The organism is Stenotrophomonas sp. STEN240 (assembly GCF_056756175.1).
The window spans coordinates 1-57,119 of record NZ_JBRRBO010000026.1 but is presented as its reverse complement, the minus strand read 5'-3'; the positions used below and the strand labels follow the sequence as shown (position 1 = coordinate 57,119).

52 protein-coding genes are annotated in these 57,119 nt (G+C 63.2%); 34 read left to right on the top strand and 18 right to left on the bottom strand.

Annotated features, from left to right (window positions below; translation table 11 throughout):
- Positions 1-208: 208 nt before the first annotated feature.
- Together ACVOKO_RS12555 and ACVOKO_RS12550 are read right to left on the bottom strand one after the other, a co-directional pair.
- Positions 209-1,306, bottom strand: coding sequence for a dipeptide epimerase (locus ACVOKO_RS12555; RefSeq protein WP_346499240.1), 1,098 nt, complete (start codon positions 1,304-1,306; stop codon positions 209-211).
- The gene (locus ACVOKO_RS12550) at positions 1,303-2,757 is read right to left on the bottom strand and encodes a C40 family peptidase (RefSeq protein ID WP_346499239.1); all 1,455 of its coding nucleotides are present in this window, start codon (positions 2,755-2,757) and stop codon (positions 1,303-1,305) included. The genes ACVOKO_RS12555 and ACVOKO_RS12550 overlap by 4 nt, the downstream gene beginning before the upstream one ends.
- Before the next feature lie 209 nt (positions 2,758-2,966).
- Here ACVOKO_RS12550 and ACVOKO_RS12545 point away from each other — a divergent pair, with 209 nt between their 5' ends.
- The 9 genes from ACVOKO_RS12545 to hglS all read left to right on the top strand — a co-directional run bounded on the left by ACVOKO_RS12545 (position 2,967) and on the right by hglS (position 13,877).
- Positions 2,967-4,385, top strand: a complete 1,419-nt coding sequence (locus ACVOKO_RS12545) for a transglutaminase-like domain-containing protein (RefSeq protein ID WP_346499243.1) — start codon at positions 2,967-2,969, stop codon at positions 4,383-4,385.
- Between the two features lie 58 nt (positions 4,386-4,443).
- Positions 4,444-7,464 (top strand): TonB-dependent receptor, encoded by a 3,021-nt coding sequence (locus tag ACVOKO_RS12540; protein ID WP_346499238.1) that lies wholly within the window; start codon positions 4,444-4,446, stop codon positions 7,462-7,464.
- A gap of 63 nt (positions 7,465-7,527) precedes the next feature.
- Positions 7,528-9,084, top strand: a complete 1,557-nt coding sequence (locus ACVOKO_RS12535; RefSeq protein WP_430980771.1) for a serine hydrolase domain-containing protein — start codon at positions 7,528-7,530, stop codon at positions 9,082-9,084.
- Positions 9,038-9,775, top strand: a complete 738-nt coding sequence (locus ACVOKO_RS12530) for a M15 family metallopeptidase (protein WP_346499237.1) — start codon at positions 9,038-9,040, stop codon at positions 9,773-9,775. The genes ACVOKO_RS12535 and ACVOKO_RS12530 overlap by 47 nt, the downstream gene beginning before the upstream one ends.
- Before the next feature lie 52 nt (positions 9,776-9,827).
- Positions 9,828-10,208: a hypothetical protein gene (locus ACVOKO_RS12525; RefSeq protein WP_346499236.1), complete on the top strand. Its 381-nt coding sequence runs from the start codon at positions 9,828-9,830 to the stop codon at positions 10,206-10,208.
- A gap of 222 nt (positions 10,209-10,430) precedes the next feature.
- A complete protein-coding gene (locus ACVOKO_RS12520; protein ID WP_346499235.1) occupies positions 10,431-10,808 on the top strand; it encodes an EF-hand domain-containing protein in 378 nt (125 codons plus the stop codon).
- A 290-nt stretch (positions 10,809-11,098) separates the two neighbouring features.
- The gene (locus tag ACVOKO_RS12515) at positions 11,099-11,851 is read left to right on the top strand and encodes an HAD family hydrolase (protein WP_346499234.1); all 753 of its coding nucleotides are present in this window, start codon (positions 11,099-11,101) and stop codon (positions 11,849-11,851) included.
- Between the two features lies 1 nt (position 11,852).
- Positions 11,853-12,425 carry a hypothetical protein gene (locus tag ACVOKO_RS12510; protein WP_346499233.1) on the top strand — a complete coding sequence of 191 codons (573 nt, stop codon included), beginning with the start codon at positions 11,853-11,855 and terminating at the stop codon, positions 12,423-12,425.
- A gap of 93 nt (positions 12,426-12,518) precedes the next feature.
- Entirely contained in the window at positions 12,519-13,877 is a 1,359-nt protein-coding gene (gene hglS, locus ACVOKO_RS12505) for a 2-oxoadipate dioxygenase/decarboxylase HglS (protein WP_346499232.1), read from the top strand.
- A gap of 184 nt (positions 13,878-14,061) precedes the next feature.
- Here the strand turns inward: hglS and ACVOKO_RS12500 are convergent, their stop codons facing one another.
- The 7 genes from ACVOKO_RS12500 to ACVOKO_RS12470 all read right to left on the bottom strand — a co-directional run bounded on the left by ACVOKO_RS12500 (position 14,062) and on the right by ACVOKO_RS12470 (position 20,443).
- Complete coding sequence (locus ACVOKO_RS12500) at positions 14,062-15,432, bottom strand: leucyl aminopeptidase family protein (protein ID WP_346499231.1); 1,371 nt, start codon at positions 15,430-15,432, stop codon at positions 14,062-14,064.
- Positions 15,433-15,467: 35 nt separating this feature from the next.
- A complete protein-coding gene (locus tag ACVOKO_RS12495; RefSeq protein ID WP_346499230.1) occupies positions 15,468-16,178 on the bottom strand; it encodes an HAD family hydrolase in 711 nt (236 codons plus the stop codon).
- A gap of 257 nt (positions 16,179-16,435) precedes the next feature.
- Positions 16,436-17,533, bottom strand: coding sequence for an AI-2E family transporter (locus tag ACVOKO_RS12490; RefSeq protein ID WP_346499229.1), 1,098 nt, complete (start codon positions 17,531-17,533; stop codon positions 16,436-16,438).
- A gap of 47 nt (positions 17,534-17,580) precedes the next feature.
- Positions 17,581-18,045, bottom strand: a complete 465-nt coding sequence (locus ACVOKO_RS12485) for a protein sip-5 (protein WP_346499228.1) — start codon at positions 18,043-18,045, stop codon at positions 17,581-17,583.
- A complete protein-coding gene (locus ACVOKO_RS12480) occupies positions 18,042-18,527 on the bottom strand; it encodes a phage holin family protein (protein WP_346499227.1) in 486 nt (161 codons plus the stop codon). Before ACVOKO_RS12480 ends, ACVOKO_RS12485 begins: the two co-directional genes overlap by 4 nt.
- A gap of 5 nt (positions 18,528-18,532) precedes the next feature.
- Positions 18,533-18,892 (bottom strand): hypothetical protein, encoded by a 360-nt coding sequence (locus ACVOKO_RS12475; RefSeq protein ID WP_346499226.1) that lies wholly within the window; start codon positions 18,890-18,892, stop codon positions 18,533-18,535.
- A 120-nt stretch (positions 18,893-19,012) separates the two neighbouring features.
- Positions 19,013-20,443: a Do family serine endopeptidase gene (locus ACVOKO_RS12470; RefSeq protein WP_346499225.1), complete on the bottom strand. Its 1,431-nt coding sequence runs from the start codon at positions 20,441-20,443 to the stop codon at positions 19,013-19,015.
- A 462-nt stretch (positions 20,444-20,905) separates the two neighbouring features.
- Here ACVOKO_RS12470 and ACVOKO_RS12465 point away from each other — a divergent pair, with 462 nt between their 5' ends.
- The 7 genes from ACVOKO_RS12465 to ACVOKO_RS12435 all read left to right on the top strand — a co-directional run bounded on the left by ACVOKO_RS12465 (position 20,906) and on the right by ACVOKO_RS12435 (position 28,183).
- Positions 20,906-23,056, top strand: coding sequence for an adenosylcobalamin-dependent ribonucleoside-diphosphate reductase (locus ACVOKO_RS12465; protein WP_346499224.1), 2,151 nt, complete (start codon positions 20,906-20,908; stop codon positions 23,054-23,056).
- Positions 23,057-23,204: 148 nt separating this feature from the next.
- Entirely contained in the window at positions 23,205-24,023 is an 819-nt protein-coding gene (locus ACVOKO_RS12460) for a hypothetical protein (RefSeq protein WP_346499223.1), read from the top strand.
- 77 nt (positions 24,024-24,100) lie between these two features.
- Positions 24,101-24,931, top strand: coding sequence for a TSCPD domain-containing protein (locus tag ACVOKO_RS12455; protein ID WP_346499222.1), 831 nt, complete (start codon positions 24,101-24,103; stop codon positions 24,929-24,931).
- A 93-nt stretch (positions 24,932-25,024) separates the two neighbouring features.
- The gene (locus ACVOKO_RS12450; protein WP_346499221.1) at positions 25,025-25,816 is read left to right on the top strand and encodes a toll/interleukin-1 receptor domain-containing protein; all 792 of its coding nucleotides are present in this window, start codon (positions 25,025-25,027) and stop codon (positions 25,814-25,816) included.
- 447 nt (positions 25,817-26,263) lie between these two features.
- The gene (locus ACVOKO_RS12445) at positions 26,264-26,464 is read left to right on the top strand and encodes an integrase core domain-containing protein (RefSeq protein WP_430980770.1); all 201 of its coding nucleotides are present in this window, start codon (positions 26,264-26,266) and stop codon (positions 26,462-26,464) included.
- Positions 26,465-26,682: 218 nt separating this feature from the next.
- Entirely contained in the window at positions 26,683-27,705 is a 1,023-nt protein-coding gene (locus tag ACVOKO_RS12440; RefSeq protein ID WP_346499220.1) for a hypothetical protein, read from the top strand.
- A gap of 214 nt (positions 27,706-27,919) precedes the next feature.
- Complete coding sequence (locus ACVOKO_RS12435; protein WP_346499219.1) at positions 27,920-28,183, top strand: TFIIB-type zinc ribbon-containing protein; 264 nt, start codon at positions 27,920-27,922, stop codon at positions 28,181-28,183.
- A gap of 100 nt (positions 28,184-28,283) precedes the next feature.
- Here ACVOKO_RS12435 and ACVOKO_RS12430 read toward each other — a convergent pair whose 3' ends face one another.
- The gene (locus tag ACVOKO_RS12430; RefSeq protein ID WP_346499241.1) at positions 28,284-28,832 is read right to left on the bottom strand and encodes a hypothetical protein; all 549 of its coding nucleotides are present in this window, start codon (positions 28,830-28,832) and stop codon (positions 28,284-28,286) included.
- A gap of 25 nt (positions 28,833-28,857) precedes the next feature.
- On the opposite strand from ACVOKO_RS12430, the gene ACVOKO_RS12425 reads away from it, so the two are divergent.
- The 5 genes from ACVOKO_RS12425 (at position 28,858) to ACVOKO_RS12405 (ending at position 33,955) form a co-directional block, all read left to right on the top strand.
- Positions 28,858-29,607: an MFS transporter gene (locus ACVOKO_RS12425; RefSeq protein WP_346499218.1), complete on the top strand. Its 750-nt coding sequence runs from the start codon at positions 28,858-28,860 to the stop codon at positions 29,605-29,607.
- 106 nt (positions 29,608-29,713) lie between these two features.
- The gene (locus ACVOKO_RS12420) at positions 29,714-30,418 is read left to right on the top strand and encodes a hypothetical protein (protein ID WP_346499217.1); all 705 of its coding nucleotides are present in this window, start codon (positions 29,714-29,716) and stop codon (positions 30,416-30,418) included.
- 135 nt (positions 30,419-30,553) lie between these two features.
- Entirely contained in the window at positions 30,554-31,255 is a 702-nt protein-coding gene (locus tag ACVOKO_RS12415) for a hypothetical protein (RefSeq protein ID WP_346499216.1), read from the top strand.
- A gap of 237 nt (positions 31,256-31,492) precedes the next feature.
- Positions 31,493-32,944, top strand: coding sequence for a DUF4919 domain-containing protein (locus ACVOKO_RS12410; RefSeq protein WP_346499215.1), 1,452 nt, complete (start codon positions 31,493-31,495; stop codon positions 32,942-32,944).
- 96 nt (positions 32,945-33,040) lie between these two features.
- Positions 33,041-33,955, top strand: coding sequence for a DUF2268 domain-containing putative Zn-dependent protease (locus ACVOKO_RS12405; protein ID WP_346499214.1), 915 nt, complete (start codon positions 33,041-33,043; stop codon positions 33,953-33,955).
- A gap of 472 nt (positions 33,956-34,427) precedes the next feature.
- On the opposite strand, the gene ACVOKO_RS12400 is transcribed toward ACVOKO_RS12405, so the two are convergent.
- Positions 34,428-35,546 (bottom strand): alkene reductase, encoded by a 1,119-nt coding sequence (locus tag ACVOKO_RS12400; protein ID WP_346499213.1) that lies wholly within the window; start codon positions 35,544-35,546, stop codon positions 34,428-34,430.
- A 462-nt stretch (positions 35,547-36,008) separates the two neighbouring features.
- Here ACVOKO_RS12400 and ACVOKO_RS12395 point away from each other — a divergent pair, with 462 nt between their 5' ends.
- On the top strand, positions 36,009-36,656 hold the full coding sequence (locus ACVOKO_RS12395; protein WP_346499212.1) for a hypothetical protein: 648 nt from the start codon (positions 36,009-36,011) through the stop codon (positions 36,654-36,656).
- A 142-nt stretch (positions 36,657-36,798) separates the two neighbouring features.
- Here the strand turns inward: ACVOKO_RS12395 and ACVOKO_RS12390 are convergent, their stop codons facing one another.
- Entirely contained in the window at positions 36,799-37,614 is an 816-nt protein-coding gene (locus tag ACVOKO_RS12390) for a carboxylesterase family protein (protein WP_346499211.1), read from the bottom strand.
- A 258-nt stretch (positions 37,615-37,872) separates the two neighbouring features.
- On the opposite strand from ACVOKO_RS12390, the gene ACVOKO_RS12385 reads away from it, so the two are divergent.
- Together ACVOKO_RS12385 and ACVOKO_RS12380 are read left to right on the top strand one after the other, a co-directional pair.
- Positions 37,873-39,012 (top strand): alpha/beta fold hydrolase, encoded by a 1,140-nt coding sequence (locus tag ACVOKO_RS12385; RefSeq protein ID WP_346499210.1) that lies wholly within the window; start codon positions 37,873-37,875, stop codon positions 39,010-39,012.
- Positions 39,013-39,097: 85 nt separating this feature from the next.
- On the top strand, positions 39,098-39,757 hold the full coding sequence (locus ACVOKO_RS12380) for a glutathione S-transferase family protein (RefSeq protein WP_346499209.1): 660 nt from the start codon (positions 39,098-39,100) through the stop codon (positions 39,755-39,757).
- A gap of 176 nt (positions 39,758-39,933) precedes the next feature.
- On the opposite strand, the gene ACVOKO_RS12375 is transcribed toward ACVOKO_RS12380, so the two are convergent.
- Entirely contained in the window at positions 39,934-41,124 is a 1,191-nt protein-coding gene (locus tag ACVOKO_RS12375) for a multidrug effflux MFS transporter (RefSeq protein ID WP_346499208.1), read from the bottom strand.
- Positions 41,125-41,305: 181 nt separating this feature from the next.
- The gene (locus tag ACVOKO_RS12370) at positions 41,306-42,283 is read right to left on the bottom strand and encodes an HPP family protein (protein WP_346499207.1); all 978 of its coding nucleotides are present in this window, start codon (positions 42,281-42,283) and stop codon (positions 41,306-41,308) included.
- 176 nt (positions 42,284-42,459) lie between these two features.
- Here ACVOKO_RS12370 and ACVOKO_RS12365 point away from each other — a divergent pair, with 176 nt between their 5' ends.
- Both ACVOKO_RS12365 and ACVOKO_RS12360 read left to right on the top strand, forming a co-directional pair.
- Positions 42,460-43,251, top strand: coding sequence for a hypothetical protein (locus ACVOKO_RS12365; RefSeq protein WP_346499206.1), 792 nt, complete (start codon positions 42,460-42,462; stop codon positions 43,249-43,251).
- A 132-nt stretch (positions 43,252-43,383) separates the two neighbouring features.
- On the top strand, positions 43,384-44,079 hold the full coding sequence (locus tag ACVOKO_RS12360) for a TorF family putative porin (protein ID WP_346499205.1): 696 nt from the start codon (positions 43,384-43,386) through the stop codon (positions 44,077-44,079).
- A 304-nt stretch (positions 44,080-44,383) separates the two neighbouring features.
- On the opposite strand, the gene ACVOKO_RS12355 is transcribed toward ACVOKO_RS12360, so the two are convergent.
- Complete coding sequence (locus ACVOKO_RS12355; protein ID WP_346499204.1) at positions 44,384-44,665, bottom strand: hypothetical protein; 282 nt, start codon at positions 44,663-44,665, stop codon at positions 44,384-44,386.
- 175 nt (positions 44,666-44,840) lie between these two features.
- Here ACVOKO_RS12355 and ACVOKO_RS12350 point away from each other — a divergent pair, with 175 nt between their 5' ends.
- From ACVOKO_RS12350 to bioD, 3 genes are read left to right on the top strand one after another with little or no spacing between them, the layout of a single operon-like run.
- On the top strand, positions 44,841-45,419 hold the full coding sequence (locus ACVOKO_RS12350) for a M23 family metallopeptidase (protein ID WP_430980769.1): 579 nt from the start codon (positions 44,841-44,843) through the stop codon (positions 45,417-45,419).
- 49 nt (positions 45,420-45,468) lie between these two features.
- A complete protein-coding gene (gene bioA, locus ACVOKO_RS12345; RefSeq protein ID WP_346499202.1) occupies positions 45,469-46,761 on the top strand; it encodes an adenosylmethionine--8-amino-7-oxononanoate transaminase in 1,293 nt (430 codons plus the stop codon).
- Positions 46,758-47,408 carry a dethiobiotin synthase gene (gene bioD, locus ACVOKO_RS12340; protein WP_346499201.1) on the top strand — a complete coding sequence of 217 codons (651 nt, stop codon included), beginning with the start codon at positions 46,758-46,760 and terminating at the stop codon, positions 47,406-47,408. The genes bioA and bioD overlap by 4 nt, the downstream gene beginning before the upstream one ends.
- Positions 47,409-47,577: 169 nt before the next feature.
- Here the strand turns inward: bioD and ACVOKO_RS12335 are convergent, their stop codons facing one another.
- Entirely contained in the window at positions 47,578-49,983 is a 2,406-nt protein-coding gene (locus ACVOKO_RS12335; RefSeq protein ID WP_346499200.1) for a membrane-bound PQQ-dependent dehydrogenase, glucose/quinate/shikimate family, read from the bottom strand.
- 118 nt (positions 49,984-50,101) lie between these two features.
- Here ACVOKO_RS12335 and ACVOKO_RS12330 point away from each other — a divergent pair, with 118 nt between their 5' ends.
- From ACVOKO_RS12330 to ACVOKO_RS12320, 3 genes are all read left to right on the top strand, one after another.
- Entirely contained in the window at positions 50,102-51,178 is a 1,077-nt protein-coding gene (locus tag ACVOKO_RS12330; RefSeq protein WP_346499199.1) for an SPFH domain-containing protein, read from the top strand.
- Positions 51,178-52,377 (top strand): TFIIB-type zinc ribbon-containing protein, encoded by a 1,200-nt coding sequence (locus ACVOKO_RS12325; RefSeq protein ID WP_346499198.1) that lies wholly within the window; start codon positions 51,178-51,180, stop codon positions 52,375-52,377. Before ACVOKO_RS12330 ends, ACVOKO_RS12325 begins: the two co-directional genes overlap by 1 nt.
- 129 nt (positions 52,378-52,506) lie before the next feature.
- Positions 52,507-52,647, top strand: a complete 141-nt coding sequence (locus ACVOKO_RS12320) for a hypothetical protein (RefSeq protein ID WP_346499197.1) — start codon at positions 52,507-52,509, stop codon at positions 52,645-52,647.
- A gap of 79 nt (positions 52,648-52,726) precedes the next feature.
- On the opposite strand, the gene ACVOKO_RS12315 is transcribed toward ACVOKO_RS12320, so the two are convergent.
- Positions 52,727-53,086 (bottom strand): DUF1428 domain-containing protein, encoded by a 360-nt coding sequence (locus ACVOKO_RS12315; protein WP_346499196.1) that lies wholly within the window; start codon positions 53,084-53,086, stop codon positions 52,727-52,729.
- A 705-nt stretch (positions 53,087-53,791) separates the two neighbouring features.
- On the opposite strand from ACVOKO_RS12315, the gene ACVOKO_RS12310 reads away from it, so the two are divergent.
- Entirely contained in the window at positions 53,792-54,808 is a 1,017-nt protein-coding gene (locus tag ACVOKO_RS12310; RefSeq protein WP_346499195.1) for a hypothetical protein, read from the top strand.
- 376 nt (positions 54,809-55,184) lie between these two features.
- Here ACVOKO_RS12310 and ACVOKO_RS12305 read toward each other — a convergent pair whose 3' ends face one another.
- Positions 55,185-55,829 (bottom strand): histidine phosphatase family protein, encoded by a 645-nt coding sequence (locus ACVOKO_RS12305; protein WP_303749072.1) that lies wholly within the window; start codon positions 55,827-55,829, stop codon positions 55,185-55,187.
- Positions 55,830-56,129: 300 nt separating this feature from the next.
- Here ACVOKO_RS12305 and ACVOKO_RS12300 point away from each other — a divergent pair, with 300 nt between their 5' ends.
- On the top strand, positions 56,130-57,002 hold the full coding sequence (locus tag ACVOKO_RS12300) for a type II toxin-antitoxin system RelE/ParE family toxin (protein ID WP_346499194.1): 873 nt from the start codon (positions 56,130-56,132) through the stop codon (positions 57,000-57,002).
- Positions 57,003-57,119 lie beyond the last annotated feature (117 nt).

Here is a 57,119-nt window from a genome sequence, read left to right as displayed (position 1 = left end):
ACAGCAACGGCAGGAGCAAAAACTACCCCTCCCCAACCCTCCCCTGCGCTGCGCGCAAGGGAGGGGGCTAGAGCAGGAGCAGATGCTGAAGGCTGGGCAGCTCCCCAAAACAAAACAGCGCCGGGCATTGCCGGCGCTGTTTCAGTTCGCCCCGCATGCGCGACCACGGCGGCGGCAACCGGGGAGAGAACGGTTGCCGCCTGCGTGATCACGGCTTGATCATCTCCAGCCCGCGTACCTCGATGATGCCCAGGCCCGGCGCGTCGGTGATGCTGATCTCCGATTCGTTGAAGATCACCCCGCCTACCACCGGATTGAACTGGCTCAACGAGGGGCCATCCAGATCCACCTTGCTGATCGCGCCCGACTTGGCCACGCCCAGGTGTACCGCCGCCGCCACACTGATGCTGGATTCCAGCATGCAGCCGATCATGCACGGCACGCCGTACAACGAGGCGATATCAGCGATCTTGATGGCATTGGAAATGCCGCCGGTCTTCATCAGCTTGATGTTGATGATGTCGGCTGCACCCTGTTGGATCAGGTCAAACACCTGGTGCGGGCTGAACACGCTTTCATCGGCCATCACCGGTGTGTTGACGCGCTCGGTGACGTACTTCATGCCGGCGATGTCCGCCGCCTTCACCGGCTGCTCCAGCAGCTCCAGTACCACGCCGGCGTTTTCCAGCACGCTCATCGCATACACCGCCTGCTTGGCGGTCCAGCCCTGGTTCGCGTCCAGGCGCAACAATGCACGGCCTTCGACGGCGGCGTGGATGGCCTTGACCCGCTCGATGTCCAGGCCGATGTCCTTGCCCACCTTGATCTTCAGCGACTCGAAGCCACGGTCCAGTGCGGACAGCGAATCGGCCACCATCTTGTCGATGTAATCCACGCTGATGGTGATGTCGGTGGTGATCACCGGATCGCCGCCGCCCAGCATCTGGTACAGCGGTGCCCCGTGCAGCTGTGCCCACAGATCGTAGATGGCGATTTCCACCGCCGCCTTGGCGCTGGTGTTGCGCTCAAGCGAGGTCTGGATCAAGCCGCAGATGCGGTTGAGGTTGCTGATGTCCTCGCCGATCAGGCGCGGCTTGATGAAGCTGTTGATGGCTTCGATGATCGAGCCGTGCGTATCGCCGGTGATCACCGCCGTGGCCGGGGCCTCGCCGTAACCGGTGTTGCCGCTGTCGGTGCGTACCATCACCACGATGTCTTCCACCGTTTCCACGGTGCGCAACGCGGTCTTGAACGGGGTTTTCAACGGCACGCGGAGCATGCCCAATTCGATATCGGTGATCTTCATTTGGTGTCTTGCAGGCGGATGCGCTGGATGTTGGTCATGCGGTCGATGTAGCTGGCGGTGTCGCTGGCCATCATCGGCTGCAGCGGGGTCATCGATACGCCGTTGAGGCTGGCATGCACTCGCTTGCCGCTGGCGTCGAACCAGCTGCCACCGGAAGTATCGTGGATAACCCAGGTCATGCCATTGACCTGACCGAGCATCATCATCACGTGGCCGGGGATGTAGATCAGGTCGCCGACCTGCAGCTTGGCGATGGCGTCATTGCGCTTGGCCTTGCTGTCCTTGTCGGTGAACGCCACGCGGTTCAAGGCCGGGCTGATTGCCTGCGCGCTGGTATTGCGCGGCAGCAGTACGCCGAAGCTGCGGTAGATCTCCGAGACGAAGCCGCTGCAATCGCGGGTGTCGTAGGAATGGCCCCAGCCATAGCGCTCGCCGAGGAACTTGAAGGCCTGGGTGATCAGGTTGGCCTGGGTCAGCGGCAGGTAGTCGCTGGCCGATTCCTGCGAACGCGGCAGCAGCGCCGGCACCAACGCCAGGCTGCCATCGTCGTTGCGCACCGGCAGCTGGATCACATGGCCGGCGTGGGCCTGCTGGCCATTGACCGGATCCATCACCGGCCAATCAGCCAGTACCGGCACGCGCACGCCCATTTCCAGCTGCAGGTCGGAGACGCGCGGTTCTTCCGGCGTATGCGCGGTGAAAGCCTTGCCGGCGGTGATTACCCGGTACGGCCCCTTGGCGCCGTAGCCGAACACCTGCTCGGCGCTGCCGACGCCGACGAAGCGCTTCTCCATCCACGCTGCATAGCGCTCGCTGGCAACGAATACCCACTTGCCGTCGGCGCTTTCATGCAGCACCGCCACCGCGTCGCCGGGAAACAGCGCCGACTCCTGGAAGCGGTCAATATCGGTATCGCCCTGGCTGCTGAACACGCGCAGCTCGGTGGGGAAGGCGCGCAGCGCGGCGCGGTGCACGACCAGCCCGTATTGGATCGGGCGGCTGGCCGGAACCGCGTCCAGACCGAGGTTGGCGGTAACCGCCTGCAACTGGGCGGCGCCGACCTCGCGACCCTTGACGTCATACAGGGTGCGGCTGGGCGCGCGCGAAATCTTGCCGATCTGCTCGCGCACCCATACTTGTGGCAGTAGCGCCGGCAGCGTGTGCAGGTCGATGATGGAGGCATCGAGCTGGCGCATGTGCGCGTTCTGCGCGTCGATTGCGGCCCGGTCCAGGATCACCGCATCGGCGTTGGGCAGCGCGGCGATCCACGGTTGCGGCGCCAGCAGGTCCGGTTGCAGGCCGATGATGCCGGCATAGCCGGGCACCGGAGTGGCCGCAGGTGGCGGCGACAAGGCGAAAACCGGCCCGGCGCACAGCGCTGTGGCAAGGATCAAGGCCCGCGCAAGCGGGGCGAGACGTCGGCGCTGCGACAGCGGCGGCAAAGCAGGCATTGAGAGTTCCCCTCGTTGATGCTCTGGAATATTTATTCCTTTCTCCGACGAAAGCAAGAATAAATTATTGACCGTGTACCGGGTGCGTGTTAAACAGCGTTAACCACCCCGCACGTGGAAGTGTTGCCGTGGCATCAAACGCCGATTCTGCCCGCTTTGCCCGCGTACCGTTCGCCCGCAAGGTCCTCGCCACTGCCTTGTGCATGGGCATGGCCTGTACCGTCCATGCCGCCGAGGCGCCCGCCAAGCCATTGCCCGAGCTTGCGGCACGCGTGGACCGTGGCGATTTTGCCGGAGCCCAGGCTGAGATCGACAAGGCCTTGGCTGCACCTGGCGTGGACGCCGATACCCGCGCGTCCTACCTGTTCCAGCGCGAACGCATGCGCCGCATCCGTCTGGATTTCACCCTCGACGAAGCCCAGGCCAAGGCTGCCGTACGCAAATCGGTGCCGGACCTGCGCGATGAAGAGTTCGCCGCCTGGGATGCCGCCGGGCTGATCGAGCACCTGGACATCGATGGTCAGCGTCGCTGGTTCAAGCGCGCGCCAAATAATCTATTCCTGTTCAGTGCCGAGGCGTCCAACCGCCGGCCGCTGGACAAGCGTGTTTCCCGCCCCGGCCCGTACGAGCGGCTGGGCAAGCACCATGTCGAGGTGATCAAGGCCTCGGAGCAGAGCGGCCAGACCAGCATTACTCCGCGTCGGGTGCGCGTGACCCAATCGATCAAGGTCGAAGCCGACGCGGTACCTGCCGGGCAGACCGTGCGCGCATGGCTGCCGTATCCGCGGTCCATCCCCGGCCAGCAGGAGAACATCCAATGGCTGGCCAGCGTGCCGCAGGGCGCGCAGGTCGCGCCGGAAGACACGCTGCAACGCACCGCCTATCTGGAACGCAAGGCCGTTGCCGGCACGCCGACCGAGTTTTCGGTCAGCTATGAGCTGACGATCTCCGCGCGTCGTTTCATCATCGACCCGGACAAGGTACTGCCAACGCCGCGAGACCCGGCGCTTGCGCCCTACCTGGCCGAACGCGCACCGCATGTGGTGTTCACTCCGGCCATGCGTGAGTTCTCGCGCAAGGCGGTGGGCAATGAAACCAATCCGTATCGTGTGGCCAAGAAGTTGTTCGACGCGGTGGATGCGATTCCCTGGGGCGGCGCCCGCGAATACTCGACGATCAGCAATATTTCCGACTACGCGCTGCACGCCGGTCACGCCGATTGCGGCCAGCAGACCTTGCTGCTGATCTCGCTGCTGCGCATGAACGGCATTCCGGCGCGCTGGCAGTCGGGTATGGTCTATTCGGACAACGAGGTCGGCTACAACAATCTGCACGATTGGGGCGCGCTCTATCTTGCGCCCTACGGCTGGGTGCCGATGGATGTAAGCACCGGCGCACTGAACAGCGAGCTTCCGGCGCAGCGCAATTTCTATTTCGGCGGGCTGGATGCCTACCGCATCGCGTTCAACGATGACTACTCACGCGCGTTCGTGCCTGCCAAGCAGCACTTCCGTTCGGAGACCGTTGATCTGCAACGAGGTGAGGTTGAGTGGGAAGGGGGGAACCTTTACTTCAACCAGTGGCAATACGACTTCGAGACCGAGATCTTGGCGCCGGAGTCCAAGTAATAGAACGTCGTAACCGTTGTCTTACTTACCGATCTACATCTGCAGGAGAGAGCAGGGGATGAACAGGAAAATGTTGAAAAGGGCGGCACTGACCGTCGCATTGGGTGCCTGTCTTGGCGTCATCGCGCCAAGCGTGATGGCACAAAGTGCGAACGGTGCGATTGCCGGCCGTGCAAACTCCGGTGACCAGATCACCGTCGTAAATAAAGCAACGGGTTTGACCCGCAGCGTCACCGTCGGCAGCGATGGTTCTTATCGTCTGAGCCAGTTGCCGGTGGGCGATTACAGCCTGCAGGTCAAGCGGGACGGGGAAGTCGACAAGGAGCCGGTGGCGGTCAATGTGTCGCTGGGTGGCACTACCAGCGTCAACCTGGGTGGGGGTAGCTCGGGCAATGCGGTAAACCTGGATTCGGTGCAGGTTGTTGGTTCGAGGATTGTCAATCGCGTGGATGTCTACTCCACCGAGTCCTCGTTCAATATCAATCGCGAAGACCTCGCGCGCATGCCGGTGCCGCAGGATCTGTCCTCGGTGGCGATGCTGGCGCCCGGTGTGATCGCTGGTAATTCGTCGTTTGGAGGCATCTCGTTCGGCGGCTCCTCGGTGGCCGAGAACTCGATCTTCATCAACGGCTTGAACGTTACCGATTTCTACAAGCGGCAGAGTTTCTCCAGCGCACCGTTCGCATTCTTTGAAGAATTCCAGATCAAGACCGGCGGCTATTCGGCTGAGTTCGGTCGTTCCACAGGTGGTGTGATCAATGCGGTCAGCCGTTCGGGCAGCAACGAGCTCAAGGGTGGCGTGTCGGTCACTTTTGAACCGTCTGCGTTCCGCTCGAAAGCGGATGATCACTACTACAAGGATGGCAGGACCAATGTCCGGTCCAGCCATGATAGTCGCAGCTTCACCAAGACCAACGGCTGGGCGTCCGGTCCGCTGATCAAGGACAAGTTGTTCCTGTTTGCCATGTATGAGCAGCGGGATACCAACTCCGGCAATACCAATGCTGCAGGTAACAGCTGGACCAAGGCCGAGTCGAACAATGGTTTCTGGGGCACCAAGCTGGATTGGAATATCAGTGACAACCACCTTCTGGAGTTGATGGCGTTCTCCGACAAGGGTGATGTTGATTCTGATATCTACACCTACGATTTCGCCAGCTCGACCATCGGCAGCGGCGCTCCAAGCCAATCCACCGCTTCCAGCGGCGGCACCAGCGGTTCGGTGACCTATACCGGTCATTTCGGTGACAATTTCACTGCCAAGGCGATGTACGGCATCAACCGCAGCAGCAGCTACAACCGCTCACCGGCCGATGCATTGTGCGACTACGTCACCTATGAGAACGCCAGCTATGGCGCCACCTATCGGGCGATGGGCAGCCCGGTGCTGGGCTGCCATCCGGGTGGCACGGTCGTCGATCATGAAGATGAGCGCATCGCCAAGCGGTTGGATTTCGAGTGGGTATTGGGTGACCACCAGCTGCGCTTTGGTTGGGATCACGAGCTGATGACCACTGACCGCAAGACGAAGTACCCAGGGCCTACCCGCAAGTACTACACCGCCTACGGCACCAAGCCGGGCAATCTGCTTGATAACGGCGCGGTGGTCCCGGGCGGCGTCAACGCCATCCTGCGTGCACGTGAGCGCGCAGATGGTGGCGTGTTCGATATCAAGGCCAGCGCTTTCTATCTTGAAGACAACTGGAACGTCACCCCGCACCTGATGCTGAACCTCGGCGTGCGCATGGATAATTTCGAGAACATGACCACGGTGGGCACCACGTTCACCAAGCAGGACAATCTGTTCTCGCCGCGTCTGGGCTTCTCGTGGGATATGAAGGGTGACGGCAGCACCAAGCTGTTCGGTAACCTTGGCCGCTACTACATGCCAATCCCGAGCATCCTGAGCTACAACTTTGCCGGTGGCCTGCTGGACGAGTACACCTACTATGCGCTGGATGGCTGGAATCAGCAGGCCAACCCCGTCACCGGCGCGCCGTACATGGCGCCTATCGTCGGTGCACAGATCGGCCCGGTTGATCAGTCCCAGAACATCGCCGTACAGGATCTGCGTCAAAGCGTGGACCGCGATCTGGATGCGGTCTACCAGGACGAGGCAATCCTCGGCTTCCAGACGATGATCAACCAGGCGTGGTCGTGGGGTGTCACCGGTACTTACCGGCGCATGCCCAATGCGATGGATGACATGCGCATCAATGCGCTGTGCGGAAAGCGACATGGCAATCTCTGGCCGATCGCCAATCCGGGTGACAAGCTGACCCTGTGGGGCACCAAGGCGCAGGGTTGTGCTGAGGACGGTTGGGTCACGATCGATACCTCCAAGGAGGGCTACATCAAGGCCGGCAGCGAGGAAATCGTCGGTTACTCCAAGCCCAAGCGTACCTACAAGTCGATCGAGGTCCAGATCGATCGTGCGTGGGATGACAAGTGGGCGTTCAACGCGTCCTACCTGTGGTCCAAGTCCTCGGGCAACCACGAAGGTCCGGTCAACTCGGATACCAACTACGCCGATACCGGCATGGTCCAGCATTGGGATCACCCCGCCAACAACCAGCGCTATGGCGATCTGTTCAACGACCATCGTCACCAGATCAAGCTGCGTGCCAGCTACAAGCTCAATGAAATGTGGTCGTTTGGCAGTACGTTCACGGCACTGTCCGGTGGTCCGATCACTGCATTCGGTGTGACCTGGCCGGATGAGAACACCGCAGTGGCCAGCTACACGAGCACCGGCAGTGGTGGCGGTACCGGCTGGCTGTGCGTGGACAAGTGCAGTGGCGCGTGGCAGGACCGCGTATACCGTTACTCGCCGCGCGGTGACTTCGGCCGCATGCCGTGGACCTACAACCTGGGAGCTACCGTCACCTGGACGTTGCCGGTCGAAGGTATTGACCTGAAGGCCAGCCTGTCGGTTTACAACCTGATCAATACCCAGGAAGTGATCAACGTGGCTGCCCGTTACGAAGGTCAGCCGGGTGTCATGCGCGACACCTTCGGTACCGGGACACGTTGGCAGGCACCGCGCTATGCGCAGCTGATGGTCAACTGGAACTTCTGATGTAGCTTGTAAGAACGGCCCGCTTCGGCGGGCCGTTCGCTTTTGGGAGGAGTGATCGTGGGATTGAGGATCTGGTTGTTCGCCGCAAGCGTCGCATTGGGTGGAACAACGCAGGCAGTGGCTGCGGAGAATGCGGGTAGCGCGCCCTTCGACGCCCTGCTCGATCAGGCTGTGCAGCATTACCAGCTGCCCGGTATCGCCATGGGCGTGATCGAGGACGGCAAGCTTGTCTATCGCGGTACGCGCGGTGAGCTGGTTGCAGGGCAGGGCGCGGCAATCAATGACGACAGCCTGTTCAAGATCGCCTCCAATACCAAGGCGATGACGGCGGCAGTGCTGGCGCGGCTGGTGCAGGCCGGCAAGCTGCGTTGGGACGACCAGGTCACCCGGCATCTGCCGCAATTCCGCATGCAGGACCCGTGGGTGACGCGCAACATGCAGGTGCGTGATCTGCTCATCCACAACAGCGGCCTCGGCTTGGGCGCTGGTGATCTGATGCTGTGGCCAGAACCAAACAACTTTAATCGCAATGACATCATTGCCGGCTTGGCGCATCTGAAGCCGACCGGCAGCTTCCGCAGTGAGTACGCCTACGACAACCTCATGTATGTGGTTGCCGGCGAAGTCGCCGCTGCTGCTGGTGGCAAGCCATACGCGCAGCTGGTGCGCGAGGAAATCTTCCAGCCGTTGGGCATGCAACGCTGCCAGGTAGGCGCGTGGTCACCGGCGGCGCTTGGCAATATCGCCCAGCCGCATCAGCGTGATGGCAGGCGCAATATCGCCGCCGAGCGTGATCCGGCCCAGGTCAGCGATTTTCCATCGATGGCCGCTGGCGGTGTGCGCTGCAGCCTCAATGACATGCTTCGCTGGATGCAGGTGTTGCTGGATCCGGCGCGGGCACCGGGCTGGCTGGATGCCACCCAGCGTCGCGCATTGTGGACGGCGCATATGCCGATGCCGATCAGCCAGCGCCTGCGCGACTGGGACAACACGCACTTCTACGCTTATGGCTATGGCTGGCGTCTGTCGGATATGGATGGGCAATGGAAGGTCGCCCACACCGGCACCCTGTCTGGCATGTATTCCTCGTTGGCCCTGCTGCCCGACCGCAGGACCGGTGTTGTGATCCTGATCAACGGTGAGGGCGAAGACGCACGTACCGCGCTGATGCAGGCCATGCTCAAGCATTACACCGCAGCGGCCGCAAACCAGGATGTGCTGCATTACGCTCGGTTGATCGACGAAGCGGCCGCGCAGCGACGCTCGGCCGGTCACGTGCGCCCGGCCTTGCCGGCGGCGCGTGCCGCCACGCCGGCGGAGTTCGGCGACAAAGCCGGTATCTGGCAGGACCCATGGTTTGGCGAGGTGTCCGTGTGCCCACGCGATGGCAAGCTGCAGTTTGCCTCGGTCAAGTCACCGCGTATGACCGGGCAGGTGATGCGCGCAGGTGAGCGCTGGTATGTGGCCTGGCAGGGATTGGGTGAAGATGCCGATGCGTGGCTGGAGTTCTCCGGCGACGCGCAACAACCACGGCTGCAACTACGCGCCATCGACCCGGATATCGACTTCAGCTATGACTACCCTGATCTGGAATTCCAACGCCGTGGCGATTGCCGCTAGATCGCTACCGTTGTTGCTGGCGCTGTTGCCATTGAACGCGCTTGCTCAGCAAGTGCAGGTGTCTGCAGCAAGAACACCTGCCCAGGCCGGCATCGTCGACGTCACCACGCTGGCGCCGGATATCGCGCTGGACATCCGCTACGCCGGCACCGACAACTTCACCGGCCGCATCGTGCCGGGTTACGAAGCGCCGCGTTGCTATCTGCTGCAGCCGGTTGCCCAGGCGCTGGCACGTGTGCAGCGCGGCCTGCGTGCACAGGGCTACCGCCTGCAGGTTTTCGACTGCTACCGGCCGGTGCATTCGGTGACGTCCTTTGTTGCCTGGGTGCACGACGGCAAGGATCAGCTCGCCAAGCAGCGCTATTACCCCAATATCGACAAGAGCCGGCTGCTGGACGGGTATATCGCCGAGACCTCCGGCCACAGCCGCGCGGCCACGGTGGACCTTGGCGTGCTGGACTGCCGCAACGGGCCCTGCGCTGCAATGGACATGGGCACCGGTTTCGATCGCTTCGATGTGCTCGCGCATACCGCCAATCCCGATATCAGCGCGGCGCAAAAGCAGAACCGGCAACTGCTGCTGGACGCCATGCAGGCGCAGGGGTTTGCCAACTATCCGATGGAATGGTGGCATTACACCTTCAAGCCCGAGCCCACGCCGACCACGGCGTACGACTTCCCGGTGCGTTAGCCGGCACAGGGGCGGTTAGACTGCAGTCCCTCGAATGGACCGCGCTGCGCCCATGAATCTGGTTCTGCATTACGGCCTGCTGGGCTCGCTTGAGGCGGGTTTGATCGCCCTGGCCATTGGCTTTGTGGTGTTCGCGCTGTGGTGGCAGGTCTGCCGCCGCACCGGGCTGCGGCATGGTCATGCCATCGCCTATGCCGCGTTGATAGCGGCGGCCATCGCAGCCGGTGTGGATAGCTGGAAACTGTTCTCGCTGGGGATGATCAATCTGCAGTCGCCGCTGTACGCCAAATTGGCGCTGGCTTCGATCCATGACCCGGACCAGTTGGGCACGCGCGTGCTGCTTGAGTTGATCGGTGTGGCTGTGGGAGTTGGCCTGGGTTGGTTGCTGTTCAGTTCGCGGCAACCGCTGGCTGATGCCACCGATGGTGCTTGAACGGCGAGATGTGCGGCGATAGTGGCGGTGGATGGAACGCTCTAATCATCGGCTTACGTTCGTTTCATGCATGGCTAACGTCGGCGGTAACCGCTGAACTGGCGCAAGTGGTTAACAGGATGTTGTCCGCTGTTTTATGGGGTACGAACGATTCAGTCGCAGCTTGTCAGGGTTGGGGTGTGCGGAATTTCCGCGCTTTTGCCAACACACGAGGAAGACCTGATGACCGTTCGTAATCGCACTCCGCTGTTCGCCCTGGTTGCCATCGTAGGTTCCGCGCTTGCATTGCCGGCCATGGCGCAGGATGCACAGGATCAGGCCGCCGCTGCACAGGCCCAGGCCGCGCAGGCACAGGATTCGGCTGATCAGGCGCAGAACGCTGCAGCCAGTGCATCGAGCAGCGCGGCCAAGGCATCGGCAGCGGCAGGTGGTGGCCAGAGCTGGGCTGATGTGGATGCCGATGGTGATGGCGCCATCACCAAGACCGAATCGCAGGCCAATGCCGGCTTGGCACAGGTGTTCGACCAGGCCGATGCCGACAAGGATGGCAAGCTGACGCCTGAGGAATACCGGGCGTATGCAGCTGCACAGAAGAAGTAATCCGGATTGATGGAGGAGCTTCAGGAGCACCCCTCCCCAACCCTCCCCTGCGCCAGGCGCAAGGGAGGGGGCTGATCTCGCACGATGATGGCTTTCGCGCGCAGCGCCGGCTTTGCCCCCTCCCTTGCGCCTGGCGCAGGGGAGGGCCGGGGAGGGGTGCTTTAGCAGTTGATCTTCGCCTTAACTGAAAGCCCTCGCGCTTTGCCCCACCGGCCAATCCAACTGACCAATCGGGGCCTTCCCAGAGCAATCCCCTATTCACTGCGGGACAGATTGCTATCCTGTGCGGCATGAACACGCAGACCTCCCCTTCCGCCATCGGCCTGGTTGGCTTCGACGGCGATGACACGCTCTGGAAGAGCGAAGACTATTACCAGAAGGCCGAGCACGAATTCGGCCTGATCCTGAGCAGTTACATCGACCTGCACGATGCCGGCACCGCCCAGCATCTGCTCAAGGTGCAGCGGCGCAATCTGGCCGTATTCGGCTATGGCGCCAAGGGCATGACCTTGTCGATGCTGGAAGCAGCGATCGAACTCACCGACGAGAAGATTTCCGCGCATGACCTGCGCCAGATCGTCGAGATCGGCCGCCGCACCCTGGAGCATCCGGTCGATGTCATTGATGGCGTCCGCGACGCCGTGGCAGCGATTGCCGCCGAATTCCCGGTGGTGCTGATCACCAAGGGCGATCTGTTCCACCAGGAGCAGAAGATCGAGCGTTCCGGCCTGCTGGATCTGTTCCCGCGCATCGAGATCGTCTCGGAAAAGGACCCCGGCACCTATGCCAAGGTGCTGGCCGAGTTCAACATGCCGGCCGAGCGCTTCGTGATGGTCGGCAACTCGCTGCGCTCGGATATCGAGCCGGTGCTGGGGCTGGGTGGCTGGGGCATCCATACCCCGTACGCGATGACCTGGGCACATGAAGCCGAGCACGGTGTTTCCGCCGACGAACCGCGGCTGCATCACGCCGATACCGCCCACCAGTGGCCCGAAGCGGTACGTGCTGTCGCCGCGCAGGCTGCAGCGGCGCAAGGCGGCTGAGGTGACAACGGCAGGCTGGCGGCCAACCACGCGGCGTGCGGCATTGCTGCTGCGGCTGGGTTTGCTGAGCACTGCCGTGCTGGCATTCCCGGCACTGGCCCAACAGCCGGTGCCGGCAGCGGTGGCCGAGGCCTATGCGCCGGCCACCGGCGATGCCTGGGTTGACCGGCAGCTGGCCGATATCAACGCCTATGCCGCGCGTTATCCGGAAGCGTTTGTGGACGAACTGGCGCGCTATGCCGGTGCCCGCCCGGGCTATGTGCAGGCTTTGCTGCAGGACCACGGCTGGAAGCCTGGCGATGTCTATCTGGCCTGCTTCTGGGGCCGGCTCAGCGGCAGCAACTGCCGCCCGGCGGTGAAGGCGCGCGCACAGCAGCCCGATGCCAGCTGGAAAGAGGTGTTGGCGGGCCTGCAACCGCCACCGGACAACCTGCGCTGGCGTGCCCTGCGCCACGCCATCGTCGCCAGTTTCGACCACTGGGACCGGCCGATAACGCTGGATCCGCTGTTGCAGCGCCAGCTCGGCGACCGCGCCCAGCGCGAGGCAGCGGCACGCAAGGACGCCGGGGAGTAAACGGCGGCCGCATTTGCTGCTGAGGGCATAGGCGTCGCGGTCGATTCCGGGCGAAAATGGCGATCCTTCGATTTCGCGTCAAAGTGCTTTGTCATGACCGCCGACCGTTTCGTTTCGCCCGATCACATCCGCAGCCTGTTCTCGCAGGCGATGTCGCATATGTACCGCACCGAAGTGCCGTTGTACGGCACGCTGGTGGAACTGGTTGGCGCGATCAACGCCGACGTCCTCGCCGCGCAGCCGGAACTGGCCGCGCAGATGCAGCGCAGCGGCGAGCGCGAACGCCTGGACGTGGAGCGCCACGGGGCGATCCGCGTCGGCACCGCGCAGGAGCTGGCCACGCTTGGCCGCCTGTTTGCGGTGATGGGCATGCATCCGGTGGGTTACTACGATTTGTCGGTGGCCGGCGTGCCGGTGCATTCCACCGCGTTCCGGCCGGTGGATGGCGAGTCCTTGAACCGCAACCCGTTCCGCGTGTTCACCTCGCTGCTGCGGCTGGAGTTGATCGAAGACGCGGCATTGCGCGCGCAGGCCGCCGAGATCCTGGCCCGCCGCAACATCTTCACCGCCGGTGCGCTGCAGCTGATCGAGCAGTGCGAGCGCGAGGGTGGCCTGAGCGAAGACGATGCTTGGCGCTTCGTCGTTGAGTCGCTGGAAACCTTCCGTTGGCACAACGAGGCCACGGTGTCGCTGGAGACGTATCACGCCCTGCACGGCGCGCATCGCCTGGTGGCGGACGTTGTCAGTTTCCGTGGCCCGCATATCAACCACCTCACCCCGCGCACGTTGGACATCGATGCCGCGCAGGCGGCGATGCACGCGCGTGGGCTTGCCGCAAAGGCGGTGATTGAAGGCCCGCCGCGCCGCAACTGCGCCATCCTGCTGCGCCAGACCAGCTTCAAGGCGCTGGAGGAAATGGTGCATTTCCCCTCCGGTGCCGACAACGAAGCCGGTACCCATACCGCACGCTTTGGCGAAATCGAGCAGCGCGGGCTGGCGCTCACGCCAAAGGGCCGCGATCTGTATGACGCCTTGCTTGCGCAGGCGCGTGGTGGCGAAGGCAGCGCCGGTGGTGACTACACGCAGCGCCTGCAGGACGCGTTTGCCGCGTTCCCGGATGAGCATGCAACGCTGCGCCGCGAAGGCCTGGGCTATTACCGTTACAGCCTGACCGATGCCGGTCTTGCGGCTGATGCGGATACGCGTGCGTTGCCGGCGGAAGTATTGATCGAGCGCGGCCTGGTCAATGCCGATCCGATCATCTACGAGGATTTCCTGCCGGTGAGTGCGGCGGGTATTTTCCAGTCCAATCTGGGCGGCGGCGAGCAGCGTGCGTATGCCGCGCGTGCCAACCGTGATGCCTTCGAGCAGGCCCTGGGCGCGACGGTCAGCGATGAGTTCGCGATCTACGAGCGGCTGCAGGCCGAGTCGCTGGCAGCCTTGAAGGCTTGATGATCAGCTCCCTCCCTTTGCCATAGGCAAGGGGAGGGTTGGGGAGGGGTGCTTCGGCCGTTGCTTCAAGGCAATCACATCAAGCCAAGCGCGGCAAGCTTCAAGCGTAGATCAAACGCAAAAGCTCACCCCTCCCCAACCCTCCCCTGCGCTACGCGCAAGGGAGGGGGTACAAGCGCCTGGCTCAGGCGCTGTAGCGCACCTTCAACATCGACCACGCCGAACGCAGCGCCAGTGCTTCGCCACCGGCCGGGCGGCCCGGGCGTTCGCCGTCGTTCCAGGCGTACACGTCCAGATGCGCCCACACCTGGCCTTCGTTGATGAAGCGCTCCAGGTACAGCGCTGCGGTTACCGAGCCGGCCATGCGCGAGCCGGCGTTGGCCAGGTCGGCGATGCCGCTGTTGAGGTAACGCAGATACGGACGCCACAACGGCATGCGCCACAGCGGGTCACGGGTGCTGTCGCCGGCCTGCAGCCACTGGTTGGCCAGGGTGTCGTCATTGGCGAACAGCGCCGGCAGATCCGGGCCCAGCGCGATGCGCGCGGCACCGGTGAGGGTGGCGAAATCGAGGATGGTGTGCGGGTTCTGCTCGCTGACGTAGGTCAGCGCGTCGCACAGCACCAGCCGGCCCTCGGCGTCGGTGTTGTCGATCTCCACCGTGATGCCCTTGCGGGTGGTGATCACTTCGCCGGGACGGAACGCATCCGGGCCCACCGCATTTTCCACAGCAGCTACCACCAGGGTCAGCTGCACCGGCAGCTGCTGCGCCATCACCAGACCTGCCAGTGCGATGGCGTGTGCGGCGCCGCCCATGTCCTTCTTCATGTTGCGCATGCCATCGGCCGGCTTCAGGTCCAGGCCGCCGGTGTCGAAGCACACGCCCTTGCCGACCAGCGCCAGGTGCGGCGCACCGGCGGTGCCCCAGCGCAGCACGATCAGGCGCGGCGCGCGGTGCGAGGCGCGGCCCACTGCATGGATGGTGGGGAAGTTCATCTCCAGCAGCTCATCGCCGGCAATTACTTCCAGCTCGCCGCCATGGCTGTCGGCCAGTTCGCGCGCGGCGTCTTCCAGCTGCTGCGGGCCCATGTCTTCGGTGGGCGTGTTGACCCAATCGCGCACGCGCAGGCAGGCGGTCACCACGTCCAGCACTTCGGCGGCCGGCGTTGCCAGCAACTGCGCGGCCGGGCGGGCCAGCTTGCGGTAGCGGTCGAAGCGGTAGCCGCCCAGGCCCCAGCCGATCTGCAGATTGGCGCTGCTGCTGGCGTCCAGCGCGTTGGCAACCTTCCAGCTGGTGCCGGCCGGCAACGCAAACGGTGCATGCGCATAGGCGTAGGCATCGGCGTGATCGCCAACGCCCAGCACCGCGCCGGCTATGCCGTTGTCACCGGGCAGCAGCAGCACGCTGTGCGGCGCGGCGTTGAACTGCTGGGCGCTGGCCCATGCCTGCACGGCGGCCGGCTGCTGCGCCTTCCATGCGGCAAAGCCATCGCGGTCCAGCACGTACAGCGGCAGGGCGTTGGAGGAATCGGAGGTATAAGCGGTAATCGGGGTCATGGTGTTCTCTGAATCGTCTGATGGCGGCCGTGGGCTCAGCGCTGCGGGGTGGATGCGCCTGCATCCAGCCAGTCGGCCAGTCCGGTCAGGGTGTCGAACTGCAGGTCGGGCTGCAGCTCGCTGTGGGTCCATGTGTGTTCTTCGCGGTTGATCCAGCAACCGCGCAGGCCTGCGCGCATCGCGCCGGCCACGTCCATTTCGGCGTGGTCGCCGACGTGCAGTACCTGCGCGTGTTCAACCCCGAGGCGTTCGCAGGCGGCATGGAAAATGCTGGGGTCCGGCTTGGCTGCACCGTGTTCGCGCGAACCCAGCTGGAAGGCGAACAGTTCGCCAATGCCGATGCGCTGCAGGTCGGCGTTGCCATTGCTCACCGCCGCCACCGGGACGCGCGCGGCGATGCGGCGTAGCGCAGCCAAGGCGTCGGGATAGAACTCGACCTGGTTGCGTGCGGCGTAGAACGCTTCGTAGGCCGGGTCCAGCAGGTCCATGCTTGCGCCGCTCTTTTCCAGCGCTTCGGCAAGGGTCAGCCGGCGCAATGCGCTCAGGTCGTAGTGCAGCTGCGGGTTGTCGCGGAACGAGCGTTCGCGCAGTTCACGCATGGCCTGCACCGGGTACATGCTGGCGGTGGCTGGGCTGTGTTGCAGCATCCAGTCGTGCAGCACCTGGTCGATGCGGGCGCCGATGGGAGCGAACGGCCACAGCGTGTCGTCCAGATCGAGGGTGATGGCAAGTACGGGGAAGTTCATCCGGTCATTTTACGCCATGCCCGTGAGCCGGGCCTGTCGGCGGTCGGGGGTGTGGCCCGGGGAAGCGCGATCGGGCATGCCGGCTGCAGGATTTTGTAGGAGCGGCGTCAGCCGCGAAGCAGGTATATCGTCAGTTGGCAGAGGTGCTGGTTGCTTCAGCACCATCAGCTTCGCGGCTGACGCCGCTCCTACAAAAGATACGAGGCCGGAGCTCTCGCCCCGGCTTCAGGATTATTGAAATGTTTGGGTGGATGACGCTATTCCAGCAGCTTGGCCCAGCCGTGCATGCCGTCCACGCGGCTCAGCACCAGTTTCACGCAGACCAGCAGCGGCACCGCCAGCAGCAGCCCGACCATGCCCCACAGCCAGCCGAACAGCATCAGCGCCAGGATCAGCATCAGCGGTGAAATCGCCATGCTGCGGCCGAGCACGATAGGCGTGATCAATTGCCCTTCCAGCGTATGCAGGCCCAGATAGGCCAGTGCCGGCAACAACGCGGTGAACGGGTCCCGGAATTCGACGAAGCCCATCAGCAGCATCAGCACGATGCCGATCAGCGGTCCCACATACGGTGCGAAGTTCAGCAGCGCCGCCACCGTGCCCCATAGCAGCGCCTCGGGCATTTCGATGCCAAGCAGCATCAGGATGCCGGCCAGCACCAGACCCAGGACGATGTTGATCACCGTGATGGTGAGGACGTAGCGCGATATCTCGCGTTCGATCGAGCGCAGGATTTCGGCGGTGAAGCGTTTCTGCTGACGGTTGGGCAGCAGCGCGATCACGTGCCGCTGCAGGTTTTCACCGTAGATCATGAAAAACAGCGCCAGCAGCACCACCGCCAACGCCGAGGCCGCCAGTTTGGGGGTGCGCACCAGCGCCTTGTAAGGATCGTCGAGCTGGGTGCGGATCACCTGCACCTTGCGGTTGCCTTCACCACCGGCCGCGCGCGCAAAGCTCTCGGCGGCCTGGTTGGCCTGCTGCACCGGTTTGACGAAGTCCTGCACCTGGCGCGAGATCTGCCGCATCTGCTGCGGGGCTTCCTGCACCCACTCACTGGCCGGGCCGGCCAGTTGCACCGCCAGCAAGCCACTGCCGGCCAAACCGGCCGACAGCACCAGCAGCGCGCCTAGAAAGCGGGGCAGGTGCAGTTTCTGCAGCAGGCGGATGATGGGGTTGCCGATCAGGGCGAAGAACATCGCCAGCAGTACCGGCAGGATGACCTCCTGCGCGGCCCACAAGGTATAGCCCACCGCCAGCGTTGCCAGCACCAACAGCGCAACGGGCGCGCGTGGACGTGGTGGGGGCGCAGTGGGGTCGGCCGGGGCTGCGGCGGCTACGGGCAACGGCTCGGACATGCGGGCGAGGCTCCGGCGGAAGGGCGCGGCGCGATGCCGCGCCCGGCTCAGGATTCTGACAGTTCCGTGGCGGCTTCGGCGGCGCGCGGCGGTACAGGATTGGGCGTATTGGCCGCCGTCGCCGGGTTGGCAGGAGTGGCTGATGCTGGCGCAGCGTTGTGCGCGGCGGCGTGTGCCGCATCGCCAGCCTCATCTGCGGCATCGGCCGCATGGCTGGCGGCCATGCCCGCTGCTGCGGCGGCGAACGAAGCCACCGAGGCCTGCGCCGAGGCGACCAGTCCGGATACCGAACCGATCATCTGCAGCCAGCGCGCACCACTGAAGGCACCGCCGGGTTCCAGCTTGCCGGCCAAGAAACCACCGGCCAGCCCAACCACGATGATGCGGCCGGGGGTCCAGGCGCTGCGCCAGGTATGGTTGAGCAGCTCCCATTGCTGGGTGGTTTCCTCGTTGCGGACCTGCACCACGGCCTCGGCACGGCGTACCCGGCGCTGCAGGGCGTCGAAATTCATCGTTGTTCCTCCCCTGGCAGCGTCACATCGGCGTCGGGATCATCGCCGTTGGGCTCATCGAACAAACCCAGCCGCGATAGCTGCCGGCGTGTGGCATGCATGCCGGTGTGATGGAAGAAATACGAGACCCGCCAGATGCCGTAGCCGGTGATCGCCAGGCTCAGCGCCGTCGGGATCAGCAGCGACACGAACAAGGACAGGCCAAGGTATTGCAGCAGGGCCACCAGCGTGGCGGCCAGCAGCAGCCACGCCGATGCGCCGAACACGATGGCCACGCCACTCCAGGCCAGGGCCCGCCCAAACGCGCTGCGGGCCAGTGCAAAATCGGCCGAGACCAGACGCCGCAGTGAACGTGCGGCGTGGCCTGCCGAATCCAGCGTCTGCCGGCCGGCGGCGCCAACCTGGCGGATGCTTTCTTCCAGCCCGGGCGCGGGGCCCGGGGTGGTGTCGTCGCCAGTGGGCGGTGTTGCGTTTTCGCTCACGCCGATCAGTCGTTGCTGCGGGCGAGCTTGGCGATGATCCAGCCAGCGGCGAAGGCCACGCCGAACGAGGCCAGCGGACGCTCACGGATGAGGTCGGCGGCGCTGTCCATCAAGTCCTTGCCCTTGTCCATCAAGGCGTCGACCTGTTCCTTGGCGGCGGCACCGCCCAGTTCAGCAGCAGCCAGGCCCGACAGCGCGCTGTCAGACAGTTCGGCCTTCAGATTGGCCTTGCCCAGACGCAGTTCGTCGCCGGCAGCACCGGCAGCGCCCTTGACGGCCGAGCCAGCGGCGGAAGCGGCGGACTTCAGGTGTGCGCCAGCCTCGCCCAGGTGGTCCTTCATGTTCTCGGTATTGGTGGGGCTCATCGTGATCTCCTGGTTTCAGCGGGTGCGCCAGATGGCGCGCGGTTGCAACAGAACTCAACAAATACCAGTTGCGGGGTGTAAACAACGTTACGCCGCCGCAACCCGATGCTCACCTGGGCATCATCGCATCATCAATTGGCCGCGCTGGCTGCCGCCGCGCAGGATGCTCAGCACCAGCTGTGGCGGGCGCTGGCTGAAGCTGGCGCGCCAGCCGGCCAGGTCGGTGAACGCACCGCTGCTGGCTGCAAGAATCACATCGCCACCGGCCAGGCCCGATTGCGCGGCGCGGCTGCCGCGTGCGACTTCGCTGACCAGTACGCCGTTGATGCCGGCCTGGCGCAGCGATTCGGGCAGGTCGACGAAGGTTGCACCGGTCAGGCGCGGGTCCAGCGTGTCGCCGACCACGGCGCGCGGTTGTTCCTTCAAGGTGGCCTTGAGCTGCAGCGGCTTGCCGTCGCGGCGGACTTCCAGGTCGACCGTGCGGCCCACCGTGGAGAGGCCTTCGAAATTGTGCAGCGCCTGCGCGCTGTCCACGCGCTGGCCGTTGATGGCGGTGACCACGTCGCCAGCCTTCACGCCTGCAGCGGCAGCACCGGAACCAGCCAGCACCCGTGTCACCAGCGCGCCACGTGCTTCCTCCAGGCCCAGCCCCTGCGCGATCTGCGGGGTCAGGTTCTGGGTTTCCACGCCCAGCGTGCCGCGCACCACCACGCCCTTGGTGATCAGCTGCTCGACCACATCGCGGGCAAGGTTGGAGGGGATGGCCAGGCCCAGGCCGATGTTGCCGGCCATGCTGCCCTGCGGGTTGTAGCTGGCGGTATTGATGCCCACCAGCTGGCCGCTGAGGTTGACCAGCGCACCGCCGGAATTGCCCGGATTGATCGAGGCGTCGGTCTGGATGAAGTTCTGGTAGCCCAGCCCACGGATGCCGCTGCGGCCCACCGCCGAGACGATGCCGGAGGTGACCGTCTGGCTGAAGCCGAACGGGTTGCCGATCGCCACCACGAAGTCGCCCACGCGCAGCTGGTCGCTGTTGCCCAGCGGCAGCGCGGTGAGTTTTTCGGCCGGGATGCGGATCAGCGCGATGTCGGTGTCGCGGTCCGAGCCGAGGAACTCGGCCTTGACCGTGCGCCCGTCGGCCAGGGTGACCTGCACGTCGTCGGCGTTCTCCACTACGTGGTGGTTGGTAAGTACGTAACCGCGCGCTGCATCGATGATCACGCCCGAGCCCAGCGACTCGTTGATGCGCTCCTGCGGCACCTGCGGGAACAGGCGGCGGAAGAACGGATCATCGAAGTAGGGGTTGCGCACCCGCACCACTTGTTTGGTGTTGACGCTGACCACCGCTGGCATGGCTTGTTCCAGCATCGGGGCCAGCGATGGCACCGCCTGCCCGGCGACCGCGGCCGGCAGCGCGGCGGTGGTGGGCAATACCGTGCCCAGGGTGGCCGCGCTGGCGCGGTTGTCCAGGTGGGCATTGATGGCGGTGGCGGTAAAACCGCCGAAGGCGGCGGCCAGGGCCAGGGTCAGCAGGGTCGGGATGGGTCGCATTGCCGGGGGTTCCATGCGGGGGCGCCCGAGGGCGGCGCCGGGGTGGGGCGGGTTGCTGAACACGAGTGTGGCGGGGGCCGGCTAAATCGGCAATGAAACTTCTGCAACGCCGCAATCCCAAGGCCGCCAAGCCCTGCACGAATTGCAATAGACAAGACGCAGATTTTTCGTTTGACATCACCCCGCCGGCGGGTAAGCTTGGCCGGGTCATCACCCACTAGATGTTGGGTTGATGTGAAAAGCGTCCCCAAGCAGTAGGGTTTAGTGCTCGGGGTGCAAGCACCCCAACGGAAGGCGTGCAATGACCGCGACAGTGATGCAGAAAACCGGTGTTTCCCGGATTCCCCTCATCCCGCCGACAGGCGCGTAAACACGCGCCTGCGCGTCGTTGTCTTTGCTGCCCAGCCTGTTTGGGAACACGTTGAACGCACCGCAAGGTGCCCCAGGAGAATTTCCACAATCATGAGTACGGTGCGTCTGGAAGTGGTCAGCAATCAAACCAAGTCGGACATGATCCCTCTGCAACCTGCCTCGCAGGACATCTGGGAAAAGAAGTACCGCCTCACGACCAAGGCGGGCGAAGCGCTGGATGCCGATATCGATGGCACCTACCTGCGCGTGGCCCGTGCCCTGGCTGACGCCGAGGCCACCGACGACAAGCGCGCCTACTGGTATGAGCGTTTTGCCTGGGCCCTGCGCCGTGGCGCCATTCCGGCTGGCCGCATCACCTCCAACGCCGGCGCGCAGCAGCACAAGCCGGCTACCAGCACCATCAACTGCACCGTGTCGGGCACCATCACCGACTCGATGGATGGCATCCTGGAAAAGGTCCACGAAGCAGGCCTGACCTTGAAGGCCGGCTGCGGCATCGGCTACGAGTTCAGCACCCTGCGTCCGCGCGGTGCCTTCGTTGCCGGCGCTGGCGCCTACACCTCCGGGCCGATGTCCTTCATGGATATCTACGACAAGATGTGCTTCACCGTGTCCTCGGCCGGTGGCCGTCGTGGTGCGCAGATGGGCACCTTCGACGTGTCGCACCCGGACGTGAAGGACTTCATCCGCGCCAAGCGCGAAGACGGCCGCCTGCGCCAGTTCAACCTGTCGCTGTTGATCACCGACGGCTTCATGGACGCGGTCAAGAACGACGCCGACTGGCAGCTGGTGTTCCCGATCAACACCAAGGAACAGGCCGAAGTCGACCAGAACGCGACCGACCTGGTCTGGCGCGATTGGCCGACCCACGAGAACTACATCGTCCGCGATGACGGCCTGGTGGCCTGCAAGGTGTACGGCCACATCCGTGCCCGTCACCTGTGGGACATGATCATGGTCTCCACCTATGACTACGCCGAGCCGGGTTTCATCCTGATCGACCGCGTCAACGAGATGAACAACAACTGGTGGTGCGAGAACATCCGCGCAACCAACCCCTGCGGCGAGCAGCCGCTGCCGCCGTACGGCGCCTGCTTGCTGGGCTCGGTGAACCTGACCAAGTTCGTGCGTGACCCGTTCACCGACAAGGCCTCGTTCGATTGGGACGAGTACAAGGAAGTGGTGCGCGTGTTCACCCGCATGCTGGACAACGTGGTCGAAGTGAACGGCCTGCCGCTGGAACAGCAGCGCAACGAGATCATGCGCAAGCGCCGCCACGGCATGGGCTTCCTCGGCCTGGGCAGCACCATGACCATGCTGCAGATGAAGTACGGCAGCACCGAGTCCTGCGAGTTCACCGAAGCCATTGCCCGTGACATGGCCGTGGCCGGCTGGGAAACCGGTTTGGAACTGGCCCGTGAGAAGGGCGCCGCCCCGATCATGGAAGAGCAGTTCGCGGTCACCGCCGCCATGCTGCGCCAGCGCCCGGAAATGAAGAAGGACGGCTGGAAGCTTGGCCAGAAGATCGCCGGCAAGGTGCTGCACGCCCGCTACAGCCGCTACATGCAGCGCGTGGCCACGGTGGTCCCGGAGCTGGTGGAAGAGCTGGCCACGATCGGTTCGCGCTTCACCCACCACAGCTCCATCGCCCCGACCGGCACCATCAGCCTGTCGCTGGCCAACAACGCCTCCAACGGCATCGAGCCCTCGTTCGCGCACCATTACAGCCGTAATGTCATCCGCGAAGGCAAGAAGTCCAAGGAAAAGGTGGACGTGTTCTCCTTCGAGCTGCTGGCCTACCGCCAGCTGATCAACGCCAAGGCCATGCCGTTCTCCGACGAAGCCGAGGCCAAGTTGCCGGACTACTTCATCAGCGCCGACGACATCTCGCCCAAGGAACATGTGGACGTGCAGGCCGCCGCGCAGAAGTGGGTGGACAGCTCGATTTCCAAGACCGCCAACGTACCGACCGATTACCCGTACGAGCAGTTCAAGGACATCTACCGCTACGCCCACGAGCAGGGCTTGAAGGGCTGCACCACCTTCCGTTTCAACCCCGCTGCCTTCCAGGGCGTGCTGGTCAAGGAAGCGGACCTGGAGAACACCACCTACCGTTTCGAGCTGGAAGACGGCCAGACGGTAGAGGTCAAGGGCAACGAACAGATCGAGTACGACGGCGAAATGCACACCGCCGCCAACCTGTTCGACGCCCTCAAGGAAGGCTACTACGGCAAGTTCTGAGTGCCTTCATCGCCCGCCTGGCGCCTGCGCCGGGTGAGCATGACGGTGGTCTCACCGCCACCGGGTTGTTGCGCGCTTGTTTCACGTTGCATCGGCTTCGATATAGCATCGCCAACGTTAAAAGACCCGATGCCCTGAGGAGGGCTTTATGAGCAATGGTAATGGTGTGACCGCGACCGTAACCCAGGTTGCCGAGAACGTGAAAGAAACCGCAGCCAACGTCGGCGAGACCATCGCCGCGACCGCCAGCGAAGCCGTGGCCGCCGTCAAGACCGGCGCGCACAAGGTGGAAGCCGGTGCCAAGAAGCAGGTGGCCAAGGTCAAGAAGGCAGTGAAGAAGGTCGAGAAGGCCGTGGTCAAGAAGGCCGCTGCTGCCAAGAAGGTAGTGGCCAAGAAGACCGCCGCTGCCAAGAAGGTGGTCGCCAAGAAGACCGCTGCCGCCAAGAAGGAAGTGACCAAGAAGGTCAGCTCCATGCGTCAGAAGCTGGAAGCCGCCAAGGCCAGCGCCCAGGCCGAAGCCGCTGACCTGAAGAAGAAGGGCGCCGGCAAGCGCGCTGCTGCCAAGAAGGCCGTTGCCAAGGCCGAGAAGAAGGCAGCCGGCAAGGTCGCTTCGGCCAAGAAGACCGTGAAGGCTGCCGAAAAGAAGGTTGCCAAGGCCGTCAGCAAGAAGGCTGCTGCCACCAAGAAGGCAGTAAAGGCCACCGAGAAGAAGGTCGCCAAGGTCGTCGGCAAGAAGACCGCTGCTGCCAAGAAGGCAGTGAAGAAGGTTGAAAAGAAGGCCGCCAAGAAGGTCGCCGCCGTCAAGAAGACGGTAAAGGCCACTGAAAAGAAAGTCGCCAAGAAGGTTGCCAAAAAAGTAGCCGTCACCAAGAAGACGGTTGCCAAGAAGGCCGCTTCGGCGAAGAAGACGGTTGCCAAGAAGGCCACCGCCGTGAAAAAGGCCGCCAAGAAGGCCACCCGCAAGTAAGCCACACCGCGCGCCCCGTCCCACAGGGACGGGGTTGCTGCCAAACCGTATAGCAACGCATAACCAGGACTCGCACCATGGCCGTCAAGATCGACAAAAAAATCAAGGGCTATTCCGTCATCACTCCGGACGACAAGGCCCGTGACGCAGCTGCGGTGGCCAAGGCCGCGGTTTCCGTGGCGCCGGTCGAGTCCGTGACAGACAACATCGTGCACATGCACGAGCGCATCGAGCGCCCGGAAGTGCTGATCGGCAGCACCTACAAGATCAAATCACCGTTGGTGGAACACGCCTTCTACGTGACCATCAACGACATCGTGCTCAACCAGGACACCGAGCACGAGCTGCGCCGCCCGTTCGAGATCTTCATCAACTCCAAGTCGATGGAGCATTTCCAGTGGATTGTGGCGCTGACCCGCATCATGTCGGCCGTGTTCCGCAAGGGCGGCGACGTCACCTTCATCGTTGACGAAATGAAGGCCGTGTTCGACCCGAAGGGCGGTTACTTCAAGGCCGGCGGCGTGTACATGCCGTCGCTGGTTGCCGAGCTGGGTTCGATCGTCGAAGAGCACATGAAGTCGATCGGCCTGTTGCACGATCCGGAAATGAGCGCCCACCAGCGCGCCCTGATCGCCGAAAAGCGCAAGCAGTTCGAAGACCGTTCAAAAAAAAACAGTGAAGTAAGCGCAGCGCCGGCGCAAAGCGCCGCGCTCGCCCCCTCCCTTTCGCAAAGCGAAGGGGAGGGTCGGGGAGGGGTAGCTCTTGAAGTTGCTGATGACTCCGAAGGCGCCGACAACGGCAGCTTCCCCGCCGCCGCCACCATGTGTCACAAGTGCAGCACCAAGGCGCTGGTGATCATGGACGGCTGCCAGACTTGCTTGAATTGTGGGTATAGCAAGTGCGGGTGAAGCATTTTTCTTGTCTGTTGTGAAAGTGGTGTTGTTTTTATTTTTTTTGTCAGCACTACAAATGAGCAGCTGTGAATGGATAAGAGGCGGTCAGTGGCTCATAAGATATTTCTCAGTCACAACTACAAAGATAAGCCCCTAGTCGAAGCTGTTGCTCTGAGGCTGGCGGATATCTTTGGTCAGGGACAAGTGTTCTATGACTCTTGGTCAATTCGACCGGGTGATGGAATTATCGATGAAATGAATAAGGGGCTTGATGCTCCCGAAGTCGTATTTTTCTTTGTCTCTGCAGATAGTCTTCAGAGCGATATGGTGCGTCTTGAGTGGCAAAATGCACTATATTCAGCGACAAAAGGCGCTACGCGCCTTGTTCCGATTAGGGTGGATGGCAGTGAAATGCCTGCACTGCTCAAGCAAACATGTTTTATCGATATGCACGCGATTGGGCTTGATGCGGCGATTCAACAGATCGTGGATATTGCGCAAGGAGGCGGCAAGTTTGTTCCTCAGCATGAAAAATTCTCGAATCTTAGTCATCGGATCGTGATGCTTGATGATGGTTCACTTGAGGTGACAATTTCTGCATCGCATATGTTGGAGCCAAACCCCAACTTCGCTCTTGTCTTGATGAATGAAGAGAGTGATGTTAGGTGGTGGATCAAGGATCATCCAGGCATCAATGGTGGCTTCGCGAAAGATGCTTTCCTGACGAATGAAGGTCCTACTGCTAATGCGGTTATCTTGAGGCCGATAGTTGGCTCACTTACCCCATCACATCCTCTGACATTTCAGTTGATTCGAAGTCAACAGGCTCAGTTGGATCTTATCTGCGTTTTGCATGACCAAGGGGGCAATAAGTGGCGCGCAGTCCCCGCTGCAAAGTAATGTTTCCCGAGTAAGCGCAGCGCACCCGGGGTCTGCAATGATCGAAGAAGCCGAGCCGACGCTCGGTTTTTTTTGCTTCTGGCGTTGGCTGTTTTCCTTCGACGCCGACGACGCGCCTAATTCCATGGCAACGCTATGATGCGTCGACGGTCATCGTGTTTTCCCGGGTACCGTGCGCTTACCCGGGCTACGGACTGATCTGTGCTCGACGGGTGATTTGCTTACGGTTCGCGGTGAGAAAACAGGGGTCAGATTCGGGTTTACGCTCTGGCCCTCGTTCGTTAGGCGGCCTTGTTTTTCTAGAATGACGGTCGCCGCTTCCGGGTGCTGATCGTGGTCGATCGCTTCACCCATGGGCCTTTCGTGGACCAATCACTGCGCGCGGGACATGCGGCCAAGGCAGTGACAAAGCTGGCGGCACAGCGCGGATCGCCAGCCGCCATCAAGATGGACAGCGGTAGCGAGTCAGCAGGGAAGGCGATGGATCGATGGGCCTATGAGAATGGCGTGGAGCTGGACTTCTACTGCATAGGAGCATCGACCGACAACGCACTTGTAGAAAGCTTCGACGGCCGTCTACGGCAGGAATGCCCGAATGAGTGTTGGCTCTTGTCCCTGGCAAACGCAAGGAGCAAGATCGAGAGGTGACGGCGCTCCCATAACGAGGAACGCACACTGACCGTGCAATCGGATGGACAACTCCTGAGAGATCTGCCACGAAACGCGGTGCCAAAGCAAATTCCAAGGTTCCGTAGGACGCCGAATTTTTCCACTTTGAAGTGCATCAGGAATCGGGGGTCACAGGCAGCACACTCCCGCGTTTGGCGGCTGTTAAAAGCCGGGGGTGATTAGCAATGGAGGCAATCATGAAAATGGCATGCATATTGCTTATTTCTATCACTGCAACGCAGGTAGCACTGGCGCAACAAACGAAATGCGATTCACCGCTCAGATTTACGGGAAGAGACAATACCTCTGAACAGCAGCAGCGCACATTCCGCTCTCTTGTTTACGACGAAATATGTTCCGGGAAATCAGCGAAAGCTGAGCTTGATTTCAAATCATCGTCCACCGCGATTGTTGAAATGGTTCCGCTGAAATCGGCTTTGAGTTTTGGAGGCCGCAAAGAGAAGGCAGAGCAGATGTGTAAGGAGCATTATGACGAAGTATCTGAGGGCACAAGATTTGCTAGGTCATCCTCCTTAGTCGTAAGGGAGGCGTTTCAAGCCTACGGCGTTTGTATCGCAATGGAGCAGGCAGATGTGCAGGTCAACTTCGACATCATGAGGCCAATGTTCGCCGTTAGGGTTGCGCGGGGCCGCAGAAATGCAGAGTTCAATGGGATCGTAATTCAGCCTGAAAATGCTGCGAAGTGCACCATGACACAGAGCAATGGCGGAGTGTCGGAACTGGTTGAAGTGGGGCCGTCGACTTCGTTTGCGTTGACGGAGCGTGAAGTGGCAATTACATGCGCTAAAAACATACAAGATGGGCGTATTCCGGCAATTGCGGCCTACATAAAAACATCAGAAAAGAGCCTGCCACTGTCGTTGGAGCCAGACTTCGAATATACGCCTGCATATGCGAGTCAAATGCGTGATGAGCTTGGCGCGTTGAAAGCGTCATTTGAGAAGGCTCTTGGAGCCAGGGACGCACGTTTTGAGCAGATCGGTCATTTTCGAAGTGAATCAAAGACTCCAATCGTTATGACGGGTGGTAGAGGATGGGACAAGCTTGAGGTTTGCCCTCTGGGACACTACGTCGCAGGGGTAGGCGCCCACGGCGGGGGAGGTGGTAGATTTTGTTACAACTGTGTTGAGACAGTTAAATTCGTATGCGAGCCATTCGTCGCTCCTGCGCAATCAGGGGCTACAAACGAAAATCTGTAGGTTTCTCACGGCGACGCTGGTGAGATGCATGGCGAAAATAGCGAAAATTGGGTCAGAGTCGGGTTGCCGCTCTGACCCGTTTCGTTCAGAACGTGGGAGCCCGCCATGATCTTTCCGAAGCGCTTGTCCAGCCGGCATCAAGCGCATGACCCCTTGATTTGTCACTGTGCCGCACCAACGTCTTAACTTAGGCCAGCGAACGAGGAATGGAACAATGAAATGCCCCATCTGTACGGACGTGAATTTGACCATGTCCAACCGGCAAGGAATTGAAATTGACTATTGCCCACAATGCCGTGGCGTTTGGCTGGACCGGGGGGAGCTGGACAAATTGATAGAGCGATCCGTTGCCGATGTGCCGCAGGCCCGTCAACCGGAGCCGCGTAACGTCAGCCCGCCCCAATACGATTCGCGTGACTCCGGCTATTACAAGCACAAGAAAAAGAAGGGCCTGCTCGGCGAGCTTTTCGATTTCTAGCAGATTGGAAATGATGTCGGTTCAAAAGTGAAAATGGCCAGAGTCGGGTTTCCGCTCTGGCCATTTCGCTTAGAAGTCCAGGGGCTTTCATGGTTGGCACTCAGCTGGATCTGTTGTGCGGGGAGTCGACAACAGCATCAGCAAGCCGCCCGGCTTCGATGTTGAGCAGGCATCTTGCAAACAGGTAGAAACGATAGGCATCGGCGAAGTTCGAGCCAAGCCCAAACGAGACGCGGACCGCGCCGCAGTTTCCCTTGTTGAGGATGTTCTCGTCGAAGCTCCGGCAGTCGAGGATCTTCTCGGTCTTGTCGAGTTCGCAGTGTTCGGCGCCTGCGGTGGTGTAGGTGGCTTGTTGCACGGCGCCCAGGTTGCAGAAGCAGCCGTTGCGCACGCTGATGCCGAAACACTCGGCAGCCTGCCGGACCAGTGAATGCGGAAAGACGGCGTTGTAGCAATCGAAGAAATTCAACATCACCGTCGCGCCCTTGTGCTCGGCCGAAGGGCCGTAGACGCGGCAGAGTGGTGCCTGGCTTTTGATGTCGTGCCGAAGCTCCGCGAGCTGTGCTTCCAGCCACCTTGCCAATATGCATGAGCGCGCGCCAAGTTCCTCCAGCCCGAGCTGGGCGATGAACTCAAAGCCATGCGCGATGGTCGGGAACGCCGCGTAGTTGGGCGTGCCGACTTCGAAGCGCTGTGCTACTCAATATTGGGGGGACGTCGGGCGCAGCGTCTACGCGGTGGCCGCGCTGGCGATGTTGCTGTTGGCGGGCTTGCTTTATCGGAAGCTGCCGCGTTCGCCAGCGACCGCAGTGACAATGCGATACGCGCGACTGATCGGGACGATGGCGCGGCTGCTGCGGCAAGACCGGGTTCTACAGATTCGCGGTGTACTGGCATTGCTGATGTTCGCCGCATTCAACATTTTCTGGAGCGCGCTGGTGCTGCCGCTTAGCGCGCCACCATATGCGTACTCACACACGACTATTGGCGCATTCGGATTGGTTGGCGTGATCGGCGCGCTGGGCGCAGCCGGTGCAGGCCGCTGGGTAGACAAGGGGCGTGGTCAGACCGTCACCGCGATGGCGCTGCTGGTGCTGTTGCTGGCGTGGTGGCCGTTGTCGCTGATGTCGACTTCGCTGTGGGCATTGGCGCTCGGCATCGTCCTGCTGGACCTTGGCGGGCAGGCGCTGCACGTGACCAACCAAAGCATGATTCTACGCGAGCAGTCCCACGCGCACAGCCGATTGGTCGGGCTGTACATGCTGTTCTATGCGGCAGGTAGCGGGGTGGGGGCGATCGCCACCACGGCGGTCTACGTACAGGCAGGCTGGAGTGGCGTCTGTACGCTTGGTGCAGCTACGTGTGGCGTCGCTTGTCTGTTCTGGTTGGCTACCCGGCGGTTGATGCCAGGGAGACGGCGATAGGGCGGGCGCTGTACCGGACGCCTCTAGGCCCTGATTCGTTGCATGCCAATCAACATTGTTGCGGGTTGCGATATATGCTCATCGTTGCCGGATAAAAGGGGATGGTATGGACACCAGTACAAAAAAGCGGTTTTCTTTTGCCGCGTTGGATCAGCGGCTGCGCGATATACCTGATGGTCCGGCGGGAATGTTGAACACACCGCCATTTCTGAAGGTGTTGAATGTGGTTGCCTTCGTAGGCGCATTGGTCGGAGTCTTGCCGTACTTCCTGATCAAGTGGATGGTGCCTGCTGAATGGATGGTCTGGGTAGTCAAAAGCGGCTTGGTAGTTCTTATCGTGGCCGGGCTTCCTGGTTTTCTAAGGAATTGCGGGGTAATGGGCCTTGGTGTTTGGCGGTGGCGCGATGATCAGGTTCGGCAGCTGGATCATGATCGCGATTATTTCGAGTGCATCCTGGACTGGTTGAAAGGCTTCAGCCCTGCGGAGCTTGCGCGCAGCGAACGCATTGCGCGCCTCTCCCTGGCGCAGTTGACGGCGAAAATCGGGTTCTTGGCCGGAGGCTTGGATAAGCTCGGATTGCTGCCGGTATTTGTCTCAGCTTTCCTCTTCATGCGGCAGTGGAGCGATCTACTTGCCATGCCCGCTTGGCAGGTCATTCTGGGCGCTTTCCTGGTTTTGATATACGTAATCATCAGCAGCGCCAATCTCATGCGTATCCGCCTACAGCTCTACCAAAGCCTGCTGATCGAGGCAGATAAGCGGAAGGAATCCCCGCGGGTTGAAGGCGGCGATGCCAGTACGCCCGGATGAGGCGCGGAAGTCGATTGGGGACGCAGATTCTGGTGATCAGAAGAGCTGACAACCAGTCTGCCGCGCGCATTCTTTTGCTGGAACCCAGAAGCTACAATCCGCTCATTCCCGCAGGCGTCACTGGGAATGGATGCAATGGACCGATTACCTGGGGTGAACATGAAAGTAGGGCTGTTGTGGGTGGGGTTGCTGATGGGCTCGTTGTTGGGTTGCAAACAGGCAGCAGTGCCGCCTGCTGAAAATGAGGGCGCCGATGTTGCTGCGCCGGCCCAGGATGCGACGGCGCCTGCACACGCGGAGGCTGCAGGCGAGGGTGAAGATGGCGAGTCCGCTCCGTATGAGGTAGGCGACAGCGATATTCCAACGCCCGCAGGCTTCGATTACGCGCCCAGCTGCGAGGAAAATCCGCTGGCGACGCACTTCTTCACCCTGGTGGGCGGCAATACCGTGGACAACTGCGGGCGCGCCGACGCCAAACTGACTGCAGCATTCGACGCATTGCTGAAGGAAGCGGCGCAGTACGACGTTGCTGACCCGGATACACCGTCGCAGCGTGAGCGGTTGCTCAGTGGGCCCAGCGCGCCTGGCGCGCCGAAGACGCTGGGCCCGGAAACCTGGTGGTTCTACACGGCCTGCCAGGCGCACCAGTGCGATACCCATCAGCTGGCCATGCTTTACCAGCCCGACTACCCCAAGTTGGTTGGTCGTCTGGTTTCGCATTGCAAAGTGAGTTGGTTGGGCAACCCCACCGCGGAGCAGCGTGCGCTTATCGATGAGACCAAGCCGGTGGATCCTGCCCTGCTGAAAGACGATGCGCCGTGCGAGGAAGCGTACTGAGTGCGATACGCAGTTTGGCAAAGCGTGTGTTGATGCCTCCGCTGGCGGTGGAGGCATAAGCTTGGCCGACTGCTGGCAAGGATCAGGCGCGGTTGGCTGAGGGATGCAACGCCCATGGTGGGCACCGCAGTGCAGAGCTTCACAAGGAGATGTGGAATGGCCGGGAAACGTATCTGGAGCTTGCGTGGGCTTTGCGTCGCGATTGCACTGTGTGCGACGACTTCGTCGGGGTTGGCAATGCAGCAGGCATCTGTGCCGCCGCCGGCCGCGCTGGTGCCCGTTCCTGCGCATCCGGATGAAGCTGCTGCCCGACAGACCGCACGGCGCTATCAACAGCTGCTCGCCGACTACCGCTGGCAGCTGATGTCCGCGAAGGACCGGGAAGGCAATCCGCGCACCTGGTTTGCCAGCGGCACCGGCGTGCCGGGTTTGGAGTTCAGCAAGGAAGAAAAGGACGCGGCTGCCGAGCCGTCGCTGTTGCTGCATAGCCAGCTTTGCCAGCGGCAAGTGGATGGTTGGCTGGTACTGCGCCGCTATCAGGTGCAGGGCGCCGATCCGCAGCGTGAAGTGGCCTGGCAACTGACGCTGCGCGGGGACGCCTATATGCGCAGGCCGCCACTTACCTGCAGGACGTCGCCTTATAACGCCGAGCAGCGCTTGCTGCAGATGCTCTCCGGTGGTCATGCGCTGCGCATGCGCATCGATCAGCCGAACAAGGGTGGGCCACAACTGGAAGTCGATGATGGGTTCGGTGGCCTGCTGCGTTTTCAGGGCACATTGCTCGCTGAGAACCAGCGTCACCATCTGCAGGGCGTGGAAACACTGCTGCAGGTAAAGGAGACCGCTGCTCCCTGCGCCAGCACCTGGTCGCCCGGTGAGCGCTGCCTGCTGTTCCGCGAAGTGAGGCTGGATGCTGCGGGCGAGGCCGCTTCGGCATGGAACGACACCGTGCTTGCTGTGGATCGCTACACACATGTCGCCGGCACGGATGTGATGCTGCGAGTGAGGCCTTACGGAAAGGCAAATGCCGGCCCAAACGCGCTACGCGCTTACCGAGCGCAACATCTGCTGTGGACACGCGGGGAGGCGATGCCGACCGTGGCAGGAGTGAGCGCAGCGGCGGTACTGGAGCCGGAGCAGCCAACGTTCTTCCCGAAGCTGCTGTTGCGTTTTGCTGCACGTGATCGCAGCCTTGCCGGGAAGGACTTTACCCATCTGTACTATGGCAACTGGCTGCAGCAGGTGCTGGGGCCCCGGCGTGCCGGTGCCAGCGAGCTTGCCGGTGGTGAGGAACTGGCTGCGCTGGAAAGCTATCTTGAGCTGCGCGGGCAGGTGGCCACACTGGACAAGGCGGATAGCTCGTCGGCAGTGCGCCAGCAGCGCTACCGGGACTTTCTGGTTAGCCATCCAATGCATTTGAATGCGCTGGAGGACCTGGCCGGCGCTGGTGATGCCGATGCGCGATTTGCCTTCGAAGGGTTGCTGCAAGCCATCAAGAGCAGCGGCGACGGCCAGGCTTGCGAGTCGCCATGGATAGTCACTTCCTCCGCTGACATCGGCGTGCTGCTGAGGCATCTGAAACTTGAACGCGACCACGCCGCCGATCGCACCTTGGGCGATGGCTGTGTGCGGGTCGGCGCCGAGGCGGATGCGAGGTACTTCCTGGTCCTGGATGCCCATTCGTCTTGAGCGGGCCGGTCGCATCGCAATGGTATGGCCGTCCGGGTTCGGGGCCTGGGTTCGGTGGCATGATTGGGTGATTACTTGACCGTGGATCGGACGCATATGCGCGCTGTAGCAATAGCCTTGGCAACCCTGCTGGGCAGCAGTATCAACGCGGCAGCAGCGCAGGATGCCAGTGTTGTCATCGAGACCGGCGATGTCGACCGCTTCTATCGGATCTATGACGCCGCGGGTGGCCACCCGCGCGCAGATACCTTGCAGCGCGACTACCTGGATCAGGGTTCGGAGGGGCTGCAGCGGCTGGCGCGGTTGCGCAATGTCACCGGCCAGTCAATTGCCGACGCCATCACCAAGCGCCCCGAGATGTACGTGCAGGCACGCGATTGCGGGGACGTACTGCCGCGTGTGCGCGAGCGCCTGGCGGTTGCGCTGGGCCGGTTGCAGCAGGCGTATCCGCAGATGCGGTCGGCACCGATCACCATTGCAGTCGGTCGCGGCAAGCCCGTTGGCGTAGGCTCACGCGAGAGCGGCGTGCAGATTGGGCTGGAGGCCCTGTGCGCCAATCCGTGGATGAACCCGGATGTGGAAGACCGGTTCGTGCGCGTGGCGGTGCATGAGTACGCGCATGTCCAGCAGGTGGTGGCGTTTTCCGAAGCCGAGGGCGTGACCGTGCTGGCTGCCGCACTTGAGGAAGGCGCGGCGGAGTTCGTGACCGAATTGACGACCGGTGCGGTGTCCTACGCTTATATGGCCGGGTTGGTCTCGGGCCGCGAAGCCAGCATCGAGACCGCGTTCGCCGCCGACATGGACAAGACCGAGTTGTCGGATTGGCTCTACAACAGCACCCCCGATAAACCTGCCGATCTGGGTTACTGGGTTGGCTATCGCATCGTCAAGGCGTATTACCAGCAGGCCGACGACAAGCAACAGGCACTGGCCGACATCTTCGAGATGCGCGATCCCAAGGCCTTCCTCGCGCGCAGTGGCTGGCGCCCGGGTACTGCGCTGGGCCAGTAGCACGCCAGGACCGGGTATGCGCAGCGCAGCTGGCCAAGAGGGAGGGGCTTGCTCGAAGCGACGCTTGGCGAGGGCGGTTGGGCGCGGAGGCCGGAGCTTTGTATGCAGGGGTTGATTGCGTGCAGTTCTAGCGCTGTTGTGGCTTGCGCTGCGTCGCTCATGAGAAGTGATGTTCACCTTTTGGGAGCGACGTCAGCCGCGAAGCTGGAATTCTGTGCGTACCAGTGCGCTGCGCAGTTGCAGAGAGCGTGCGGCTGTTAGGTCTGTGGCTTCGCGGCTGATGCCGCTCCCACAAGAGCGTTAACAGTCTTGCCGCGTAGCGTGCAGATTGTAGGAGCGACGTGAGTCGCGAAGCCGCGAAACCATGCGCATCCACGCGCTGTGCAATTGCGCAGAGTGCGTGGCGTGTGGATCCGTGGTTTCGCGGCTTACGCCGCTCCTACAGGAACGCTGTACGGACGGAGCCTGCTTGTCAGCCTGCGGCGTTGTACGGCGGGTAGTCGATGTAGCCCTTGCCGGTGCCGCCGTAGAACGTGGTCGGGTCTGCCTTGGCCAGCGGGTAGCCGTTACGCAGGCGCTCGACCAGGTCCGGGTTGCTGATGAACGGCACGCCGAAGCCGGCCAGGTCGATCAGGCCTTCGTCGATCAGCGACTCTGCCGATTCGCGGTCCAGCCCGCCTGCCAGAATCAGGCTGGTTTCCGGCAGCTTGCTCTTGATGGTCTTGAGCAATGCATTGAAGCCGGCCTGGCTGGGCTCGGTACGCGAGAAGCCGGCCTGGTTCATCAGGTGCACGAACGCCAGCTTGCGCTTGCCGATGGCCTCGGCAAGGGCGGTGTAGGTTTCATCGGTCTGTGGATAGGACGGCATATCGAAAACATTGCCGTAGGGCGACAGGCGAATGCCGGTGCGCTCGGCACCGATGCGCGCAACGATGGCATCAATCACTTCCAGGGTGAAGCGGATGCGGTTCTCCAGCGTTGCTGCCGAGTACTGGTCATCGCGATCATTGATCAAGGGATTGAGGAACTGCTCATGCAGGTAGCCGTTGGCGCCGTGGATCTCCACGCCATCAAAGCCGGCATCGATCGCGTTCTGTGCGGCCTGCGCGAAGTCTTCGACCACGCGTGCGACTTCTTCGGTGCCCAGCTGGCGCGGAGCCGGCGGATCAACCATGCCGGGCTCGCCACTTTCGGTATAGCCGAAGGCCTTGGAATTGGCAGGCTGCTTGCTGCTGGCGCTGACCGGCGCGCGTCCATCGGCCTGGATGGACGGATGCGACATGCGGCCTACGTGCCACAGCTGGGCGACGATCTTGCCACCCAGTGCATGCACCGAGTTGGTGGTCAGGCGCCAGCCTTCAATCTGCTCCGGGCTGTAGATGCCGGGGTTGAACAGATAGCCTTGGCCTTCGCGCGAAATGGGTGTGCCTTCGCTGACGATCAGGCCTGCGGTGGCGCGCTGTGCGTAGTACAGGGCAACGCGTTCGTCGGCAATGTCGTCCGGGGCCCGCGAGCGGGTCATGGGCGCCATCACAATGCGGTTGGACAGCGGGATGCCGGCCAGGTTGTACGGTTCGAAAAGCTTGCTCATTTCGGTATTCCAGGAATATTTCAGGGGGAGGGCAACGGCCGGTAGCACGCCCTTGCAGCTGCAATGCGACGGGCGCGGCAGCGCGGACTGCTTGAACATGGGCACGGATACGGGCCACCTCAACCGGACAGTGTGGAAAAGAGAGTTGCGGCTGCGGCAACATTCAAGCCGGTGCCGGCGATTGCGGCGGGGTGCCAGCGTTGAAGCGAGGCCGCGCCAAGCGGCGTTGTGCCTGCAATCTCAGGGCTGGGGGCGAATGGGATCATTGGCAGCGCGTTGTAGGTCGCTGCCACAGCTTGGCCCCTGCCGCCTTATTCGGATGTCCCTGATTCACAGGCCTGTCATGCGTTTGCGCAGTTGAAAGCGATCCTTTCCTAGCCCTGCGGCCACATCGCAACCATTGATCTTGCCTATTAAGGGCGCAACCCATACGCTCACCGCTGCCTACACAGGGGATGTTGCATGGCTGCTCGTGGCTTTCTGCTTTCCACTTCCTTCGCCTTGGTATTGGCTGCCTGCGCAGCAGCGGAACCGCCCGCGCCAGGGTTGCCCAGTGCCAATGCCGGGCAATGCCAGAAAGACACCGACTGCAAGGCAGACCGCATCTGCGAGCAGGGCAGCTGCACGGCGCCGCAAGCCAAGCCTGTTGAACAGCAGCCGGCATCAATCAATGCCGACGCCGGCGTGCAGCCTGTTTCAGCCGAAGACGAAAAAGTGGCGCTGACCGCTGCCGTTGCCGCCTATATCGCCCAGAGCAAGCGGGAGGAGATCGAGACCTCGTTGATCGAGTCCGATGCGTTCCGCAAGCTGGTGCGCGGCGATATCAACGGTGATGGACTCGCCGACCTGGCGGCAAGCACGTTGTTCGCGATCGAAGGCAGCAATACCGACTTCCAGCATCTGTTCGTCTTCCAGCAGCGCGAAGGAAAGCTGGTGTTGATTGATAGCAGCGCGGCGGATGCGGGAAAGCTGGCGGACTTTGATATTGCCGGCGGCCATCTTCAGGTGAGCTACCTGGACTATGCCGAAGAGGATTCGCGTTGCTGCCCGAGCATCGAGTACAAGAAGCAATTCGTCGCCGCCGGCGACAAGCTCGTGCTGCGGAACTGATCCGAAGCCAATAGCTTTGTGGGAGCGGTGTAAGCCGCGAAGCAGGCAATCTACCCGCGTGCTCGCGATGGCAATCCCGGCGCTACTGGCGCTGCCGTTTCACGTGGTTTGGCCGCCTATGTTGCTCCCATAATCGCGGCGCTCAACGATGTTGTTGGAACAACCAGTCGCGCCATTCGTTGCCCGGGTAGATGTCGGCCGGTGGCGAATGCGCCAGCCCGGCATATTCCCGGAGCTGGATCTGTCTGCCACCGGCTGCATGCACGGCTGCGACAAAGCGTCGGTCGGAAGTGATGGGGTTTTCTTCGTCGGCACTGCCGTGGATGGCCAGCACCGGCAGATTCCTGAAGGCGTCGGCCTGTGTATTGGCCGGGGCGATGCCGGAGATGGGTACGATGGCGGCCAGCAGCTCAGGCTGCAGCGTCGGCGCCAGCCAGGTGGCTGATCCGCCCATCGAGAACCCCAGCGCGTAGATGCGGCGGTGATCGACTGGATTGTCGGCGGCAATGCTGCGCGCAAGCTTCAGTGCGGCAGCCAGTACCGGTGAGGCCTGCGCGGATTGATCGGGTGTTGCCGGGCCGTAGTTGGCGCTTCTGATCGGGAACTGCGGTACCAGGACGTAGGCTGGATACCGCTGTCGGATCTGCGGCATGGCCCAGCTCCGCGCCAGCCGATCAAGCTGGCTGCTGTTGTCAGTGCCGATGCCGCCGGAACCATGCAACTGGATGACCAAGGGATAGCGTTCACCCGCGCGCAGCTGTGCCGGCCGCAATAGTCGATAGGGGATCACCACGCCGTCATCGGCGAGGAAACTGCCGGTTTCGAACTGGCGTGTGTCCACTGCGGCGACCACGTCGCCGCTCAATGGCGCTATCCCGCTGATGTGCGTGATGGTGGCGCCGCCATGCGTGCACCCGGCGAGCACCGCCAAGCCGATTGCGAGATGGTGCTTGCGCATGTTCCAACGCCGTTGACCCAGGATGCGGCCGATTGTAAGGGCGGCAACCATCGCAGCGGCGCGAGATTATCTTATGGCAGCCATGAGGCAAGTCGGCGGTGGGGACGGTGCCCGCTGCGAAGTGGGTGCACCCGATTACGGTTGGTGCACGTGGTTTGCAGGGGCGCCTGGCTTGGCGGCTTGCGTCGCTCGCACGCACCGTGATCGTTGCCGGTTTGAGCTAGCATCAGCGCACCGGGTGCCCAGGGACTGGAACGCATGAAGATCACGATGATGCGCTGGCTGTTGTTGCTCATGTGGCCGTTTGTGGCCAGTGCGCCGGTGCTTGCGGCGCCAGGCAAGCTGCTGGAGGCCAAACCGGTCGGCGGCGCACCGGCAGGGGCCAAGGCTTGGCGCATCCGTTACGAAACCACCGATGTTGATGGTGATCGCACCCAATCCACCGGCGTGTTGATCGCGCCGGATGGCGTGGCGCCGGCGGGCGGGCGCGAGATCGTCGCCTGGGCGCATGGCACGGTGGGCATTGATTCGGCTTGTACGCCCATCCGCACGCTGGATCAGATTCCGGGCCTTGCGCAGATGCTGGCGCGGGGCTGGGTGGTGGTGGCCAGCGATTATCCCGGGCTGGGCACGCGTGGGCCGCATGCCTATCTGGCCGGTGACGCCACTGCAGCGGCGGTATTGGACTCGGTGCGGGCAGCAAGTGGATTCGCCGCAGCCGCTGCCGGTCGCCAGTTCGCGGTGTGGGGGCATTCGCAGGGCGGGCACGCGGCGCTGTTCACCGCACAACGGGCGCGTTCGTATGCGCCGGAACTGCAACTGCAGGGTGTGGTCGCGGTATCGCCCCCCACCGACCTGGCCGCGAACATGCAACGCGCCGACGCCACCGTGCGCGGGCTGTTGACGGCGTTCACCGCACGCAGCTGGTCCAGGGTCTACGGCGCTGATCTGTCCACCATTGCCAACAAGGCCACGCAAGGTGTGATCGAGCGCGCCACGCGTGGCTGCGAAGGCGATCCGTTCTCTGCCGCCGCCCTGCTGCGGCTGCTGCGCCTGCGTGCGCGCCTGGGCAGCCTGGACCTGGCGGGGCGTGCGCCCTGGGACAGCTTGATGGCACGTAATTCGATCACCGCATTGGCGGCGGGTTCGCCACCGCTGCTACTGGTGCAATCCGACGCTGATGGCCTTGTGGCCACGCCGGTGACACAGGCGTTCTACGCAAACAGCTGCCAGCGCGGCGTTGTTGCGCGTTACCTGCGCCTGCCGGATACCGGCCATGCAACGACCGCTATTGCCTCCGCCGATCAGGCCATTGCCTGGATTGCCGAGCGTTTCAGCGGCCAGCCTGCGGCCAACGATTGCCCTGCTGTGACGCCGGATCGCGGTGGAAGTGGTTGAGCTTTTCAAGCTCGTCGGTGTGTGATGTTCATCCGTCGCCAATGCATCATCGTTGTCACGCTGCTGTAGTCACGGAGGTCTCGCCATGTCGCTGCTGCTCTATGGTCACCCGTTCTCCTCGTATACGCAGAAGGCGCTGATTGCGCTGTACGAGAACGCCATCGGCTTCGAGTTCCGCTTGTTGGGCCCGGACACCCCCGAGCACATCGGGCAATGGCTGCAGCGTTGGCCGCTGGGCAAGTTTCCGTTGCTGGTTGATGGTGACCACAGCGTGGTGGAAACCAGCGTCATCATCGAATACCTGCAGCTCAAGCATCCCGGCCCAGTGCGATTGCTGCCCGAGCTGCCAATGGCCGCACTGGATGTGCGCTTCCATGACCGATTCTTCGACCTGCACGTGATGAGCCCGGTGCAGCATGCGGTGGCCGGTGCCATGACTGGCGACGATGGCAAGCGCGAAGAGGCGCGCGCGTTTGCCGTGCAGAAGCTGGAGTTGGCCTATGCCTGGTTGGAAAGCCAGCTGCCGGGCCGCACATGGGCCTGCGGCGATGTGTTCTCGCTGGCCGATTGCGCAGCCGCGCCGGCGCTGTTCTATGCCGACTGGGTGCAGCGTATCAGCGACGATTACCCGTTGCTGCTGGACTACCGCCAACGCCTGCTGCGACGCCCTTCCTTCGCGCGTGCGGTGAACGAGGCACGCAGCTACCGCCATCTGTTCCCACTGGGCGCCCCCGACCGCGATTGAGCGCCGCTTGCTGCGGGTAAGGTCAGTGTTATCGGTAGTCGATACTGATCCGGCTTGGCGTACCCAACACGCCGCTGCGGGCTCTGCTGAAATTGCCGAGGCTGTGAGCACGCGCAGCCGGAAAGCCTTGTGCGGCGCCCTTGGTGAGCCTGCCAAGGGCGCGTCCGAGTACCGGCTCAGGCCTCGATGCGGCGTGGAAACAGCAGCAGGCAGATGGCCGCTGACAGCGCCGCGCATGCGGCCATCACCGTCACCAGGCCTATTCCGCCCAGATGGGCCAGGGAACCGGACACGGCGGTAATCAAGGCACCGGCACCGAACTGCAAGGCGCCCAGCAGCGCAGAGGCCGTCCCTGCATGCTGGCCTTGTTGCATCAATGCCAGTTGGCTGCCGGTCGGCATCAGCAAACCGAGCAATGCCACCGTGATGAACAAGCCGGTGCACAGCAGCGGCAGGGCGTTGATGCCGGCCAGCATCGCCAGCAACAGCGTGGCCAACACGCCGAAGTAGGTAAGGGTGACGATGCGATATGTCTTCAACGCCCCCATGCGTGCGTGCAGGCGTGGATTGAGGATGGCGGCGACCACCAGCCCGGCGGCATTGAGTGCGAACAGCAGGCTGAACTGCAATGGCGACAACTGGTAGTAGCGGATGAACACCGTGGAAGACCCGGCGATATAGGCAAAGAAGCCTGCCTGGGCAATGCACAGCGCCATTGCAAACGGCAGGAAACGTTTGTCGCGCAGGATCTGCAGGTAGGTGTGCGCCGTACGCCCAAGCGCAAAGCCGGCACGTGCTTGAACGCTGCGTGTTTCCTGTAGCAGCACGGCGACCACGATGGCGACCAGCACGCCCCAGGCGGCCAGCGCCCAGAAAATCAGCCGCCACGATTCCAGTGACTGCAACGCGTTGCCGGCCAGCGGCGCAAGCACCGGGCACAGTCCCAGTACCGCCAACACCATCGACATCAGTTTTCCCATCGCCGCGCCACTGAAGGCATCCTTGATGATGGCAAATGCGATGACCATGCCGATCGAGCCACCCAGGCCCTGCACGAAGCGCAGCCAGTGGAGTTGCTCGATGCTGCCGGCCAGCGCGCATCCCACCGAGCCCAGGCTGAAGATCGCCAGGCCTACATGGATAAGCGGCTTGCGCCCGAATTTGTCGGAGAGCGGGCCATAGGCCAGTTGGCCCAGCATCAGGCCGAGGAAGAAGGTCATCAGGCTGAACTGGATGGCGCCGGCGCTGGTGCCGAAGTCGTTGGCCATCGTGGGAATGCTGGGCAGGTACATATCGATGCCGAGCGGTCCGGTCGCGCAAAGCGCGGCCAGCACCAACGGCATGCTGCGCGGTCGCAGAATGCTCATGGGAGGGAAGAAGCGAGGGGTGGGGCGGTTGATTATCCGCCGTTATGCGCGTGTTGTAAGACTTGAAAAACAGCTGGAAATCAGAGCAATCGGCGGATTTTCAGCGTGGTCGAATGGGCTTGCGGATGAGCGACGACTGTGAGCAATCGCCGCCTTTGCCAGGCGTCTGCGGCCATCTGCTTCAATCGTTGCCCAGCTTGGCCCAGCGTCCGCCTGGGCGCAGTGTCACCTCGAAACGCGCCCATTGGCGCAGCTCGGCGGCGGTGGCATGGCCGATATCACCGATGCCATCGCCGGCTACCACGGCGTACACCAGGCGATCGGCGGCCGGCCCCGACAACGCCGGTGTTACCGATACCCGGCGCACGCTCCAGGCGCGGCCCAGGCGGCCATTGCTGTAGCAGTGGCCGGCTTCGATCTGGTCCGGATGCAGTGCATCGCGTTCGGCATGCTGCTTGGCCAGCTCCAGCAGCTCGGTCAGGTTTTCATCGGTGATGTCGACGAAGGAGTTGAGCTGGCCGATGGCGGCATGGAAGTCTTCCTGGGTCAGGTCCACGCGGCGCTGTGAGGAGGGCACAACGGCGGTCTGCTGCCGCAGCCGGTGCAGATGCACCGGGTAACGCCGCCAGGCGAAGCAGGCGTTGAACGCGACCCCCGCGAGCAGGATGGCGGCGACATTGATCGCCACCGGCGTGAGCAGGTAGTGGTAGCCGAGCGCATGCACGTCGCTGCCACCAATCACTGCGGCAAGTGCGGTGGCGCCGCCGGGCGGGTGGATGCAGCGCAGATAGTGCATCGCGCCGACTGCCAGGCCAACGGCCAGGGCGCCGGTCCAGGCCTGTTCGGGAAACATCAATTGGCAGCTGACGCCAATGAACGCCGACACCAGATGGCCGGCAATCACCGCCCACGGCTGCGACAACGCGCCGTGTGGCACCGCGAACACCAGCACCGCGCTTGCCCCCATCGACGCCAGCAGGATCGCGCCGCCCGCATGGTTGAAACCGCCGGGGAAGCACCAATGGGTGATCTGGTACACCACGCTGATGCCCAGCAACGCGCCCAGCGCCGAGATCAACTTCTCACCGTGGCTGGTCTGGTTGCGTTCGATGCTCAACCAGCTGCGCAGGGTATGCAGGGGCGTATGGCTGTACTTCATGGCGATAGATGGGTGCAGGGGACACTATTCTGCCGGGTTTCGCGCTGCGCATATGAGTCCAGATGAGGGCAATGGCCGTTGACTGATGCGGATTTGTTTGGTCCTCATGCCGGCATCGCATGCGCGCGGTTGCTGAAGCGTTACCATGCGGCGGTCTTGGTTTAGTTGTTTGCGTGATGATTTTTGGACCGTTGATCTCGTGGCCGTTCCTGTTGCTGGTGTGGGTGCTGCCGCTGGTAGGTGCAGCGGTCGCAATTGGCCTGTTTGTGCAGGTGCTGTACTTCCTTCGCCACGGCGAAGGCGGCTGGCGCGCCTTCTTCAACTGGAAGACGCGGATCAGCACCATCTTCGTAGTGCTGGTGGCGGCGTGGGTGGGTGTGCTGGGCTACAAGCTGCTGCAGTTCAAGCGCGAGTTCGATATCGAGGCCTGGCAACGGGCGAGTCGTGCGCAGTTCGTACTCGAGCGTGACTTTCAATATGGCGATTTCACGGCTCCCAAGGGCAGCCTGGTCAACCGCCGCGATGTATTCGATAACGGCGAGCCGCAACGTGCGCTGGGATTGCGTGGTTTGGATGCGCTGCAGTTCCCCGCGCCGGTGCAGCTGGCCGGCCTGTGGGTAAGCGCGCTGGAAATGACGCCCGGGCGCATGCGGCTGGCCGCTGATCAGCGCATCAGCCCGGTCTATCACCCCGACCCGGAGAGCGGGGATTGGGTGCTGGATAGCTCGCGTGCGTTCATCGATTGCAAGGCCGGGGAGAATGTCTGGTTCAATGCGCCGCTGATCGATTACGACATCCAGGCTGAATTCCTCATCGGCGAGCCCGATGGCGCGGCAGCGCGCTTCAAACCAAGTCAATGGCAGTTCACCCGCTGTGAAAGCGATTGGGTGCCGATGGAGATCAAACCGGCATTCGCTGAGCCGATGCCGGCGGGAGGCACCCGCCAGGTATTCATCGTGCAGGACTGATCCTGGGCAGCGGTACAGCGGTTTTACGCAGATTTGATGCAGATACGGGTCTGCCGCCATCGCCGGTTTATGTGTGCGGCGGGAACAATTCCGCATCGCCGCGCAGCTCGCGTGGCCGCCTTCGGAAAGCCCATGGAAACCCGCCGTGCTTCGTTGTGTCTCGCCACCCTTGTTGCCCTCGCCGCCAGTGCCGATGCATTGGCCATCGACACCAGCGGCAGCGCCGTACTGACCAGTGATTACGTATGGCGCGGCTCCAGCCAGAGCCAGGGCGATGCTGCAATACAGGCAGGCTTTCGGTTGGCCGGCGCCTATGGGGCGTACGCCGCTGTCTCCGGTTCCAGCGTCGAGTTCGCGCCGGAAACGCATGCCAGCAGCGAGCTGGACTTCATCGTCGGCTGGAACGGCAAGCTGGCTGGTGCGTGGACGCTGGACGCCAACCTGCTGCACTACCGCTACCCCGCCACCACGGTCGACCTCAACTGGACCGAGCTCAACACCACGCTGACCTGGAAGGACAACTATTGGCTGTCGCTGGGCTGGTCACCGCAGGCGCTGGGAACTACGCAGGACGGCTTGTACAGCCAGCTCGGGGTACGTGTGCCGGTGTCGCCGCAACTGCGGCTTGAAGCCGCTGCTGGTTGGTACCAGCTGCAGGATGCGGCGGGCGGTGGCTACGCACACGGCCAACTCAGTGCGATTTGGTCGGTGGCTGCCCCGGTGGAGCTGCGCCTGAGTGGGCATTTCACCGATCAGCATGCGCGGGAACTGTTTGGCGACAACGCCGCAGGCACCCGCTGGGAAGCTGCCGTGCAGGCATCGTTCTGATGGCCGTCAGTGCTGTGGCTGTGGGAGCGGCGTAAGCCGCGAAGCTGACATAAATGAACGATCAACTTATCTGTGATCTGAAGATGTATGAGCTTCGCGACTGACGTCGCTCCTACAACAGTTCATTGCCCCACCTTTTGTAGGAGCGGCATAAGCCGCGAAGCTGGCGTCAATGATTGGCCAAATTGCCTGCGATCTGAAGATGCACGAGCTTCGCGACTGACGTCGCTCCTACAACGGTGCATTGCCCCGCCTTTTGTGGGAGCGGCATAAGCCGCGAAGCTCGCAGCATTGAGCTACCCCATCAACCACGATCCGACAGTGCATGAGCACCACCATTCACACCGCTGCCACATTGCAGCCTGCCGCCAGCGAAACTCAGCATTAGCTGGACGACCGCGATGAGCGCGATGATCATTGATGCTTCACCGCTACTCGCCAGGAAGGCCATCAGCAATGCTATGAGCCCCAGGATTGAAATGGCATCGAAAAGCAATCGACTGAAGCACCATGCACAAGTCAATAGCAGCAGATACATCGCTGCGGGAATCGCCGGTGTACGGGTGATGAAGTAGAGAATGTCCACGTGCGGGATGCATGTGCGATGGGTTCGGAGGTGCACAATCTAGCTGCGTTGCGTGTGCGCTATATGCGCCCAATGTGAAGCGAATTTGAAGTGCTAACCGCCGAATTCCGGTAATGAAAATGTTGTGGAAATTCGCCACAACCACCTGCTAGCTTTTGGCATCCAGCAGACCTTCATCAGGTGCACTTTGACTTCTTCCCCACGCATCACGCCATTACGCGCGACAGGCTTGCTCCTATTGCTGGTAGTACTGTCATTGGCCGGCAACTGGCTATGGCAGCAGCCCTTCAGCGTGGTCGCCCGCGAAAGCTGGAAGCTCTCCCGCCTGCCGGCGCCAACGGCCATTGCCGTGCCGGTGCAGGGCATCAAACCGCGCCAGATCGCCGATACCTTCGGCGCGCCACGCGGCCGTGATCGCAAGCATCATGGCGTCGATATCTTCGCCAAGCGTGGTACGCCGGTGCTCGCAGCTACCGATGGCGTGGCGGCGGCGGTGCGCGACAGTGGTCTGGGTGGGCGCCAGGTATGGGTGATCGGGCCGGCCGGGCAACGGCATTACTACGCGCATCTGCAGGACTGGGTGCCGGGGCTGGCCTACGGGCGCATCGTGCAGGCGGGCGATGTGCTGGGCTTTGTCGGTGACAGCGGCAATGCGCGCGGCACACCGCCGCACCTGCATTACGGCATCTACGCTGGCGACGGCCCGTTCGACCCGCTGCCGCTGATGCATGCAGGCCAGCCGCGCAAGCGGTAAGGTACGCCCCCTGCAAGCCGCGCTGCCGTGGCGTGATATGTACCCGACAATGCTGATTGATCAATTCGACCGTGACCACCTGTGGCACCCCTATAGCGCCCTCGGCAGCCCGGTGCCGGTGCTGAAGGTAGCGCGCGCCGACGGCGTGCTGCTGCAGCTGGACGACGGCACCCAGCTGATCGATGGCATGGCCTCATGGTGGTGCGCCATTCATGGTTACAACCACCCGCAGCTGAACCAGGCTGTGGTCGAGCAGCTTGGGCGCATGTCGCACGTGATGTTTGGTGGGCTCACCCACGAGCCGGCCATCGCCCTGGGCAAGCAGCTGCTGCAGATCGTGCCCAAGGGGCTGGATGCGATCTTCTACGCCGACTCTGGTTCGGTGTCGGTGGAAGTGGCGTTGAAGATGGCGGTGCAGTACCAGGTGGCGCGCGGCAAACCCGGTAAAAGCAATATCGCCACCACCCGCTCGGGCTATCACGGCGATACCTGGAACGCGATGTCGGTCTGCGATCCGGTCACCGGCATGCATGGTCTGTTCGGCGCGTCGCTGCCGTCGCGTTGTTTTGTTCCCGCCCCGCAGACCCGCTTCGGCGACGACTGGGACCCTGCCGACATCGCACCGGTCGCGCAGCTGTTTGCCGAACGTGCCGATCAGCTGGCTGCCTTCATCATCGAACCGGTGGTACAGGGCGCCGGTGGCATGCGTTTCTATCACCCGCAGTATCTGCGTGAGCTGGTGGCACTGTGCCGCACGCACGACGTTTTGCTGATCTGTGACGAGATCGCTACCGGCTTCGGTCGCAGCGGCCGCCTGTTCGGTTGCGAGCACGCCGGCATCAGCCCGGACATCCTGTGCATCGGCAAGGCGTTGACCGGCGGCTACATGACCCTGGCTGCCACGCTGTGCACGCGCGAGGTGGCCGATGTGATCGCCAGCGCCGCACCGGGCGTGTTCATGCACGGCCCGACCTTCATGGCCAACCCGCTGGCCTGTGCGGTGGCATTGGCGTCGGTACAGCTGCTGTTGGCGCAGGATTGGCAGGGCAGGGTAGCGGCGATTGAAGGCCAGCTTGAACAGGGCCTGGCGCCCGCACGCGTGCTGCCGCAGGTTGCCGATGTACGTGTGCTCGGTGCGATCGGCGTGATCGAATTGAAGGCTGGCCTGCGGCTGGAACGCATCCAGCAGCGGATGTTGGAACACGGTATCTGGATCCGGCCATTCGGCCGACTGGTCTATGTGATGCCGCCATTTGTGATCGACGATGCGCAGCTGCAACAGCTGTGCGCAGGCATGGTTGCGCTCGTGGCCAGCCTGCAGGACGAGGATATGCGCGCATGAGTGGCAGGATCGTATTTGTCAGTGGCATCGATACCGAGATCGGCAAGACCGTGGTCACCGGTTGGCTGGCCCAGCAATGGGCGGCACGGGGTGAAAACGTGATCACCCAGAAGCTGGTGCAGACCGGTTGCGTGGGTGCCTCCGACGACATCCTGCTGCACCGGCGGATCATGGGCACGGGTTTGTTCGACGAGGACCGCGATGGCACCACCATGCCGGCGTTGTTCGCCTACCCGGCATCGCCGCATCTGTCGGCGCGGCTGGAGCAGCGACCGCTGGATCTTGCCGCGATCGAAGCGGGCACCGCGCGCTTATGCGAACGCTACGAGACCGTGTTGATCGAAGGTGCCGGAGGTTTGATGGTGCCGTTGACCGAGCAGTTGCTGACGATTGATTACGTGGCCGAAAAGGGATGGCCGGTGCTGCTGGTCACCTCCGGGCGACTGGGCAGCATCAATCACACCCTGCTGTCGCTGGAGGCGCTCGCCGCGCGTGGCATCGCCCTGCATGGCGTGGCCTGGAACAGCCGCGATGACAGCACTGACGAGCTGATCGCAGCCGACAGCCGCGGCTTCATCCGCGACTGGGTGATGAAACGGTTCCCGGATGCTGCCTGGTACGACGTGCCACGGATTGATCTGGGCTGATTGAGTTCCTGGCGAAACGCACCCCTCCCCAACCCTCCCCTACGCGTTGCGCAAGGGAGGGGGCGGATCGTGCGGTGCTGAAGCTGTTGCTTGTGCTCCCTCCCTTTGCCGAAGGCAAGGGGAGGGTTGGGGAGGGGTGCTTCTGCCCCTGCTTCAGCCATTAAAGACCTCACTTCTTCAACTTGTACGCCAGCACATAATCGCCAGCCTTGGTGCCGGTCGAGCCGTGCCCGCCAGCTACCAGCAGCACCATCTGCTCGCCCTGGCTGTTGAGGTAGGTCATCGGCGTTGCCTGTCCGCCGGCAGGAATGCGCACATCCCACAGCACCTTGCCGGTGGCCAGATCGTAGGCGCGGAAGTTGTCGTCTGTGGCCGCGCTCATGAAGGCCACGCCGGTGGAGGTCAGCATCGGTCCGCCGATACCGGGCACACCAATGCGGATCGGCAACGGGATCGGTGACAGGTCGCGGATGGTGCCATTGCGGTGCTGGTAGGCGATCTTGCCGGTGCGCAGGTCGGCGGCGGCGATCGTGCCCCACGGTGGCACATGGCAGGGCACACCGATCGGTGACATGAAAGGCGTCATCTCCACCGCGTAGTCAGCGCCCTTGTTCTCGTTGAGGCCGTGCTCGCCCTTGTTCATCGCGCGCCCGCCGGTCTCGTTCTTGGGCACCAGCCTGGACACGAAGGCCAGGTAGGTCGGCATGCCGAACATCACCTGCCGTTGCGGGTCCACCGCCACGCTGCCCCAGTTGAAGGTGCCGAAGTTGCCCGGGTAGATGAGACTGCCCTGCAGTGTTGGTGGGGTATAGCGGCCGTCATAGCGCAGCTGCCGGAACTGGATGCGGCACAGCATCTGGTCGATCAGGCTTGCGCCCCACATGTCGGCCTCGCGCAGTGGCTTGGGTTCAAAGCTCAACGCGGAGGAGGGTTGGGTGGGGGCGGCGTGCTGGCCGGGGATGTCCACGTGCTGGGGCGCCGTGCGCTCGCTGATCGGCAGCAGTGGCTTGCCGTCGCGGCGGTCCAGCACATAGATGTCGCCCTGCTTGGTCGGCTGCACCAGCGCCGGTACGCGGCCCTGCGGCAGGTCCAGGTCGAGCAGTACCGGTTGCGCCGGGGTGTCCATGTCCCACAGGTCGTGATGCACGAACTGCTGCACCCAGCGCACCTGGCCGCTGCCGATATCCAGCGCCACCACCGATGAGGCATAGGTTTCCTCGGCCGGGCTGCGGTACATGCCGAGCTGGTCGGGGGTGCGGTTGCCCATCGGGAAGTAGGCCAGGCCCAGTGCTTCGTCGGCACTGGCCACCGACCAGCTGTTCGGCGAGCTGGGCGTGTAGACCTGGTTGGGATTGTTCGGGTCCAGCGGCGCGGTCTGGGTGGGGTTGCCGGAGTCCCAGTTCCACAGCAGCTGGCCGCTGTGCACGTCATAGGCGCGGATCACGCCCGAGGGCGAGTTGATCGCATAGTCGTCATTGACCGCGCCAGCGACGATGACCTTGCCGCCGGCCACCAGCGGCGGCGAGGTGGAGTAGTAATAACCGGCCTGCTTGAACGGCATGTTGTGCAGCAGGTCGAGCACGCCGTTGTTGCCGAAATCCGTGCAGTGCTGGCCGGTCTGCGCATCCAGCGCGTGCAGCTTGGCGTCGGCGCTGGGCAGGAACACGCGGCTGCTGCAGGCCTGGCCCGCTGCGGGCACGGCCGCCGGTGCAGGCGCGGCGGCTGTGGAAGCGGTCGCCGCCGTGCTGGCGGGCGTTGTTGCGGCGGCGGGGGTGGGCTCGGTGTAGTACGAGAGCCCGCGGCAGGTCTGGTGCTGGCGCTGTGGCTCCATGCCGGCGGCGGGGTCGAACTTCCACAGCACCTTGCCGGTATCGGCATCCAGCGCGAAGGCCAGGCTGTGCGGCGTGCACAGGTAGAGCGTGTTGCCGATCTTCAGTGGGGTGACCTCGTAGGTGGTCTCACCCACGTCCTGCGGCAGGCGCACGTCGCCGGTCTGCATCTGCCAGGCCAGCTGCAGCTGGCCGACATTGGCCGGGGTGATCTGCGCCAGCGGCGAGTAGCGCTGGCCGTAGCCGCTGCGCCCGTAGGCCTGCCATTCGCCGTCCGGCTGCGGGCTGTCGCCCAGCGCCGGGTTGGCGTTGACGATGTCCATCGGCAGGGTTCCGTCGATCTCGTGCAGGTGACGCGGGATGCCCGCCAAGGCAACCGCCGCCACCGCCAGCGAGACCAGCAGCACCGGCCAACCGGCCGGGCCGGTATAGCCGCGCGGGCTGGAGCGGCGCGCGGCCGGCAAGGCCATCAGCAGGCCCAGCAGCACCGGCACGCCCAGGCGGGTGGCCAGCGGCCACCAGTACAGGCCCGCTTCCCACAGTGACCAGGCCAGCAGCACCAGCAGCCAACCGGCGTACAGCCAGGTAGGCCAGCGCCGGTGGCGCCACAGGCCCCAGGCAACCATCAGCAGCAGCAGGCCGCTGAGCAGGTAGAACGGGCTGCCGTGCAGGGCTAGCAGCCAGCTGCCACCTACGGCCAGGGCCAGCCCGAACAGGCTCGTCAACAACAGGGTCAGAAAACGCATGGCGTCCCCCAGGTACAAAAGATGTACCTATGCTGCGCGCAGTCATGTCTGCATGGCGTCACGCGCGTTGTTAACAATCCGGCCGTAGAATCACGGTCTTGTCGACTGGGGATTGAGCATGAGCATTCTGGACTTCATCAAGAAGGAACTGATCGAGATCATCGAGTGGACCGATGACTCGCGGGATACGCTGTCCTACCGTTGGCCCGACGAGGACCGCCAGATCAAGAATGGCGCGCAGCTGATCGTGCGCGAGTCGCAGATGGTGCAGTTCGTCGCCGCCGGCCAGTACGCCGATCTGTTCGGCCCGGGCAAGCACACGCTGAGCACCCAGAACATCCCGGTGCTGTCCACCATCCTGGGCTGGAAGTACGGCTTTGAATCGCCGTTCAAGTGCGATGTCTATTACCTCAATACGCGCCTGTTCACCGGCAACAAATGGGGCACGTCCAACCCGGTGATGATGCGTGATGCTGATTTCGGCGTGGTCCGCCTGCGCGCGTTCGGCACCTACGATTTCCGCATCGTCGACCCGCCCAGGTTCCTCAAGGAAGTGGCCGGTACCGACCAGAATTTCCGTCTGGACGAGTTCGCCGACACCATGCGTTCGCGCATCGTCAGCGTGTTCACCGAGGCGCTGGCCAAGGCCGGCGTGCCGGCGCTGGACGTGGCTTCGCGTTACTCCGAGTTGGGCGAGGCGCTGCTGCCGATCATCAACCCGGCCATGACCAGCAAGTACGGCATCGAGATCACCAGCTTCATCCTGGAGAACGTGTCGGTACCGCCGGAAGTGGAGCAGGCCATCGACAAGCGTTCCAGCATGGGCGTGATCGGCAACCTCAACGACTACGTCAAATACCAGATGGGCCACGGCATGGGCGAGGGCGGCGAAGGTGCTGCTGCTGCCGCAGTGCCGGCACAGATGGCGATGGGCTTTGGCATGGCCCAGGAAATGATGCGCAACATGCAGACCGGAGCGCCGGTGGTGCCGGGTGCTGCGGTACCGCCGCCGTTGCCTGCTGCCGGTGATGCTGTCGCGCTGGACGTGCTCACCCCCGAACAGGCCGCGCAGGCCTTGTCGGTATCGGTCGAGGACGTGATGGCGTCAATTGCCGCCGGTGACCTGAAGGCACGCAAGATCGGCAATGCCACCCGTATTGCCCGTTCCGCACTTGAAGAGTTCCTGCGCGGCTGATGAACAACGCAACAGTTGGCAAACATCCCTGCCCGGAATGCGGCGGGGATCTGCAATGGAATGCCGCCAAGCAAGCCTTGGCCTGTCCCTACTGCGGCACCATCGTGCCGCTGTCGGAGGCGGCCGCAGGCGTGGGCGATGGCAGTGGTGGTGTGGTCGAGCAGGATCTGCTGGCCGCCTTGAAGCGGTTGCAGGACGAGGCGGCGCTGCCGCCTCCGTTGCCGCCGAAGCCGCAGGGCGGCGTGGTCGGCATGCTGCAGAGCATGGCCGCCACCCCGGCCGAGCAACGCGGCTACGGCGCGCAGCCGCGCGAGGTGCAATGCCAGAGCTGCCATGCAATCTCGGTGTTCGTCGATGGCAAGGTGGCCGACCGCTGCGAGTTCTGCGGTTCGCCATCGATCATCGATCACGAGTCGCTGGGCGATGCGATCACCCCGCAGAGCGTGCTGCCGTTCAAGATCAGCGACGGCCAGGTACGCGACATCATCCGCAAGTGGTATGGCACGCGCTGGTTTGCGCCGAGCAAGCTCAAGCGCGCTGCGCTGACCGATACGCTCAAGGGCATGTACCTGCCGTACTGGACGTTCGATGCGCAGGTTGCCGCGCGCTGGACTGCCGAGGCCGGGCACTACTACTACGTCAGCGTCAGCTACCGCGATTCCAAGGGCAACAGCCAGACCCGGCAGGAACGGCGGATACGCTGGGAGCCTGCATCCGGTTCGCTGCAGCACTTCTTCGACGATGAGCTGGTGCCGGGAACGGTAGGTGTGCATCCGGAACTGTTGGACAAGATCGGCCGGTTCCCGACCACCAGCGATTTGAAGCCGTACTCGCCAGAGTTCGTGCGCGGCTGGACGGTGGAGCGTTACCAGGTGGATCTGCGCCAGGCCGCGCAGCTTGGTGAGGAGCAGATGCAGGCGCAGACCCGCTACCTGTGTTCCGAACAGGTGCCCGGTGATACCCAGCGCAACCTGCAGGTGCAGGCCACTTACAGCAAGCGCACTTTCAAGCACATCCTGGTGCCGGTGTGGCTGGTCAGTTACACCTATGGTTCGCGCAGCTTCCAGATATTGGCCAATGGCTATACCGGTGCACTGGCCGGTGAGCGCCCCTACAGCGCATGGAAGATTTTCTTCGCGGTGCTGGGCGCAGTGTTGGTACTGCTGCTTATGTTGTTGGTGCTGGGCGGCGGGCGCTGACAAGGCGAAGTTATCTGCCCGATGCGGTGCCGCGCCGCATCGGGTTCAGCTTCAGCGCTTGAAATGCAGGCTTTCAACGCCATATAGGGACGTTGGAATGCAACAAGAGGGAGGCTTATGGAAGCCAACATGGCTGGACGCGTCCAGTGCAACAAGTGCAAGGCGGTCTACGCACCGGTGATCAAAGTGCTGGAACGGGTATGCCCCGAATGCCTTTCGATGAAAACGGTAGTGCTGCAGGCGCCGCAGATGGCGCGCAGCAACGGCTGAGCGCAGCCACAACAGATACGACAAGGCCAGGCAGCGTCCTGGCCTTTTCATTGCCCGCGCCACGCGCCGGGCTGCGCGCTTACTCGCCCAGATGCACCACCGGCAGGAACCCACCGTAGACCAGGCGCTTGCCATCGAAGGGCATGGGATTGGTGGCCGGGTCCATGCGCGGGTCTTCCATCATCCGGCGCATGCCAGCATCGCGGGTGGCCTTGTCCGGCCACTCTATCCACGAAAACACCACCGCCTCATCATCCTTGGCCTGCACGGCGCGGTAGAAGTCGGTCAGCGTTCCATGTGGCACGTCATCGGACCAGCACTCGGTGACGCGCAGCGCGCCGAACTCGATGAACAGCGCATCGGCGGTGTGTGCGTGCTGGATGAACTTGGCCTTGTTGGCCAGTGGCACGGCGGCCAGAAAACCATCGACGTAAGACATGGCAGACCTCGCGGGAGTGGGCGGCAGTAGAGGCCGTCTTCAGTGGAAACGGCGGGAACGGGCACCTGTGATTGTGCGCCAGGCAATGTTGCGGCTGTGCAAAAGCCGCTGCGTGCGGACTGCAGGGCGGGGCGCGGAGGCGGCGGTTATGGGGTATGGCGCACAGATGGCAGGCGCGCCGGCGCGAGCTGGGTGACGATGCTTGCTGAATTGATTTTCATCAGGGTTGTGCTGCGGGCGGATGCCGACAATGGCCTCATTCGGGAAAGGCCCAAGGATATGAACACGCTTGCGAAGCCTGCTGTACGGGGTGCCGGGCCGGGTAGTCCGTCGGATGAGTCCCAAAAACAGCTGCGGGCGGTAGCCGTAGCGCCAGCGCATATGGCAAAAATCGACGGGATGACAAACATTCGTTCAATGAATGCCGGTTGCCGCCGCTATCGGGGGATGCCGCGTTCAACAATGGCAGCGCCATGTTGCTTCGGAACGGCATCCCTGCTCAAACCGGTCCCGCCATCGGCGCTGCAGGCGCAGCCGCCGTAAGCCTGTGATGGGCGTGCAGGAGGCGCTGGAGTGTCATTGCTTCACCACCGCCCCCGCCCCGGAGAGTTCAGGCAGGGCGGCTGCTTGGCCGAGCGACAGAGTTCAAGAACACACGCGATTGACCGCATACCGTCAGCTTAGGCTGGCATCAGGAGAGTTGTGATGCAGTTTGTTTCCCGTAATGCACTGGCCACCGCGCTGGCCGCGCTGTGTCTGCCGGGTTTGGCCTGGGCACAGGACGCCACGCCGGCCACCAAGGTATCGGCGCAGATTTTCGTCAATGCCAGCCAGCTCGACCGTGATGGCGTGGTCAGCGCTGATGAAGGTCTGGCGATGGACCTGAAGCGCACTTTCATCACCGTGGATCATCGCTTCAACCAGCAGTGGTCGGCGCAGGTCACCACCGATGTGCAGTGGCTGCGCAATAGCGACCCAACCGATGTATGGCTGCGTCACGCCTACCTGCAGCGCAGTTTCGGCAAGGGCACCTGGCTGCGCTTCGGCAATGCGCCGACGCCGTGGATCCAGCAGGAATCGGCGCGGGATGGCTACCGTTATGTTGACGGTGCGCTGATCACCCGCACCAAGATGGGCGTTGCAGCGGATTACGGCGTGCATGGCCAATACACCCATGGCGACTTCACCTATGCCGCCTCGGTGATCACCGGTGGTGGCTACCAGAAGCCGCGTCTGGGCAATCGCCCGGACATCGAGGCGCGGGTTGGTTGGGCGCCGGCCAAAGGCGTTGAGCTCGCGCTGGGCGGCTATCGCGGGACCCGTGCATTGGATGCCGGCGACCGGCCGCGTGAGCACACCGCGCAGCGCTGGAACGCGATGGCCAGCTGGGTAGGCGAGCGTGGCCGGATTGGCGCGCAGTATTTCCAGGCGGAGGATTGGACCCGTGTGGTCAAGCCGGGCAGCGACGATCAGCGCGGCTGGTCGGTGTGGGGCAGCTACCAGCTGAGTCCGCAGTACGCGGTGTTCACCCGGCACGAGGACAGCCGCATGAGTCTGGACATCGACCCGCGCAACAAGGAGAGGTACCACCTGGTTGGCGTGGAATGGAAGCCGAACAAGAACCTGCGGCTGGCGGCAGTGGGCAAGCAGGTGGTGCAGGAGACCGCAACGGCGCGCAAGGAAAGCCACGAAGCCGGTGTGTGGGCGCAGATCGCGTTCTGATCGTCTTGCAGCAATAGCGGCAAGGCGGCTAGCTGCTTTGCTCCTCCCCTTTGGCCAAGCCAAGGGGGAGGTTGGGAGGGGGTTGGCTTTTGCTTGGAGCTTTGCGTTTGCTGTCCAAAGCACCCCTCCCCAGCCCGCCCGGCCCGAAGGCACAGCCTTCGGTCGTTCATCAGGCCGCGCGCCAGTGGCGCGCAAGCAGGCCTTCTTCACCCCCTTCGCTGCGCGAAAGGGAGGGGGCGTAGTGCCGAGCCATGCTCGGCAGAGGCGTCACCGGCAATGCCAAATGTAGTGCCGAGCCATGCTCGGCAGGAGCTTCACCGGTAGAGCCTCAGCCGAGCATGGCTCGGCACTACCCGAAGCGGGCTACGTGGTCCGATTACAGCGCGCGGTGCTTGGCTTCGCCGAAGAACGGGGTGTGGTGGGCGCAGTCGTTCAATCGCACCACTTCCAGATGCTCCACGTCCGGGCCTTCGAGCAGGTTCAGCGTGGTCGGGGCCTGGCGGAAGCTCCACAGCTTGGAGATCGGCAAACCCAGGATGCGGCACAGAATCACCCGGTTGACCGCGTCATGCGCGACCACCAGCAAGGTGTCGTCTTCGCCCAGCCCTTCGGCGGCAGCGGTCAGGCCGCGCCAGCTGCGGTCCAGCACCTGTCGCAGCGATTCGCCGCCGGGCATCAGCACGGTGTCGGGTTCCTCGCGCCAGGCGCGCAGGCGTGCGGGGTCCTTTTCATCGATCTCGCTGGCAAGCAGACCTTCCCATTCGCCGTGGGCGATTTCCTGCAGGTCCGGCTCGGTCAGCAGCATGCTTTCCCGTGCGCTGCCCAGCGCGGCCTTGGCGGTGGCCTGCGCCCGGCTCAGCGGCGAGGCCACGGCGCGGGTGATCTGCACATCGGCCAGCCGCTCGCCCAAGGCCTTGGCCTGGGCCTCACCTACCGGTGAGAGGGGAATGTCGATCTGGCCCTGATAGCGGCCTTCGGCGTTCCACGGCGTTTCGCCGTGGCGGGCAAGCAGGATGCGCATGCAGCTGTTTCCATTGTTGTGTGGGGCCCGCCAGATAGACGCGACGGGAGGCGCATCATAGCCCGGCCACAGGCCGAAGCCGCCCACGGTTACCTTCGATACAGATGTCGCAGCGCGATGGCGCAACTGTGCCCATGGTTTGTCACCCTTGCCCGCCCCACTTCAATCGCGGAGGGCAACCGGCCGCAACACTGATGGCACGGTTGTGTGCCCGGCGCAGGCGTTACCATGCCGGTTCCCTATCGGTGGCTCGGCGTGACGTCCGCACGAGGGCAGCAACTTCCAGTCCCCTGACGCGGCATGACCAGCACCTCCACCTCCCCGACGCGGTTCACTCTCAAGCTCTGGCATGAACGTCGCGACCGCTGGGCCGCGGCGCTGATCACCGTGCTGCTGCACCTGCTGATGCTGCTGCTCCTGCTGCACTCCAATCCGCCGGTGGTGGCCTCACCGCAGGGATCCTCGGGGGGCGGCCGGGTCAAGGTCGATTTCCTCGGCGAGTCACCGCCGTCCACGCAGCCAAGCAAGGTGCCGCCGCAGGACAAGCCCAACAAGCCCACCCGCGCGCAACCCAAGCCCACCACCCAGCGGCGCAGCGAGGAGCGCAAACCGGTACCGGAGGCGCGCTACATCGAGCCGCCCAGCGAACCGGAGCAGGAGCAAGCCCCAACCCAGGCGCAGGAGCAGGCCCCGGCCGCACCGCCACCGGCAGCCAGCCCGTCGGAAACCGTGCCGCGCCGGCCACAGACCTGGACCGGGCGTCCGCCCGGTTCACTGGAGCGGACCACCGCTCAGGACGATTACGGGCGTACGGCAGGCCAGGGCAATGACAGTGGCCGCCGTGTCGACCGCAGCGCGGGTGAGCCGGCGATGGAAGTCGGCGGCTACCAGATCATCTATGACCTGCTCAGCGAGGAAAAGCTGCGCGCCTGGATGGACGGGGCCAAGGAAGTCGATGGCAAGAAGGAGCTGTCGATTCCGCTGCCCGGCACCACCTACCTGATGGTCTGCCCGGCCGAAGTCGCGCTGCGCCGCGGCTCCAGCAAGTGCCGCATGCTGCAGGCCGGCTCGCCGGAGTTGCAGGACATAGGTGATGCCCGCCAGTTCGTCATCGTGATGTACGTGTACCGCTATGGCGAACTGCTGTGGCGCGGGCCGGGGCCGTACCGCTGAGGCAGGAATTTACCCCTCCCCAGCCCTCCCCTTGCCTGCGGCAAAGGGAGGGGGCAAGCGGTAGTGCCGAGCCCAGCACGGGCGAAACGTTACCCGTAGGGGCGCCCCCAGGGGAGG

Coding starts and splice junctions, on each gene's coding strand:
- ACVOKO_RS12550 (WP_346499239.1), bottom strand. CDS start 2,757: ATGCCTGCTTTGCCGCCGCTGTCGCAGCGCCGACGTCTCGCCCCGCTT.
- ACVOKO_RS12470 (WP_346499225.1), bottom strand. CDS start 20,443: ATGCGACCCATCCCGACCCTGCTGACCCTGGCCCTGGCCGCCGCCTTC.
- ACVOKO_RS12415 (WP_346499216.1), top strand. CDS start 30,554: ATGGACCGATTACCTGGGGTGAACATGAAAGTAGGGCTGTTGTGGGTG.
- ACVOKO_RS12515 (WP_346499234.1), top strand. CDS start 11,099: ATGAACACGCAGACCTCCCCTTCCGCCATCGGCCTGGTTGGCTTCGAC.
- bioA (WP_346499202.1), top strand. CDS start 45,469: ATGCTGATTGATCAATTCGACCGTGACCACCTGTGGCACCCCTATAGC.
- ACVOKO_RS12530 (WP_346499237.1), top strand. CDS start 9,038: ATGACTACCCTGATCTGGAATTCCAACGCCGTGGCGATTGCCGCTAGA.
- ACVOKO_RS12525 (WP_346499236.1), top strand. CDS start 9,828: ATGAATCTGGTTCTGCATTACGGCCTGCTGGGCTCGCTTGAGGCGGGT.
- hglS (WP_346499232.1), top strand. CDS start 12,519: ATGACCGCCGACCGTTTCGTTTCGCCCGATCACATCCGCAGCCTGTTC.
- ACVOKO_RS12375 (WP_346499208.1), bottom strand. CDS start 41,124: ATGAGCATTCTGCGACCGCGCAGCATGCCGTTGGTGCTGGCCGCGCTT.
- ACVOKO_RS12360 (WP_346499205.1), top strand. CDS start 43,384: ATGGAAACCCGCCGTGCTTCGTTGTGTCTCGCCACCCTTGTTGCCCTC.
- ACVOKO_RS12370 (WP_346499207.1), bottom strand. CDS start 42,283: ATGAAGTACAGCCATACGCCCCTGCATACCCTGCGCAGCTGGTTGAGC.
- ACVOKO_RS12410 (WP_346499215.1), top strand. CDS start 31,493: ATGCAGCAGGCATCTGTGCCGCCGCCGGCCGCGCTGGTGCCCGTTCCT.
- ACVOKO_RS12420 (WP_346499217.1), top strand. CDS start 29,714: ATGGACACCAGTACAAAAAAGCGGTTTTCTTTTGCCGCGTTGGATCAG.
- ACVOKO_RS12390 (WP_346499211.1), bottom strand. CDS start 37,614: ATGCGCAAGCACCATCTCGCAATCGGCTTGGCGGTGCTCGCCGGGTGC.
- ACVOKO_RS12440 (WP_346499220.1), top strand. CDS start 26,683: ATGAAAATGGCATGCATATTGCTTATTTCTATCACTGCAACGCAGGTA.
- ACVOKO_RS12300 (WP_346499194.1), top strand. CDS start 56,130: ATGACCAGCACCTCCACCTCCCCGACGCGGTTCACTCTCAAGCTCTGG.
- ACVOKO_RS12305 (WP_303749072.1), bottom strand. CDS start 55,829: ATGCGCATCCTGCTTGCCCGCCACGGCGAAACGCCGTGGAACGCCGAA.
- ACVOKO_RS12485 (WP_346499228.1), bottom strand. CDS start 18,045: ATGAATTTCGACGCCCTGCAGCGCCGGGTACGCCGTGCCGAGGCCGTG.
- ACVOKO_RS12455 (WP_346499222.1), top strand. CDS start 24,101: ATGGCCGTCAAGATCGACAAAAAAATCAAGGGCTATTCCGTCATCACT.
- ACVOKO_RS12475 (WP_346499226.1), bottom strand. CDS start 18,892: ATGAGCCCCACCAATACCGAGAACATGAAGGACCACCTGGGCGAGGCT.
- ACVOKO_RS12490 (WP_346499229.1), bottom strand. CDS start 17,533: ATGTCCGAGCCGTTGCCCGTAGCCGCCGCAGCCCCGGCCGACCCCACT.
- ACVOKO_RS12385 (WP_346499210.1), top strand. CDS start 37,873: ATGAAGATCACGATGATGCGCTGGCTGTTGTTGCTCATGTGGCCGTTT.
- ACVOKO_RS12330 (WP_346499199.1), top strand. CDS start 50,102: ATGAGCATTCTGGACTTCATCAAGAAGGAACTGATCGAGATCATCGAG.
- ACVOKO_RS12555 (WP_346499240.1), bottom strand. CDS start 1,306: ATGAAGATCACCGATATCGAATTGGGCATGCTCCGCGTGCCGTTGAAA.
- ACVOKO_RS12540 (WP_346499238.1), top strand. CDS start 4,444: ATGAACAGGAAAATGTTGAAAAGGGCGGCACTGACCGTCGCATTGGGT.
- ACVOKO_RS12495 (WP_346499230.1), bottom strand. CDS start 16,178: ATGAACTTCCCCGTACTTGCCATCACCCTCGATCTGGACGACACGCTG.
- bioD (WP_346499201.1), top strand. CDS start 46,758: ATGAGTGGCAGGATCGTATTTGTCAGTGGCATCGATACCGAGATCGGC.
- ACVOKO_RS12315 (WP_346499196.1), bottom strand. CDS start 53,086: ATGTCTTACGTCGATGGTTTTCTGGCCGCCGTGCCACTGGCCAACAAG.
- ACVOKO_RS12325 (WP_346499198.1), top strand. CDS start 51,178: ATGAACAACGCAACAGTTGGCAAACATCCCTGCCCGGAATGCGGCGGG.
- ACVOKO_RS12335 (WP_346499200.1), bottom strand. CDS start 49,983: ATGCGTTTTCTGACCCTGTTGTTGACGAGCCTGTTCGGGCTGGCCCTG.
- ACVOKO_RS12460 (WP_346499223.1), top strand. CDS start 23,205: ATGAGCAATGGTAATGGTGTGACCGCGACCGTAACCCAGGTTGCCGAG.
- ACVOKO_RS12380 (WP_346499209.1), top strand. CDS start 39,098: ATGTCGCTGCTGCTCTATGGTCACCCGTTCTCCTCGTATACGCAGAAG.
- ACVOKO_RS12545 (WP_346499243.1), top strand. CDS start 2,967: ATGGCCTGTACCGTCCATGCCGCCGAGGCGCCCGCCAAGCCATTGCCC.
- ACVOKO_RS12395 (WP_346499212.1), top strand. CDS start 36,009: ATGGCTGCTCGTGGCTTTCTGCTTTCCACTTCCTTCGCCTTGGTATTG.
- ACVOKO_RS12435 (WP_346499219.1), top strand. CDS start 27,920: ATGAAATGCCCCATCTGTACGGACGTGAATTTGACCATGTCCAACCGG.
- ACVOKO_RS12405 (WP_346499214.1), top strand. CDS start 33,041: ATGCGCGCTGTAGCAATAGCCTTGGCAACCCTGCTGGGCAGCAGTATC.
- ACVOKO_RS12400 (WP_346499213.1), bottom strand. CDS start 35,546: ATGAGCAAGCTTTTCGAACCGTACAACCTGGCCGGCATCCCGCTGTCC.
- ACVOKO_RS12520 (WP_346499235.1), top strand. CDS start 10,431: ATGACCGTTCGTAATCGCACTCCGCTGTTCGCCCTGGTTGCCATCGTA.
- ACVOKO_RS12310 (WP_346499195.1), top strand. CDS start 53,792: ATGCAGTTTGTTTCCCGTAATGCACTGGCCACCGCGCTGGCCGCGCTG.
- ACVOKO_RS12445 (WP_430980770.1), top strand. CDS start 26,264: ATGGACAGCGGTAGCGAGTCAGCAGGGAAGGCGATGGATCGATGGGCC.
- ACVOKO_RS12465 (WP_346499224.1), top strand. CDS start 20,906: ATGAGTACGGTGCGTCTGGAAGTGGTCAGCAATCAAACCAAGTCGGAC.
- ACVOKO_RS12365 (WP_346499206.1), top strand. CDS start 42,460: ATGATTTTTGGACCGTTGATCTCGTGGCCGTTCCTGTTGCTGGTGTGG.
- ACVOKO_RS12500 (WP_346499231.1), bottom strand. CDS start 15,432: ATGACCCCGATTACCGCTTATACCTCCGATTCCTCCAACGCCCTGCCG.
- ACVOKO_RS12320 (WP_346499197.1), top strand. CDS start 52,507: ATGGCTGGACGCGTCCAGTGCAACAAGTGCAAGGCGGTCTACGCACCG.